The sequence below is a fragment of the Streptomyces monticola genome (genome assembly GCF_042665355.1).
Taxonomy (GTDB): Bacteria; Actinomycetota; Actinomycetes; order Streptomycetales; family Streptomycetaceae; genus Streptomyces; species Streptomyces monticola.
In genome coordinates this window covers 56,549-113,333 of sequence record NZ_JBHTCF010000004.1, presented here as the reverse complement: position 1 = coordinate 113,333, position 56,785 = coordinate 56,549, and the positions used below count along the sequence as shown (strand labels likewise).

Annotated in this window: 51 protein-coding genes and 2 pseudogenes (2 of these 53 cut by a window edge); 22 read left to right on the top strand and 31 right to left on the bottom strand. The window is 70.7% G+C overall.

Features of this window, described 5'->3' with window-relative positions:
• From ACFQVC_RS11635 to ACFQVC_RS11610, 6 genes are all read right to left on the bottom strand, one after another.
• Positions 1-3,264 carry the 5' portion of a multifunctional oxoglutarate decarboxylase/oxoglutarate dehydrogenase thiamine pyrophosphate-binding subunit/dihydrolipoyllysine-residue succinyltransferase subunit gene (locus tag ACFQVC_RS11635; RefSeq protein ID WP_381829766.1) on the bottom strand. The gene continues 597 nt to the left of window position 1, outside the view, so 3,264 of the gene's 3,861 nt are visible here — the first part of the coding sequence; its start codon is at positions 3,262-3,264; its stop codon lies off the left edge, out of view.
• 314 nt (positions 3,265-3,578) lie between these two features.
• Positions 3,579-4,634 carry a HAMP domain-containing sensor histidine kinase gene (locus ACFQVC_RS11630; RefSeq protein WP_381830531.1) on the bottom strand — a complete coding sequence of 352 codons (1,056 nt, stop codon included), beginning with the start codon at positions 4,632-4,634 and terminating at the stop codon, positions 3,579-3,581.
• A gap of 145 nt (positions 4,635-4,779) precedes the next feature.
• Entirely contained in the window at positions 4,780-5,517 is a 738-nt protein-coding gene (locus tag ACFQVC_RS11625; protein WP_381829764.1) for a response regulator transcription factor, read from the bottom strand.
• Between the two features lie 100 nt (positions 5,518-5,617).
• Positions 5,618-6,304: a spermidine synthase family protein gene (locus tag ACFQVC_RS11620; protein ID WP_381829762.1), complete on the bottom strand. Its 687-nt coding sequence runs from the start codon at positions 6,302-6,304 to the stop codon at positions 5,618-5,620.
• Between the two features lie 133 nt (positions 6,305-6,437).
• Entirely contained in the window at positions 6,438-8,213 is a 1,776-nt protein-coding gene (locus tag ACFQVC_RS11615) for a glycoside hydrolase family 3 protein (protein ID WP_381829760.1), read from the bottom strand.
• Between the two features lie 68 nt (positions 8,214-8,281).
• Positions 8,282-9,583, bottom strand: coding sequence for an MFS transporter (locus ACFQVC_RS11610; RefSeq protein WP_381829758.1), 1,302 nt, complete (start codon positions 9,581-9,583; stop codon positions 8,282-8,284).
• Positions 9,584-9,673: 90 nt separating this feature from the next.
• Between ACFQVC_RS11610 and ACFQVC_RS11605 the strand changes: the two are divergent.
• The 4 genes and pseudogenes from ACFQVC_RS11605 to ACFQVC_RS11590 all read left to right on the top strand — a co-directional run.
• Positions 9,674-9,937: pseudogene (locus ACFQVC_RS11605) on the top strand (TetR/AcrR family transcriptional regulator); the annotation flags it as partial.
• A gap of 3 nt (positions 9,938-9,940) precedes the next feature.
• Positions 9,941-10,390: a TetR family transcriptional regulator C-terminal domain-containing protein gene (locus ACFQVC_RS11600; protein ID WP_381830529.1), complete on the top strand. Its 450-nt coding sequence runs from the start codon at positions 9,941-9,943 to the stop codon at positions 10,388-10,390.
• 48 nt (positions 10,391-10,438) lie between these two features.
• Positions 10,439-11,175: pseudogene (locus ACFQVC_RS11595) on the top strand (rhomboid-like protein).
• A 28-nt stretch (positions 11,176-11,203) separates the two neighbouring features.
• The gene (locus tag ACFQVC_RS11590) at positions 11,204-12,352 is read left to right on the top strand and encodes a methyltransferase (RefSeq protein ID WP_381830527.1); all 1,149 of its coding nucleotides are present in this window, start codon (positions 11,204-11,206) and stop codon (positions 12,350-12,352) included.
• Between the two features lie 84 nt (positions 12,353-12,436).
• On the opposite strand, the gene ACFQVC_RS11585 is transcribed toward ACFQVC_RS11590, so the two are convergent.
• Both ACFQVC_RS11585 and ACFQVC_RS11580 read right to left on the bottom strand, forming a co-directional pair.
• A complete protein-coding gene (locus ACFQVC_RS11585) occupies positions 12,437-13,216 on the bottom strand; it encodes an SAM-dependent methyltransferase (protein WP_381829756.1) in 780 nt (259 codons plus the stop codon).
• A gap of 75 nt (positions 13,217-13,291) precedes the next feature.
• Entirely contained in the window at positions 13,292-14,092 is an 801-nt protein-coding gene (locus ACFQVC_RS11580; RefSeq protein ID WP_381829754.1) for a GNAT family N-acetyltransferase, read from the bottom strand.
• A 131-nt stretch (positions 14,093-14,223) separates the two neighbouring features.
• Between ACFQVC_RS11580 and lon the strand changes: the two genes are divergently transcribed.
• Positions 14,224-16,626: an endopeptidase La gene (gene lon, locus ACFQVC_RS11575; RefSeq protein ID WP_381829752.1), complete on the top strand. Its 2,403-nt coding sequence runs from the start codon at positions 14,224-14,226 to the stop codon at positions 16,624-16,626.
• Between the two features lie 140 nt (positions 16,627-16,766).
• Here lon and ACFQVC_RS11570 read toward each other — a convergent pair whose 3' ends face one another.
• Complete coding sequence (locus ACFQVC_RS11570; RefSeq protein WP_381829750.1) at positions 16,767-17,621, bottom strand: lysozyme; 855 nt, start codon at positions 17,619-17,621, stop codon at positions 16,767-16,769.
• Between the two features lie 193 nt (positions 17,622-17,814).
• Here ACFQVC_RS11570 and ACFQVC_RS11565 point away from each other — a divergent pair, with 193 nt between their 5' ends.
• The gene (locus ACFQVC_RS11565; protein WP_381829748.1) at positions 17,815-18,309 is read left to right on the top strand and encodes a MarR family winged helix-turn-helix transcriptional regulator; all 495 of its coding nucleotides are present in this window, start codon (positions 17,815-17,817) and stop codon (positions 18,307-18,309) included.
• 392 nt (positions 18,310-18,701) lie between these two features.
• On the opposite strand, the gene ACFQVC_RS11555 is transcribed toward ACFQVC_RS11565, so the two are convergent.
• Positions 18,702-19,547, bottom strand: a complete 846-nt coding sequence (locus ACFQVC_RS11555) for a protein phosphatase 2C domain-containing protein (protein ID WP_381829746.1) — start codon at positions 19,545-19,547, stop codon at positions 18,702-18,704.
• Between the two features lie 340 nt (positions 19,548-19,887).
• Between ACFQVC_RS11555 and ACFQVC_RS11550 the strand changes: the two genes are divergently transcribed.
• From ACFQVC_RS11550 to ACFQVC_RS11530, 5 genes are all read left to right on the top strand, one after another.
• Complete coding sequence (locus ACFQVC_RS11550; protein WP_381829744.1) at positions 19,888-23,205, top strand: nitrate- and nitrite sensing domain-containing protein; 3,318 nt, start codon at positions 19,888-19,890, stop codon at positions 23,203-23,205.
• Entirely contained in the window at positions 23,202-23,690 is a 489-nt protein-coding gene (locus tag ACFQVC_RS11545) for a roadblock/LC7 domain-containing protein (RefSeq protein ID WP_381829742.1), read from the top strand. Before ACFQVC_RS11550 ends, ACFQVC_RS11545 begins: the two co-directional genes overlap by 4 nt.
• Positions 23,687-24,085, top strand: coding sequence for a DUF742 domain-containing protein (locus tag ACFQVC_RS11540; RefSeq protein WP_381829740.1), 399 nt, complete (start codon positions 23,687-23,689; stop codon positions 24,083-24,085). The genes ACFQVC_RS11545 and ACFQVC_RS11540 overlap by 4 nt, the downstream gene beginning before the upstream one ends.
• Positions 24,086-24,200: 115 nt before the next feature.
• Positions 24,201-24,800 carry a GTP-binding protein gene (locus ACFQVC_RS11535; RefSeq protein WP_381830525.1) on the top strand — a complete coding sequence of 200 codons (600 nt, stop codon included), beginning with the start codon at positions 24,201-24,203 and terminating at the stop codon, positions 24,798-24,800.
• 50 nt (positions 24,801-24,850) lie between these two features.
• A complete protein-coding gene (locus ACFQVC_RS11530) occupies positions 24,851-26,104 on the top strand; it encodes a styrene monooxygenase/indole monooxygenase family protein (RefSeq protein ID WP_381829738.1) in 1,254 nt (417 codons plus the stop codon).
• 91 nt (positions 26,105-26,195) lie between these two features.
• Here ACFQVC_RS11530 and ACFQVC_RS11525 read toward each other — a convergent pair whose 3' ends face one another.
• The 4 genes from ACFQVC_RS11525 to ACFQVC_RS11510 all read right to left on the bottom strand — a co-directional run bounded on the left by ACFQVC_RS11525 (position 26,196) and on the right by ACFQVC_RS11510 (position 29,763).
• Complete coding sequence (locus ACFQVC_RS11525; RefSeq protein ID WP_381829736.1) at positions 26,196-27,395, bottom strand: C40 family peptidase; 1,200 nt, start codon at positions 27,393-27,395, stop codon at positions 26,196-26,198.
• Positions 27,396-27,525: 130 nt separating this feature from the next.
• Complete coding sequence (locus ACFQVC_RS11520; RefSeq protein ID WP_381829734.1) at positions 27,526-27,834, bottom strand: hypothetical protein; 309 nt, start codon at positions 27,832-27,834, stop codon at positions 27,526-27,528.
• A 10-nt stretch (positions 27,835-27,844) separates the two neighbouring features.
• Complete coding sequence (locus ACFQVC_RS11515) at positions 27,845-28,585, bottom strand: TetR/AcrR family transcriptional regulator (protein ID WP_381829732.1); 741 nt, start codon at positions 28,583-28,585, stop codon at positions 27,845-27,847.
• Between the two features lie 239 nt (positions 28,586-28,824).
• Complete coding sequence (locus ACFQVC_RS11510) at positions 28,825-29,763, bottom strand: AurF N-oxygenase family protein (protein ID WP_381829730.1); 939 nt, start codon at positions 29,761-29,763, stop codon at positions 28,825-28,827.
• Positions 29,764-29,973: 210 nt separating this feature from the next.
• Here ACFQVC_RS11510 and ACFQVC_RS11505 point away from each other — a divergent pair, with 210 nt between their 5' ends.
• Positions 29,974-31,086: a ferritin-like domain-containing protein gene (locus ACFQVC_RS11505; RefSeq protein WP_381829728.1), complete on the top strand. Its 1,113-nt coding sequence runs from the start codon at positions 29,974-29,976 to the stop codon at positions 31,084-31,086.
• Between the two features lie 111 nt (positions 31,087-31,197).
• Complete coding sequence (locus ACFQVC_RS11500; protein WP_381830523.1) at positions 31,198-31,824, top strand: Uma2 family endonuclease; 627 nt, start codon at positions 31,198-31,200, stop codon at positions 31,822-31,824.
• 2 nt (positions 31,825-31,826) lie between these two features.
• Here the strand turns inward: ACFQVC_RS11500 and ACFQVC_RS11495 are convergent, their stop codons facing one another.
• The 8 genes from ACFQVC_RS11495 to ACFQVC_RS11460 form a co-directional block, all read right to left on the bottom strand.
• Positions 31,827-33,284 carry a peptidoglycan D,D-transpeptidase FtsI family protein gene (locus ACFQVC_RS11495; RefSeq protein ID WP_381829726.1) on the bottom strand — a complete coding sequence of 486 codons (1,458 nt, stop codon included), beginning with the start codon at positions 33,282-33,284 and terminating at the stop codon, positions 31,827-31,829.
• A gap of 3 nt (positions 33,285-33,287) precedes the next feature.
• On the bottom strand, positions 33,288-34,664 hold the full coding sequence (locus tag ACFQVC_RS11490) for an FtsW/RodA/SpoVE family cell cycle protein (RefSeq protein WP_381829724.1): 1,377 nt from the start codon (positions 34,662-34,664) through the stop codon (positions 33,288-33,290).
• Positions 34,665-34,715: 51 nt separating this feature from the next.
• Positions 34,716-35,099, bottom strand: coding sequence for an SH3 domain-containing protein (locus tag ACFQVC_RS11485; RefSeq protein ID WP_381829722.1), 384 nt, complete (start codon positions 35,097-35,099; stop codon positions 34,716-34,718).
• Between the two features lie 109 nt (positions 35,100-35,208).
• Complete coding sequence (locus ACFQVC_RS11480) at positions 35,209-36,501, bottom strand: ATP-binding protein (RefSeq protein WP_381829720.1); 1,293 nt, start codon at positions 36,499-36,501, stop codon at positions 35,209-35,211.
• The gene (locus ACFQVC_RS11475; protein ID WP_381829718.1) at positions 36,498-37,256 is read right to left on the bottom strand and encodes a hypothetical protein; all 759 of its coding nucleotides are present in this window, start codon (positions 37,254-37,256) and stop codon (positions 36,498-36,500) included. The genes ACFQVC_RS11480 and ACFQVC_RS11475 overlap by 4 nt, the downstream gene beginning before the upstream one ends.
• 37 nt (positions 37,257-37,293) lie before the next feature.
• On the bottom strand, positions 37,294-37,914 hold the full coding sequence (locus ACFQVC_RS11470) for a class F sortase (RefSeq protein ID WP_381829716.1): 621 nt from the start codon (positions 37,912-37,914) through the stop codon (positions 37,294-37,296).
• A gap of 172 nt (positions 37,915-38,086) precedes the next feature.
• Entirely contained in the window at positions 38,087-38,725 is a 639-nt protein-coding gene (locus ACFQVC_RS11465) for a hypothetical protein (protein ID WP_381829714.1), read from the bottom strand.
• Positions 38,726-38,993: 268 nt separating this feature from the next.
• Entirely contained in the window at positions 38,994-39,398 is a 405-nt protein-coding gene (locus ACFQVC_RS11460) for a protein-tyrosine phosphatase family protein (RefSeq protein WP_381830521.1), read from the bottom strand.
• A gap of 175 nt (positions 39,399-39,573) precedes the next feature.
• On the opposite strand from ACFQVC_RS11460, the gene ACFQVC_RS11455 reads away from it, so the two are divergent.
• Complete coding sequence (locus ACFQVC_RS11455; protein WP_381829712.1) at positions 39,574-40,377, top strand: nuclease-related domain-containing protein; 804 nt, start codon at positions 39,574-39,576, stop codon at positions 40,375-40,377.
• 12 nt (positions 40,378-40,389) lie between these two features.
• On the opposite strand, the gene ACFQVC_RS11450 is transcribed toward ACFQVC_RS11455, so the two are convergent.
• The 3 genes from ACFQVC_RS11450 to ligD all read right to left on the bottom strand — a co-directional run bounded on the left by ACFQVC_RS11450 (position 40,390) and on the right by ligD (position 42,791).
• Complete coding sequence (locus ACFQVC_RS11450) at positions 40,390-40,818, bottom strand: nuclear transport factor 2 family protein (RefSeq protein WP_381829710.1); 429 nt, start codon at positions 40,816-40,818, stop codon at positions 40,390-40,392.
• A gap of 180 nt (positions 40,819-40,998) precedes the next feature.
• On the bottom strand, positions 40,999-41,880 hold the full coding sequence (locus tag ACFQVC_RS11445; protein ID WP_381829708.1) for an ATP-dependent DNA ligase: 882 nt from the start codon (positions 41,878-41,880) through the stop codon (positions 40,999-41,001).
• Positions 41,877-42,791, bottom strand: a complete 915-nt coding sequence (ligD, locus tag ACFQVC_RS11440; protein ID WP_381829706.1) for a non-homologous end-joining DNA ligase — start codon at positions 42,789-42,791, stop codon at positions 41,877-41,879. Before ligD ends, ACFQVC_RS11445 begins: the two co-directional genes overlap by 4 nt.
• A 50-nt stretch (positions 42,792-42,841) precedes the next feature.
• Between ligD and ku the strand changes: the two genes are divergently transcribed.
• Complete coding sequence (gene ku / locus ACFQVC_RS11435) at positions 42,842-43,918, top strand: non-homologous end joining protein Ku (protein ID WP_381829704.1); 1,077 nt, start codon at positions 42,842-42,844, stop codon at positions 43,916-43,918.
• A 27-nt stretch (positions 43,919-43,945) separates the two neighbouring features.
• Here the strand turns inward: ku and ACFQVC_RS11430 are convergent, their stop codons facing one another.
• The 3 genes from ACFQVC_RS11430 to ACFQVC_RS11420 all read right to left on the bottom strand — a co-directional run bounded on the left by ACFQVC_RS11430 (position 43,946) and on the right by ACFQVC_RS11420 (position 45,758).
• Complete coding sequence (locus ACFQVC_RS11430; RefSeq protein WP_381829702.1) at positions 43,946-44,419, bottom strand: GNAT family N-acetyltransferase; 474 nt, start codon at positions 44,417-44,419, stop codon at positions 43,946-43,948.
• A 9-nt stretch (positions 44,420-44,428) separates the two neighbouring features.
• On the bottom strand, positions 44,429-45,385 hold the full coding sequence (locus ACFQVC_RS11425) for a putative protein N(5)-glutamine methyltransferase (protein WP_381829700.1): 957 nt from the start codon (positions 45,383-45,385) through the stop codon (positions 44,429-44,431).
• A gap of 178 nt (positions 45,386-45,563) precedes the next feature.
• A complete protein-coding gene (locus ACFQVC_RS11420; protein WP_381829698.1) occupies positions 45,564-45,758 on the bottom strand; it encodes a hypothetical protein in 195 nt (64 codons plus the stop codon).
• 169 nt (positions 45,759-45,927) lie between these two features.
• Between ACFQVC_RS11420 and ACFQVC_RS11415 the strand changes: the two genes are divergently transcribed.
• Positions 45,928-46,857 (top strand): UbiA family prenyltransferase, encoded by a 930-nt coding sequence (locus tag ACFQVC_RS11415; protein WP_381829696.1) that lies wholly within the window; start codon positions 45,928-45,930, stop codon positions 46,855-46,857.
• Between the two features lie 42 nt (positions 46,858-46,899).
• On the opposite strand, the gene ACFQVC_RS11410 is transcribed toward ACFQVC_RS11415, so the two are convergent.
• On the bottom strand, positions 46,900-47,853 hold the full coding sequence (locus tag ACFQVC_RS11410; protein ID WP_381829694.1) for a hydroxyacid dehydrogenase: 954 nt from the start codon (positions 47,851-47,853) through the stop codon (positions 46,900-46,902).
• Positions 47,854-47,928: 75 nt separating this feature from the next.
• Positions 47,929-49,215 (bottom strand): 5-aminolevulinate synthase, encoded by a 1,287-nt coding sequence (gene hemA, locus ACFQVC_RS11405; protein ID WP_381829692.1) that lies wholly within the window; start codon positions 49,213-49,215, stop codon positions 47,929-47,931.
• 260 nt (positions 49,216-49,475) lie between these two features.
• Between hemA and ACFQVC_RS11400 the strand changes: the two genes are divergently transcribed.
• The 3 genes from ACFQVC_RS11400 (at position 49,476) to asnB (ending at position 52,962) form a co-directional block, all read left to right on the top strand.
• A complete protein-coding gene (locus tag ACFQVC_RS11400) occupies positions 49,476-49,979 on the top strand; it encodes a GNAT family N-acetyltransferase (protein WP_381829690.1) in 504 nt (167 codons plus the stop codon).
• On the top strand, positions 49,976-51,043 hold the full coding sequence (locus ACFQVC_RS11395; protein WP_381829688.1) for a Gfo/Idh/MocA family oxidoreductase: 1,068 nt from the start codon (positions 49,976-49,978) through the stop codon (positions 51,041-51,043). The genes ACFQVC_RS11400 and ACFQVC_RS11395 overlap by 4 nt, the downstream gene beginning before the upstream one ends.
• A 68-nt stretch (positions 51,044-51,111) precedes the next feature.
• Positions 51,112-52,962 carry an asparagine synthase (glutamine-hydrolyzing) gene (asnB, locus tag ACFQVC_RS11390; RefSeq protein ID WP_381829686.1) on the top strand — a complete coding sequence of 617 codons (1,851 nt, stop codon included), beginning with the start codon at positions 51,112-51,114 and terminating at the stop codon, positions 52,960-52,962.
• A 48-nt stretch (positions 52,963-53,010) separates the two neighbouring features.
• Here the strand turns inward: asnB and ACFQVC_RS11385 are convergent, their stop codons facing one another.
• The gene (locus ACFQVC_RS11385) at positions 53,011-53,325 is read right to left on the bottom strand and encodes an ArsR/SmtB family transcription factor (protein WP_381829684.1); all 315 of its coding nucleotides are present in this window, start codon (positions 53,323-53,325) and stop codon (positions 53,011-53,013) included.
• Between the two features lie 125 nt (positions 53,326-53,450).
• Between ACFQVC_RS11385 and ACFQVC_RS11380 the strand changes: the two genes are divergently transcribed.
• From ACFQVC_RS11380 to ACFQVC_RS11370, 3 genes are all read left to right on the top strand, one after another.
• Complete coding sequence (locus tag ACFQVC_RS11380) at positions 53,451-54,659, top strand: MFS transporter (protein WP_381829682.1); 1,209 nt, start codon at positions 53,451-53,453, stop codon at positions 54,657-54,659.
• A gap of 192 nt (positions 54,660-54,851) precedes the next feature.
• Positions 54,852-56,126, top strand: a complete 1,275-nt coding sequence (locus ACFQVC_RS11375) for a sensor histidine kinase (RefSeq protein WP_381829680.1) — start codon at positions 54,852-54,854, stop codon at positions 56,124-56,126.
• Positions 56,123-56,785, top strand: partial view of a response regulator gene (locus ACFQVC_RS11370; protein ID WP_381829678.1) — the 5' portion only. The gene runs 51 nt beyond the window's last position; the window shows 663 of its 714 coding nt (coding positions 1-663); its start codon is at positions 56,123-56,125; the stop codon falls past the right edge of the window. The genes ACFQVC_RS11375 and ACFQVC_RS11370 overlap by 4 nt, the downstream gene beginning before the upstream one ends.

Genomic DNA, 56,785 nt, shown 5'->3' with positions numbered 1-56,785 from the left:
GCAGAGCTGCAGGAACCGCTCGGGGCGCGCGGACGAGTGGTCCGGGCCCTGGCCCTCGTAGCCGTGCGGAAGGAGCAGGGTGACGCCGGAGTGCTGGCCCCACTTCTGCTCGGCGGACGAGATGAACTCGTCCACCACCGTCTGCGCGCCGTTGACGAAGTCGCCGAACTGCGCCTCCCACATCACGAGCGCCTCGGGACGGGCGAGCGAGTAGCCGTACTCGAAGCCCATCGCCGCGTACTCGGAGAGCAGCGAGTCGTAGACGTTGTAACGCGCCTGGTCGTCCGAGAGGTACAGGAGCGGCGTGAAGTCGTCGCCCGTCTCACGGTCGATGAGGACCGCGTGGCGCTGGCCGAAGGTGCCGCGGCGCGAGTCCTGGCCCGCGAGGCGCACCGGGGTGCCCTCGAGGAGGAGCGAGCCGATGGCGAGGGTCTCGCCCATGCCCCAGTCGATCGTGCCGTCCTCGACCATGGCCGCGCGGCGCTGCAGCTGGGGCAGCAGCCGCGGGTGCACGGTGACCCGGTCGGGGATGTTGACCTGGGACTCGGCGATCCGCTTGACGACCTCCTGGGAGACGGCCGTCTTGACCGCCACCGGGAACTCGGCCTCGGCGTCCGGGACATGGCCGGGCGCGGACTGCGAGGTGGCCTCGCGGACCTCCGTGAAGACCTTCTCCAGCTGGCCCTGGTAGTCCTGCAGGGCCTGCTCGGCCTCTTCGAGCGTGATGTCGCCACGGCCGATGAGGGACTCGGTGTAGAGCTTGCGCACCGAGCGCTTCTTGTCGATCAGGTCGTACATCAGCGGCTGTGTGAACGCCGGGTTGTCCGACTCGTTGTGGCCGCGGCGGCGGTAGCAGATGAGGTCGATGACCACGTCCTTGTTGAACGCCTGCCGGAACTCGAAGGCCAGGCGGGCCACGCGGACCACGGCCTCCGGGTCGTCGCCGTTCACATGGAAGATCGGGGCCTCGATCATGCGGGCCACGTCGGTGGAGTACATCGACGAGCGCGAGGACTCCGGGGCGGCCGTGAAGCCGACCTGGTTGTTGATGACGACGTGGACCGTGCCGCCGGTGCGGTAGCCGCGCAGCTGCGACATGTTGAGGGTCTCGGCCACGACGCCCTGGCCCGCGAAGGCCGCGTCGCCGTGCAGCGCGATCGGCAGGACCGTGAAGTCCGTGCCGCCCTTGCCGATGATGTCCTGCTTGGCGCGGGAGACGCCTTCCAGGATCGGGTCGACGGCTTCGAGGTGGGACGGGTTCGCGACCAGGCTCACCTTGATCTGCTCGCCGTCCAGGCCCGTGAAGGTGCCGTTGGCGCCCAGGTGGTACTTCACGTCGCCGGAGCCGTGCATCGACTTCGGGTCGAGGTTGCCCTCGAACTCCCGGAAGATCTGGGCGTACGACTTGCCGACGATGTTGGCGAGGACGTTCAGGCGGCCGCGGTGGGCCATGCCGATGACGACCTCGTCCAGGCGCGACTCGGCGGCCGAGTCGATGACCGCGTCGAGCAGCGGGATGACGGACTCGCCGCCCTCCAGGGAGAACCGCTTCTGGCCGACGTACTTGGTCTGCAGGAAGGTCTCGAAGGCCTCCGCGGCGTTCAGCCGGCGCAGGATGCGCAGCTGCTCCTCGCGCTCCGGCTTGGCGTGCGAGCGCTCGATGCGGTCCTGCAGCCACTTGCGCTGCTTCGGGTCCTGGATGTGCATGAACTCCAGGCCGGTGGTGCGGCAGTAGGAGTCGCGCAGGACGCCGAGGATGTCGCGCAGCTTCATCATCGACTTGCCGGAGAACCCGCCGACCGCGAACTCCCGCTCCAGGTCCCACAGGGTGAGGCCGTGCTCGGTGATGTCCAGGTCGGGGTGCTTGCGCTGGCGGTACTCCAGCGGGTCGGTGTCGGCCATGACATGGCCGCGGACCCGGTAGGAGTGGATCAGCTCGAAGACGCGGGCGGCCTTGGTGACGTCGTCGTCGTGCGAGGCGTCGATGTCCTTGAGCCAGCGGACCGGCTCGTACGGAATCCGCAGGGCCTTGAAGATCTCGTCGTAGAACTCGTCCTCGCCGAGGAGCAGGTTCGACACGATCCGCAGGAACTCACCGGAGGCGGCGCCCTGGATGACCCGGTGGTCGTAGGTCGACGTGAGCGTCATGACCTTCGAGATGCCGAGCTTGTTCAGGGTGTCCTGGCTGGTGCCCTGGAACTCCGCCGGGTAGTCCATGGAGCCGACGCCCATGATGACCGACTGACCGGGCATCAGACGCGGCACGGAGTGGACGGTGCCGAGGCCGCCGGGGTTGGTCAGCGAGACCGTGACGCCCTGGAAGTCGTCCATGCCGAGCTTGCCGTTGCGCGCGCGGCGGACGATGTCCTCGTAGGCCTGCCAGAACTCGAAGAAGTTCAGGGTCTCGGCCTTCTTGATGCCCGCTACAACCAGCTGCCGGTCGCCATTGGGCTTGACCAGGTCGATCGCGAGGCCGAAGTTGATGTGCTCCGGCTTGACCAGGGTCGGCTTGCCGTCCTTCTCCGCGAAGGAGTAGTTCATCGACGGCATGGCCTTGATGGCCTGCACCATCGCGTACCCGATGAGGTGCGTGAAGGAGATCTTCCCGCCGCGGGCGCGCTTGAGGTGGTTGTTGATGACGATGCGGTTGTCGAAGAGCAGCTTCACCGGGACCGCGCGCACGGACGTGGCCGTGGGCACCTCGATCGAGGCGTTCATGTTCTTCGCCACGGCGGCGGCGGGGCCGCGCAGGGTGACCAGCTCGGGTCCTGCGGGGGCCTCGGCGGCCGGCTCGGCCTTCTTCGCGGGCGCCGCGGCGGCCGGCTTCGCGGCGGGCGCGGCCTGGGCCGCGGGCTTCGTCTGGGCGGGGGCCTGGGCCGGAGCGGCCGGAGCAGCGGCGGCCGGCGCGGCCTGCGCCGCGGGCTTCGCCGGGGCGGCGGGGGCGGCCTGGGCCGGGGTCTGCGTCGAGGAGCCTGCGGGAGCGCTCGGCGTGCTGGTGCCCGCGGCCCCCGCGGCCGCGGTACCGGAGGAGGCGGGAGCCTGCGTCGGCTTGGCCGGAGCGGCTACGGCGCCCCCCGGCTTGTAGTCGGCGAAGAAGTCCCACCAGGCTCGGTCAACCGAGTTCGGGTCCTGGAGGTACTGCTGGTAGATCTCGTCGACGAGCCACTCGTTGGGACCGAAGGCTGCGGCGGGGTTCTTCTTCCCCTGGCCGTCTTGGTCGGTCTCGGTCGAGATGCTCGAGTTACTGGGGGACTGTGGCGACACGGCGGTAACCGCCCTCTTCCGCTTCACAAGGTGATGGACAGCGGGAATAAAGGCTACGCCTCCGGGGCCGAGAGGTGCAGACCGGGCGGGCCTTTGGTCGCGTAAGTCACATCGGATCTCGTGTTTCGGGGCCGGAAATGGCGGGAAACAAGCGAGGTTCCGCTGTGGCCGGGCAGGTCGCCCCGCGGCTGCGGCCCGTCGGAGACCCGCACCCTTGGCTCAGAGCACGTAGATCCTCGTGGCATCCCCGCTTGAGGATTCGAAGAGTCGAAGATCTTGTGCTTCCGTTTCGAACCCTACGTCAACGCCAGACGTCACGGGATGCCCGGAAGGGTTACTTGGATCCGGCAGCCACGAGTGGATTCGGCCACCCCGATCCGGCCGCCGTGCAGATCCACCGCCCAGCGGGCGATGGCCAGGCCGAGACCCGTACCGCCGTCGCTGCCAGGACCGTGCGGAGTGGAGGCCGAGCCGCGGTTGAAGCGCTCGAAGACGCGGTGCCACTCCGACTCCGGGATGCCGGGACCTTCGTCCATGACCTCCAGGTCGAGGGACTCGGGGCCCTCGCCGCGGCGGGCCCGGACCGTGACCCGGCCGTGCGGCGGCGAGTGCTTCACGGCGTTGTCGATGAGATTCGCCACTACCTGGTGCAGGCGCTCCGCGTCGGCGTGCGCGGTCAGCTCCGGCGGCGATACGTCGAGATGGAGATGGACGTCCGTACGCGTATGCCGTCCCGAGCCCGACGGCATGCCCTGGCGCTGCGCCGCGGCCGCGCCCGACAGCTGCGCTTCCTTGAGGACGCCGGAGAGATAGGGCCACACCTCGAAGCGGCGGGCCTTCAGCGGGACGACGCCGTTGTCCAGGCGGGACAGATCGAGCAGCGTCTCGACGAGGCGGCCGAGGCGCTCGGTCTGTTTCAGGGCCGTGCGCATGGTCTCCGGGTCGGCGGCGGACACCCCGTCCACCACGTTCTCCAGGACCGCTCTGAGCGCCGCGATGGGGGTGCGCAACTCATGCGAGACATTCGCCACCAGCTCCTTTCGGTGCTGGTCCTGCGCCTCCAGGTCGTCGGCCATGCGGTTGATCGTGGTGGCCAGGTCGCCCAGCTCGTCACGCCGGTCGGCGCCGCTCACCCTGCGGGTGTAGTCGCCGTGCGAGATGGACCGGGCCACGGTGCTCATGTCGTCGAGCTGCGCGGTCAGCGAGTGCGCCACGAACTGCGTGATCAGCAGTGTCGCGATGATCGAGAAGACCGTGATGAAGCGCAGCTCGGTCCTGGTGCGCACGGCGATCATCAGCAGGCCCGTGGTGATGAAGACCGAGACGACCACCAGTGCGCCGAGCTTCGTCTTGATCGAGAACGGGCGCAGGTCCTGCAGGTCGTACAGCTTCTGCAGCACCTGGAGGCGCTGCCCGAGCGGGCCCTGCGCCCCCGTGCCCTTCTGCGGCAGGGCGTTCTCCTTCGGTTTGCGTGGCGGCACACCCCACAGGCCGCCGCCGCTCATGCCGGCCCCCTCACGGAGTCGGGGTCTCCAGGGCGTACCCCACCCCGTGCACCGTGCGGATCCGCTCCGCGCCGATCTTCCGGCGCAGCGCCTTGATGTGGCTGTCGACCGTCCTGGTGCCCGACGCGTCCGCCCAGTCCCACACCTCGGCGAGGAGCTGCTCGCGTGAGAGCACCGCCCGCGGGGTGTTCGCCAGGCAGACGAGGAGATCGAACTCGGTCGGTGTGAGGTGGACGTCCTCGCTCCGTACCCGCACGCGCCGCTGCGCGTGGTCGATCTCCAGCTCGCCGAGCCTGAGGATGCCGCTGCGCGGAGTCGTGGCGGCCAGGGCCGCCCGCTCCACCCGGCGCAGCAGTACGTGCACCCGGGCCGCCAACTCCCGCATCGAGAAAGGCTTCGTCATGTAGTCGTCGGCGCCGACGCCGAGACCGACGAGCATGTCGGTCTCGTCGTCACGCGCGGTCAGCATGAGTACCGGTACCGGCCGCTGTGCCTGGACCCGGCGGCAGACCTCGAGTCCGTCGAAGCCGGGCAGCATGATGTCGAGGATCATGAGATCCGGCTGCCACGCCTCCGCGGTGTCCACGGCGGCCGGTCCGTCGACCGCGGTCTGCACCAGGAAGCCCTCGGCCCGCAGCCGTGCCGCGATGGCGTCGACGATCGTCGGATCGTCCTCGACCACCAGAACCCGGCGCTGGGCACCCGGCGTGGGCGCCGTGCCGTTGTGGGAGGTGTGTGTCTGCTCCATGGCCCCGCCCCTGAAGATGCGCCTTGAATGCCTTCGGTGGATCTGCAGTAAAGATCCCGCGTGTTCGGTCAGCAGAGTACGGGCAGTGACCGCACCTCGGCTACGCAGCCCTGACGCCGAGATGCACCACGTCAGGAACGCCACGGACAACGGGGACTTCCTCTGTACGTACCCTCTCGAAACCGGCATTGCGCAAAGCCTTCTCGAATCCGGCAGAGGGCTGCGCGGACCACACGGCAAGCACACCACCGGGGTTGAGGCGCTCGGCGCAGGCGGCGAGACCGGACGGTGAGTAGAGGCTGTCGTTGCCCTCGGTGACGGTCCAGTCCGGGCCGTTGTCGATGTCCAGGCAGAGCGCGTCGTAGGTCCGCGCGGCCGGATCGTGGACGTGGGCGAGCAGGTCGGCGTGCAGGATCCGGGTGCGGGGGTCGGCGAGTGCCGTGGCGGAGAGGGGTTTCAGCGGGCCGTCGCGGTGCCAGTCGATGATGGCCTCCTCGCGTTCGACGACGGTGATACGTCCCCATCGGGGGTCGGCGGCGGCGTGCGCCAGGGAGAAGCCGACGCCGAGGCCGCCGATCAGTACGTGCGGCGCGGGCCGGTCGTCCAGGGCGTCGCGGGCGGCGTCCACGAGCAGCCGCTCCGAGCGGCCGTCCGAAGTGTCCATCAGGAACGTGCCGTTGGCGATGATCTGCAGCAGGTCGCCGTGCTTGCGGAGGACCACTTCGCCGTGGGGGCCGGTGCGGCGGTCCAGGGTGACGGGGTGCTCTGGGGTGTGGCGGTCGTGCATGGCCCCCATCCTGCATCAAGGGCGGACCGGGGGCGGGAGTGGTCTTTCCCGGGACTCGGGGGCGGTTTTTCCGGGACCGGGGAAGAGGAGGCCCGGCCCCCCACGAGCCGGGTCCTCCTCCTCGCGGGGCGGATCAGGCGCCCCGCGGCTCCTGCGCGGCCAGCCCGTGGCCGTGCGCGAACACCGGGTCCTCGGTGTCGTTGGGAACGTCGGGGCGCGAGGCCCTGACCGCAGCCATGGAGCGCGGCAGCTCGAAGGGCAGCCGCCCCTCGCCCGCCGCCCGGCCGAACGCCACATCGAGCAGCGCGGCGTCACTCGCCCCGTACTCCGCCACCAGCGCAGCCGCCCGCGCGGCGATCTCCGGGAGCACCGCGGCGCGCTCCAGGTTGATGCAGACCAGCGTCGGGACGGTCTCCAACAGGCCGAGGATTTCCTTGAGTTCCGGCTCGGGGAACTCCAGGGAGCCGGAGTGGAAGAAGGCCTCGAACGCGCCGGGGCGGTCCTCGTAGGGGGTACGGAGCCGGAGTACCGCGAGGTCGGCCCGCTCGGGTTCCGTGACGACCTCGCCGTACTCCGCGGCCACCGCCACGTCCACGTTCTCGACGTAGAGCCGGGGCCGGCCGGAGAGCGGCAGCAGGGACTCCGTGTTGGTCAGGACCGTGAACGAACGCCGCTGTGCCGCCGCGCCCGCCGCCGTGAACTCGGCCGCCCCGACGGTCTCTTCGGCGAGATCGGGGTCGACACGGCGCCGGTCGAAGAGGCCGAGGACGAACTTCTCGCGCAGCAGACGGCGTACGGAGTCGTCGATCCGGGACTCCGGGACCAGGCCCGAGCGGACCAGGTCGACGATCACCTCGGGGCACTGCTCGCCGCCGAACTGGTCGGCGCCCGCGGCCAGTGACTTCGCGGCGCGCTCGGCGACCGTGAGGTGCTCACAGCCCCAGGCGCGGGCCGCGTGCGGCTCCCCGAAGATCGGCAGGTCGTTGAGCAGGCCCCAGTCCGTGCAGACGATGCCGTCGAAGCCGAGCTCCCCGCGCAACAGGCCGGTGATCACACCCTTGTTGAAGCCGAAGCCGACCTCTTCCCAGTCGGTGCCGACCGGCTGGCCGTAGTACGGCATCATCTGCGAGCAGCCGGCCGCGACGGCCGCCCTGAAGGGTTCGAGGTGGTGTTCGCGCAGGCCACCCGGGTAGATCTGCTCCTTGCCGTGCGGGAAGTGCGGGTCCTCGCCGTCCTTCTGCGGGCCGCCGCCGGGGAAGTGCTTGACCATCGCGGCGACGGACTCGGGGCCGAGCTCGTCGCCCTGAAGTCCGCTGATGTACGCGGCGGCCAGCTCGGCCGTGAGCCGGGCGTCCGAGCCGAAGGTGCCGGACTGGCGTGACCAGCGCGGCTCGGTGGCCAGGTCGATCTGCGGGTGCAGGGCGAGACGGAAGCCGACGGCCAGGTACTCGCGGCGGACCGTGTCCGCGAACCGGTGCACAAGCTCCGGGTCGCCGATCGCCGCCAGACCCAGCGGCTCCGGCCAGGCCGAGAACGCACCGGAGTTGAAGGACGCCCCGATGTTGTCGGTGAACGAGTGGCGCGGGTCGGTGGAGAGCGTGACCGGGATGCCGAGACGGGTGCCCTCCGCCATCTCCTGGACCGCGTTGTGCCACAGGGCCATCTCACGCGGGCCGTACTGGCCGAGCAGGTTGAAGTGCGTGAGCTGTTTGCGCTCGATCAGCTCGCTGGTGCTGGAGGGCAGCAGGGCGCCGTCGGTCTCCTCGACGGGCGAGCCGTCGGGGTTCATCGTCAGCATGTCCTGGAACAGCTGACCTGCCTTCTCCTCCAGGGTCATCCGGGCCAGCAGATCCTCGACGCGCTCGGCGACGGGGAGTTCGGGGTTCTGGTACGCGGGGGTGGTGCTCATGGCCGTACTCCTGAATGCGCTTGCCGGGACGGCTGCCCGGCCGGCTGCTTGATGGGCTGCTCGACCGGCTACTTGACCGAGCGGATCAGCTGGACCAGGACCGCGCCGAGCGCCGCCGCGATACCGCCGAAGAGGAACAGTGCGCCGTAGTTGCCGCCGCCGCCCAGGGCGAGCAGGAACGGGGCGACCATCGGGACCAGGGACTGCGGGAAGGCGTTGGCGATGTTGAGGACGCCCATGTCCTTGGCCGAGGTCTCCGGGTCGGGCAGGACGGCCGCCGCGAGGGCCAGGTCGACCGCGAGGTAGAGGCCCTCGCCGAAGCCGAAGACGACCAGGGCGAGCAGGAACACCGTGAAGGACTGCGCCATCGCGATCAGGAACAGACCGAGCGCCATGACCGCGGCCGCACCGAGCACAAACGGCTTGCGGCGGCCCGAGCGGTCGGAGAGCTGGCCGCCCAGGAGGGAGCCGGCGATGACGGCGGCGACCATCAGGAGGGTGCCGGTGAACATCTTCGAGGCCACGTCGTCGGCGGCGATACCGATCCGGTCCGTCAGGAAGTACACCTGGTAGCTGGTCACGCAGGCGGCGCCGGTGAAGACCAGGAAGCGGCTGGCGAAGTTCCAGGCGAAGTCGGGGTGCTTGACCGGGTTGACCCAGAAGCTGCCGAAGAACTCCTTGACGCCGTACGGCGCGAAGGCGCCGGCCCTGGCGGGGCGGTCCTTCATCACGGCCGCCAGATAGCAGACGGCGATGACGCCGATCAGGCCCGGCACGACGAAGGCCAGGGCGAGTGACGAGCTGAAGGCGTGGGCGAGGAACGAGCCGATCACCATCGACACCGAGATCATCATGCCGACGACGCCGGAGACCCTGGCCCGCTGGTGGTCGGGGATCAGATCCGGGATGCAGGAGGTCACGGCGGCGAGCGCGGCGTTGCAGCCGAGCTGGGCCAGGGACCAGCCGAGTGTGAGGGTGAGCACCGAGGTGCCGGTGGCGACCACGAGGAGGCCGCCGAAGCCCACCACCATGCCGCCGATCAGCCAGGGCCTGCGACGCCCGAAACGACTGGTGGTGCGGTCGGACAGGGCGCCGAAGAGCGGGTTGCCGATCATCGCGAGAACGGCGCCGATGGAGAGCACCTTGCCGAGGGCCGCGCCCTTCTCGGCCTCGGGGACGATCTGCGCGACGCGCAGGGCGAGCGTGACGATGACCGGGGTGAGTACGGCCAGATAGACCCCGAGCTGGGCGAAGGCCAGACCGAAGACGAGCTTGGCCGGGGCGTTCTCGGGGGCGTTCTCGGAGGCGTGCGAGGGAGCGGAGGACTCGGGCTTCTCGGCGCCGAGCGGGGCGTCGTGCGTGACGGCCATGGCGGCTCTCCAGGGGACGGGGGCGGCTTCCTTGCCGCACCTGCGGCCAAAGGTTAAACGCGAAAACCGAGTGGGTGGTAGGTATTGGAAATGTGGCCTGGGTCACAGCCAACTTCCGCGTCCCGCGCGCCGATTAGAGTGGTCGCCATGGCGGCTAATCCAGGGCAGAAGAGCCAGAAAACAGCAGGTCGAGGTACCTATGCGGTGGGGGACGAACGGCGCGCGAGGATCCTCGACACGGCCGTCGAGCACTTTGCGCAGTGGGGGTTCCATGCCTCGTCGCTGGCCCGGATCGCGAAGGATGTCGGAATTACCCAAGGTGGGCTGCTGCATCACTTCCGCAGCAAGGAAGATCTGTTGCTTTCAGTTCTTGAACGCAGCGAACAGCACGATGTGGAGCGACTCTTCGCCGACGAACTCGACTGCGCGCGCGAACTCTTCACCCGCCTGCTCGACCTCGCCGGGGTCAACAGCCGCCGTCCCGGCCTTGTGCGGATGTTCAACGTCCTGGTGGGGGAGTCGGGCAACCCCGGCCACCCGGCCCACTCGTACTTCAAGGTGCGCTACGAACGCGCCCTCGCCACCACCGCGGAGATCCTCCAACGGGCCGTCAGGAGCGGTGAGTTGAAGGCCGGAACGGACTGCGAGGCGAGCGCGGGCGAACTGCTCGCCGTCATGGACGGGCTGCAGATCCAGTGGATCCTCGACCCGGACGGCATCGACATGGTCGACCGCTTCCGCCGCTACCTCGACCGCACCCTGCGCACGCTCACCGTCGACGGATCGGGGCTGCCGGACGACGCGTGACGCGGTGCGCGGCGGGCGGGTTGCCTGTCGTGGTGCACGTCACAGCAACTGATTGCCCCAGGCGCAGGTTCGATACGTACGCTTCGACCGAAAGGTTCTGGGAGAGGCGGTGCGGCAGGCGTGACGACGCTGACGAACACCCGCCGCGCCTCGGCCAGGGGCCGTGTGGCCTGGCTGCTCCCCACCCCCACCGGCACGCCCTTCACCTTCGGGTACGCGGTCGTCCTCGTCCTCACCTCGACGTTCGCCGCGTACGCGGACCCCCAGGTGCTCGACGCGGTGCTGCAGGGTTCGAGCACCGATGTGGCGCATCTCGCGGACCGCCCCGTGTTCGTCCTGGTCGCCAGCGCCCTGTGGATCGCGGGCGGTGTCACCTCTCCGTACGCGCTCGGCTTTCTGCTCGTACTCACCGCCCTGGAGCGCCGCGTCGGCTCCTGGCGGGCCGCGGGCGTCTTCCTCTCGGGCACGGGGTGGCGACCCTCGTCACCGAAATCCCGGTCGGGCTCTCGGTGTTGGCGGGCCATCTGCCGGAGAGTTCCCTGCACCGACTCGACTACGGCATCAGCTTCGGTGTCACGGCCGCGGCCGGCGCGCTCTCGGGACTGCTGAGGCCCTGGCTGCGCTGGCTGCTCCTCGGCGGGCTCGGCGCGTTCCTGGTCGACGACCTGATCGCCTTCACCGACCCGATGACCAACTGGGGGCATCTGCTGTCCCTGGCGATCGGGGTCGCCACCTGGCCCCTCCTGCGGCGCGTGCCGCGCGACTCCGGGTTCGCCGCACAATAGGGCTGTGCAAGCAGCCGATACGCAGGTCATGCAGTGGACGGAAGGCGCCGAACAGCGCTCCGCGAGGTGGTACGCGCAGAACGGGACGCCGCCGCCGCGCCGGGTCGTGCCCGCCGACAGCCGGATGGGCGTCGCGGCCGCGTACCGCCATGTCTGCGAGGGCACGGCGCTGCTGTGGCGCGGCGACTACCAGTCCGCGCGACGCCTGCTCACTTCGCTCGGGCGCCGCGCCGAGGGCCGCGGACGGTCCGCGCCGCAGGCGGGTGCGCAGGCCGGTTCGCCGGGTGAGGCCTTCCATCTGCAGCGGCGCGAACAGGCCCGCAGGACAAGGATTCTGGGCCTGCTCCTGATTCCGTACGAGAACGGCTGGACGGTCGCCCTGCGCGGTGCGCCCGAGGTGAGCGAGGCCTGCACGCACGCGTACGGGCCGCCGGCGCAGGGCCCGGGAGCGGGTTCGCTGCGGGAACTGCTCGGGCTCGTGGGCGCGTACGAATGGCACCGCAAGGGCGTGGAGATCCCCGCGCTCGGCCCCGGCGGGCGGATCCATCCGCACTACGGGGTGTTCTCGCCGGTGCGCGGCGAATACGTCGACCTGGTGGCCGAGGCGCCGCTGCCCGCGTCGGCGGCGACGGCCTTCGACCTCGGCACGGGCACCGGGGTGCTCGCCGCGGTGCTCGCCCGTCGCGGTGTCCGCAGGGTCGTCGCCACGGACCTCGACCCGCGCGCGGTGGCCTGTGCGCGGGACAACGCCGGGCGGCTCGGTCTGAGCGAGCGCATCGACGTACAGGAGGCCGATCTCTACCCGCAGGGGCGTGCGGACCTGGTGGTCTGCAACCCGCCCTGGCTGCCCGCCCGGCCCCGCACCGCACTCGACCGCGCGGTGTACGACCCCGAGAGCCGGATGCTGCGCGGCTTCCTGGACGGGGCGGCGGACCATCTGCTGCCGGGCGGTGAGGCGTGGCTGGTGCTTTCGGACCTGGGGGAGCGGCTCGGCCTCCGGGGGCGCACGGAACTCGTGGACCTGATCGCGGCCGCGGGCCTGCGGGTGCTCGGGCGCCTGGACACCGCGCCCCGGCACCCGCGTGCGACGGACCGCTCGGATCCGCTGCACGAGGCCCGGTCGGGCGAGGTGACGTCGCTGTGGCGGCTGGGAGTTGAGGCCCCTTCCGGGCGGTGAGGCCCCTTCCGGGAGGTGCCTTCCGGGAGGTGGCGCCCTTTCCGGGAGGTGCCTTCCGGGAGGTGGGGCCCTTTCCCGGAGCCGTCAGTGGCGGAACAGGGTGTGGGGTTCGGGCCGGCTCTCCTGGCGCAGCAGCATCGTCACGAAACCGAGCGTGCCGCGGTAGCCGCGCAGCCAGTCGGTGCGGTGCTGGGCGGCCGTCTGCAGCGCCTCGGCGCTGTCCGGGTCGTCGGAGTGGTCGAGGGCCCAGCGGGAGAGCGAGCCGGTCCACGACCACTCGTAGTCGTCCCACTCGTCGAGGGTGCTCACATGTCCGTACACCGGGATCCACTGGTCGAGGACGACCTGGTCGACGGTGTTCGGCAGATCCATGAACTCCTCCTCGGAGAAGCCGACCCGGAGCGTCTCGGGCCCGGGGGCGCGCTCCCAGAAGCCGTCGCCGATCAGCACGGTGCCGCCGGGCGCGACATGCTTGCGGCACGCCTCCAGGGTGGGCAGGAGCCCGCCGAAGGCATGCGTGGCGCCGACGCACACGACCAGGTCGTACTGGTGCGGGGCGCGGTAATCGGCGGCGTCCTGCAGATGCAGCGTGACGCGGTCGCTGAGGCCGGCCGCCGCGATGTGCTCGCGGCCGCGGTCGAGGGCCGATTCGCTCAGGTCGACACCGTCGGCCCGCACCCCGGGGCGCCCGGCTGCCGCGCGCACCAGCCAGGGGGCCTCGCCGCAGCCGAGGTCGAGGACGTGCTCGTCGCCGCGCGTCAGCGCCCGGTCCAGGAGTTTGTCCACCTCGGCGTCGTGCAGCGGTGCGGCGATGGGGTGGTCGCCGTGCGCGATCGTGCTGATCTTCTGTCGCAGTCGGTCCATGGCCGCATCATGCCCAAGCCGGGTGCGGTGTGTCGCGGTGCCCCCGGGTCTCTTCGCGGCGTGCTCCCGACTGTTTCAACTGCCGTTCACGGAGGGCACGTACGTGCTCACCATGGGTGCGTGGGTGTGCCAGCCGATCGACTCGTACAGGGCCCGGCCCTCCTCGGACGCGACCAGGACGCCGGTGCGGGCGCCGTGTTCCAGCGCGGTGTTGTGCAGGGTGCGCATCACCAGGGAGCCGAGGCCCTTGCGGCGGTGGTGAGGTGAGGTCCAGATCTGGTCGGCGACCGCGGTGGGGCCCGTCGGCGCCATCTGGCCGCGGGCGGCGAGCGAGCCGTCGGGGGCGAACACCGCGGTGCGGATGACGCCGCCGCGCAGCCAGGTCCGCTGCCGGTAGTCATCAGGCACGCGCGCGTGCGTCTGCTCAAGGGGCGTGTGCACGAGGGGCGTGGTCATCAGGAACCCGATGATGTCGAGCTCCCACTCGGGGCCGAGCCAGGGGCCGACGAGGCGCTCGGGGGCGCCTCTGTCGCCGGGCCCGACCGGAACTCCGGGCAGGAACACCTTCAGCCAGCGGCCGGGCGCCGCGCAGGTCTCGGCGGCCTTGCGCACGGTCGCCTCGTCGCCTGCGGGCAGCAGCTGCCGGTCCACTTCCTTCGGGGTGCCGACGTCGATGCTCCAGCCCCAGGGCGCCTCGACGGGGTCGGCCGCCTGCCGTGAGACGACCCAGCCGTCGATCCAGGACCGTACGAGATCGGCGACGGGAGCTTCGGGAGCCCCGGCCCGGTCTCCGGCTTGACCTCCAGCCGGACCTCCGGCCGTACCTGGGCCCGTACCATCGGCCGCGCGCGAGTTAGTAATAGGTGAATCCGTCATAGGGGTATTACAGCGCAGCGCACAGGCCTGGAGAATCCCTGATCGCTCATAGCGAACGCGGCCCGGGGAACAACTCCAGGCTCACCAGCATTGAGTGCGTATAACTCAACTTGACTGCCGAAGGGGAGATCATGGCATCGACGTCCGCATCGCTCACTCTGCCCGTGCTGCCGCTCGACGACGAGGTCGTGCTGCCCGGAATGGTCGTTCCGCTCGACCTCAACGATCCCGATGTACGAGCCGCGGTGGAGGCCGCACAAGCGGCCGCGCGCGGTTCGACCGGAAAGCCCAGGGTGCTGCTCGTGCCCCGGATCGACGGCACCTACGCGGGCACGGGCGTCCTCGGCAGCGTGGAGCAGGTGGGCCGGCTCGCCGATGGTGACCCGGGCGCGCTCATCAAGGGCCGCCGCCGCGTGAAGATCGGCGCGGGCACCACCGGACCCGGTGCCGCCCTGTGGGTCGAGGGCATCGAGGTCGACGAGACCGTGCCCGACCCGCTTCCGGGCGCAGTGGCCGAGCTGGCCAAGGAGTACAAGGCGCTCGCCACCACCTGGCTGAAGAAGCGCGGTGCCTGGCAGGTCGTGGACCGCGTTCAGCAGATCGACGACATCTCCCAGCTGGCCGACAACTCCGGGTACTCGCCGTTCCTGACCACCGAGCAGAAGGTCGAACTCCTGGAGACCGCCGACCCGGTGGCCCGTCTCAAGCTCGCCGCCAAGCTGCTCAGCGACCACCTCGCCGAGCAGGACGTGGCGGAGTCCATCGCCAAGGACGTCCAGGAGGGCGTCGACAAGCAGCAGCGCGAGTTCCTGCTGCGGCGCCAGCTGGAGGCCGTGCGCAAGGAGCTGCGCGAGCTCAACGGCGAGTCGGAGGGCGAGGAGTCCGACGACTACCGGGCCCGGGTGGAGGCCGCCGACCTGCCCGAGCACGTGCGCGAGGCCGCCCTCAAGGAGGTCGACAAGCTGGAGCGCTCCAGTGACCAGTCGCCCGAGGGCTCCTGGATCCGCACCTGGCTCGACACCGTCCTCGAACTACCGTGGAACGAGAGGACCGAGGACGAGTACGACATCCAGGGCGCCCAGAACGTCCTGGACGCCGAGCACGCGGGCCTGGAGGACGTGAAGGAGCGGATCACCGAGTACCTGGCGGTGCGCAAGCGGCGCGCGGACCGGGGGCTCGGCGTGGTCGGCGGGCGGCGCGGCGGTGCCGTGCTCGCCCTGGTGGGCCCGCCCGGCGTCGGCAAGACCTCGCTCGGCGAGTCCGTGGCGCACGCGATGGGCCGCAAGTTCGTGCGCGTCGCACTCGGCGGCGTGCGCGACGAGGCGGAGATCCGCGGGCACCGGCGTACCTACGTGGGGGCGCTGCCCGGCCGTATCGTCCGCGCCATCAAGGAGGCGGGCTCCATGAACCCCGTCGTCCTGCTCGACGAGATCGACAAGGTCGGCTCCGACTTCCGCGGCGACCCGGCCGCGGCCCTGCTCGAAGTCCTCGACCCGGCGCAGAACCACACCTTCCGCGACCACTACCTGGAGGTCGAACTCGACCTGTCCGACGTGGTGTTCCTCGCCACGGCGAACGTCCTGGAGGCGATCCCCGAGGCCCTGCTCGACCGGATGGAGCTGGTCCGCCTGGACGGCTACACCGAGGACGAGAAGGTCGTCATCGCCCGGGACCATCTGCTCCCGCGCCAGCTGGAGCGGGCCGGACTCGGCGAGGGCGAGGTCACCCTGGAGGAGTCCGCGCTGCGCAAGCTGGCCGGCGAGTACACCAGGGAGGCCGGTGTCCGTAACCTCGAACGGTCCGTGGGGCGGCTGCTCCGCAAGGTCGCGGCGCAGAGCGAACTCGGCGAGCGGGAGCTGCCGTTCACCGTCAGGGACGAGGATCTGCGGGGCCTGATCGGCCGGCCGCACCACGTACCCGAGTCCGCCCAGGACCCGGCCGAGCGGCGCACCGCCGTGCCCGGCGTGGCCACCGGGCTCGCGGTCACCGGCGCGGGCGGCGACGTCCTGTTCGTCGAGGCGTCCCTCGCCGACCCGGAGACGGGTGCGTCGGGACTGACCCTGACCGGTCAGCTCGGTGATGTGATGAAGGAGTCGGCGCAGATCGCGCTGAGCTTCCTGCGCTCCCACGGCGCCGAGCTGGAACTGCCCGTCGCCGACCTCAAGGACCGGGGTGTGCATATCCACTTCCCCGCGGGCGCGGTGCCGAAGGACGGCCCGAGCGCGGGCATCACGATGACGACGGCGCTCGCGTCACTGCTCTCCGGCCGTCTGGTCCGTACGGACGTGGCGATGACCGGCGAGGTGTCCCTGACCGGACGCGTCCTGCCGATCGGCGGCGTCAAGCAGAAGCTGCTCGCCGCGCACCGCGCCGGGGTCACCACGGTGATCATCCCGAAGCGGAACGAGGCGGACCTGGACGACGTACCCGCGGAGGTCCTGGAGAAGCTGGAGGTCCACCCGGTGAACGACGTCCGCCAGGTACTCGAACTGGCCCTCGCGAGAGCCGAGGTGGAGGTGCCGGTCGCGGCGTGAGCGGTGCGGTTCCGGTCGCGGCGTGAGCAGCGTGACTCCGGTCGTGGCGTGACGGACGCGACCGGTGAGTGAAGGCCCGGGCCCGTGGGGGGCCCGGGCCTTGCTGTGTCCTGCTGTGTCTTGCTGTGCTGTGCGTACGGTCAGCCGTTGGCCAGTGCCACCACTCGGTCGAGCGCGCCGTTGAACTTGTTGTGGTCGCCCACGATCGGCCCCGACGAGGTGTACTGCCACATCGTGTAGAAGCCCCAGCCGGCCGGGAGCTCGCCGGGCGTCGTGTTGTACCGGGCGACCCACAGCGGGTGGTTGGTGGCGAAGCCGGCGTAGTTGCCGGTGCAGGTCTTCCACCAGCTGGTGGCCGTGTAGATCACCGGGTAGCGGCCGGTGCGTGTCTTGTAGCGGTTCACGAAGTCCCAGATCCAGCTCACCATCGCCGACTGCGACTTGCCGAAGCACTGGTTCCCGTACGGATTCCACTCGATGTCGAGCGCACCCGGCAGCGTCTTGCCGTCGCGCGACCAGCCACCGCCGTTGTTCACGAAGTAGTCGGCCTGGGCGGCGCCGCTCGTGGTGTCGGGGGTGGCGAAGTGGTACGCCCCGCGGATCATCCCGACGTTGTACGAGCCGTTGTACTGCTGTGCGAAGTAGGGGTTCTTGTAGTACGTCCCCTCGGTGGCCTTCACATAGGCCCACTTCACGCCGCTGCTCCACAGCGACGCCCAGTTGACATTGCCCTGGTGGCTGGAGACGTCCACGCCCTCGGTCTGCGCGGCACGGCTGTCGGGCGGCAGCGGGCCCTCACCGTCGTGCTCGACGACGCCCATACCCATGTGGGCGGAGCCGCGCGGCGGTATGTCTTCGGCCGCCTGGGCGGTGGCGGGGTAGGCGACCAGCAGGGAGAGAACGGTGAGAAGGACGGCGATCACCGTCCGGCGTGAGGGGCGCGTGCGGCGCGATCTGCCGGATCTTTCACGGGGTTCGGGTCTGTGCACGGGCATTGCGTGCCTCCGAAGGCCTCAGTGGTGCGCTGGGGGGACCTTGCGTGTGCATGTCACCTTAGAAGCTACGCACGTAGACGAGGGCGAGGGAAGAGGGCCTGAAGGCTGCCGTTGGTCTACTCCTGCGAAATACTGGCCCAGCTGCGGCAATGGCGGCGGCTGGAAGAAACTTTCAGGAACGGGAAAGCGTGTCATGGGTGCTGACGTGCACGAGAGCGACGGGGCGACCGGCGAGAGGCTGTCGCCCGGAACTGGTGTGGACCACGAATTCCTCGCTCTGGAAAGGGAGTTGACGGTCTTCCTGCGCCGCGCCCGGGCCTCGTCCGGCGAGATGGCCCGTGCCGTCCACCCCGATCTCGAACCGGCCGCGTACGGCCTCCTCGTCCGGCTCGAAGAGGCCGGGGTGCAGCGCGCGACGGAACTGGCCGCGTACATCGGCGTGGGCAAGGCCACGATGAGCCGGCAGCTGCGGGCTCTCGAAGAGCTGGGTCTCGTCGCCCGCGAGCCCGACCCGATGGACGGCCGGGCCTCCCTCCTGACGCTCACGGAAGAGGGGCGGGCACGGTTTCGCACGGTACGCGACGCCCGGCGCGAGCAGTACGTGCGGAAGCTGGCCGGCTGGGACCGCCGCGAGGTCGCGGAACTGGCTCGGCTGCTGCGGCAGTTGAACGGCAGCGGAGAGAGCTGACGGCCACCTCGGAGCCGGGCTTCGCCTGCGCCGCCCGGCGCTGACAGCTTGCCGTGCTCCTGACGGCGTCACGGCACCTCGTGCTCCTGACGGGGTCACGGCTCCTCGTGCTCCTGACGGGGTCGCAGCTCCTCGTGCTCCTGACGGGGTCACAGCTCCCCGTACCCCTGACGGCGTCGCAGCTCCTCGTGCTCCTGACGGCGTCACGGCACCTCGTGCTCCTGACGGGGTCACAGCTCCTCGTGCTCCTGACGGCGTCACGGCACCCCGTACCCCTGACGGCGTCACGGCACCCCGTGCTCCTGACGGCGTCACGGCACCCCGTGCTCCTGACGGCGTCACGGCACCCCGTACCCCTGACGGGGTCACAGCTCCCCGTACCCCTGGCGGAGTCACAGCTCCACGAACACCACCGCCGCGTCGTCGTGCCGCTTGCCGCGCGGTGCGGAGCGTCCCTGGGGGTCCGAGGTCTCCAGGGCCCGCACCCGGTCGATCAGTTCCTGCGGCCCCTCCTTGCGCAGCAGCGCGAGGCAGTCCGGCCAGCTGCCCGCACCGAACTTCTCCACCCAGCGCGTGGCGCCGTCGGTCAGGGCGGCGAGCGTGCGCACCTGGTCCCGCGGCCGCGTCCCGCACACCGCCCGCGCGGCCACCTCCGGGTCGGCCGCCGCGGTGAAGAAGCCGCCCTCCGCGTTGCGCAGGGCCTCGACACCCGCGATGTACTCCCGTACCGCCGCGGCCCGTTCGGGTGCCTCTTCGGGCAGGGAGTGGACGGCGGCGCGCAGCCGCTCCACCTCCGGGGGCAGTCCGCCCAGACGCTCGTCGAGTACGGCCCTCACCGTCCCGTCCGTCTCCTCCACGAGCAGCGCCGAGTCCGAGAGCACCAGGTGCTCGACCCGCTCCTGGTCCCACCGTGCGAGGACCGCCGTTGCCTGTGGCGTACGTGGGTGAGAAAGGTCACAGGTTTGCCGATGGGCCTCGGCGGTACGCGCGATGGCCTCGCTCAGCACCTCACGCAGGGTCAAATCTCGCCGCGAAACGGACAGTTCACCCAGTGCGCCACCGAGTCGTGCCGTGAACCACGGCACGGAATGCAGACAGCCGTCGTCGCCGGCCGGTGGTGTGACGCCGTCGAGAAGGACGAGTGAACCGCCCTTGCCTGAGGCGGGAAGTGCTACCGACGCGTAGTCCTCGTTGGGGCGTTGCGGGTCACCGGGGTCCGTGGCGAGTTCGATGCGCATTCGGCCAGTCTGCACGAGCTCTTCACAAGGCCGGGTGCGGGCCGTGACACCCCCTGCGGGCCGCCTGTTTTCCACCGGATTGATAGCCTCCGGTAGCGAGCGGCGGGGCATCCTGCCAAAGCGGGCGCGGCCCGTCCAACCGGCGCTCCGTGTGCGGTTGGTGCGCATGCCGGAGGAACTTGCTCGGCCACCCCGGCCGATGTTCACTCCTTCGGGTGGCCCGGCAGAGGATGGGCGACCACTGCTCAACCGCACTGGAATGGTCATGAGCCGTACCAGAGGGGCGCTCGTGTTGACCCGTCGTCACCTGGGCCCTCGGTGAGGAACGAGAACTTCAAGAATGCGAGCACCGGTGCAGATGAAGCGGCCTCGGGGCAACGGCGGCAGCGGCAATTCGCGGCCCGAGAGCGCCGCAGGCGCGGCCCCCGAGGGGCGCTCCGAAGGGACCGACGGGGCAGGGGCCGAAAGTGCAGGAACCGCTGGTGCAGGGACCGCCGTTGCGGGAACCGCCGGTGTGGCGCACGGCAGCAGGCCGCACGACAGCAGGCCGCACGGCAGCAGGCCGGATGACACCGGCTCTCCCGCGGGCCGTCCGGCACGGGTGCGCAACCGGCTGATCATCGCGGTCGCGGTGGTGGCCGCCACCGTCGTGGGCGCCGGCGCACCCGCCATCGCCGGGGCCTCCTCACAACTGGCCGAAACCCAGCGCCTGGTGACTCTGTCCGAGCTCACCAAGAACGCCGTTTCGCTCGCCCACTCGCTCGCCGACGAGCGCGACGAGGTCACCTCGTACATCGCCGCGGGCCGCCCCCGGGGACATGGTCTCGCCGAGTCCCGCAGCGGCCGCGTCGACCGGCAGATCTCCGAAGTGCGGGCCGAGGCACCCGCGGGCCTGCGCCGCGACCTCGCCGCCATCGCGGACGTACGCCGTTCCGCCCTGGCCGGCAAGGGCACCGCCCTCGACGCGCACAAGGCGTACACCGACGCCATCGGCGAACTGCACGCCCTCGTCGAGGACCTGGCCGAGCGGCTGCCGCCGCGGGCCGGCTCCGGGGCCCGCGCCCTCGCCGATCTTGACCGGGCCGTCGAGCAGGCGGGCGCCGCCCGCGGACTGCTGCTCGCCGCGCTCGCCACCCCGCGCGACGCCGTACCCCCGGTCGACCCCGTCACCGGACTCCCCCGCTCCACCGGTACTGGCGCCAACTCCCGCAGCCGCAACGACCTGGTGGCCGCCGCACAGCAGGCCCGCGTCAGCGAACAGGCCGCGCGCGCCGACTTCGAGCGGGCCGCCCCCGCCGCCGACCGCGCCAAGCTCAGCTCCACGGTCACCGGGCCCGAGGTCGCCACCGCCGAGCGCTATCTGGCCCGCCTCACCGACCAGCCGACCCTCTCGGCCGCCGAACTCCGCTACGACCGGGCCCGGATCGACGCGGTGCTCTCCGCCCGCGTGGAGCAGCTCCGCAGCGTCGAGAACACCCTCGGCGCCGACCGTATCGAGCACCTCTCCCTGCTGCGCGACGACGACGTCACCGCCCTGGAGCTGCGGATCGCGCTCGTGGGCGTGCTCCTCCTGGTCGCGGTCGGCGTCTCCATGGGGGTCGCCCGCACCCTGACCCGGCCGCTCGCCGTTCTGCGGATCGGCTCGGCCCGGCTCGCCGAGCATCCGGCCGAGGAAGAGCCGGTCCGGTTCACCGGCCGCAACGACGAGTTCGCCGCGGTCGTACGGTCCGTCAACGCCCTGCACGCCCACGCCCTGCGACTGCAGGACCGCCTCGGTGTCCTCGAAGGCGACCGCAAGCACCTGGTCGGGCAGCGCGAGCAGCTCGCCGACGAGCGCGAGGAGCTGCGGGAGCAGCTCACCGAGGCGCTCGCCGAAGTGGAGCGCGCCGGACGCGGCACCAGCGCCACCTACGTCCAGCTGGCGCTGCGCACGCTCGCCCTGGTCGAGCGGCAACTCGCCGTCATCGAGAGCCTGGAGGAGCGCGAGCAGGACCCCGACCGCCTCGCCACGCTCTTCAAGCTCGACCACTTCGCCACCGTGATGCGCCGCCACAGCGAGAACCTCCTGGTCCTCGCGGGCGCCGAGCACCGCGGCAGCCAGCCGGGCCCGGTGCCGCTCGTCGACGTCCTGCGCGCGGCGGTCAGCGAGATCGACCGGTACGAGCGGGTGCGGATCGCCTCCCTGCCGCCGCACGCCCATATCGCGGGCTTCGCCGCCGACGACATCAGCCACCTGGTCGCCGAACTCCTGGAGAACGCCACGTCGTTCTCGCCGCCCGACGCCTCCGCGGAGGTCTCCGGCTGGCTCCTGGAGAGCGGCGAGGTGATGCTCTCCGTACAGGACGAGGGCATCGGCATGACCGCCGAGCGACTGCGGGAACTCAACTCGCGCCTCACGGACTTCGACCCCGAGCAGACGTACGCGGGCCCCGAGGGCGAGGGCGCGGAGGGCCTCGGCCTCGGCCTGTACGTCGTCGCCCGGCTCGCCGCCCGGCACGGCGCCCGGGTCCAGCTGCGCGAGCAGAAGCAGGGCGGCGTCGCGGCGGTCGTGGTGCTGCCCAAGCCGATCCTCGCCGCCGCCCCGGTGGCCGCGGTCGCCCCGCAGCGCAGCGCACCAGTGGCGGGCGGAGCACCGGCGGTTCATCTGCCGGGCTCCGAGGCGGAGGCCAACTCCAATGTCCTCAGCGGCCGTTCACGCGAGTCGGGCAACGGAGCCGATCCGTTCATCAGCGCGGCCGAGCGCGCGGTGGCGGCGACCGAGGCGGGCGAGGGCGTAGACGACGTAGACGGTGCGGACGACGTAGAGGCCGAGACCGCGCCCGAGCCGGAAGCGGTTGAGGAACCGGGGCTTGAGCTGGAGTCCTCGCTGGAGTTCGGGACGAAGCCCTCGTCCGAGGCCGGGGCCGAGTCCGGGGCCGGGGCCGAGACGAAGCCCGACCCTGCCCCCGAGTCCGAGTCCGAGTCCGAGTCCGAGTCCACGCTCGAACTCGCCGTATCCGAGACGGACTTGCTCGCAGACCAGTCCCCGGCCCCGGCCGCCCGGGAAGCCGAAGCGGATGCGGACCCGAACCTCGAAGCGGGCACCGCCCCGGAGCCCGAAGCGGACCCGGACCCGGAGCCCGAAGCGGACCCGGACCCGGAGCCCGAAGCGGGCACCGCCCCGGAGCCCGAGGCCGGGTCCGGCCCGTCACCAGTGCCCGCGCCCACCTCTGCCCCCGATCCCCTCCTGACCTCTGCCCCTGATCCCCTCCTGACCTCTGCCCCCGACCCTTTCCCGACCCCTGACCCCGACCCCCTCCCCGCCCCCATCCCGGATTCCGTCCCCGTCGCGGAGCCGGAGGACTCCCATGAGCGTGCCGGGGACGGTGAGGGTGAGTCGCGGCCGCCCAAGTGGGAGCGGGTCACGGACAAGGGGCTGCCCAAGCGCACCCCGAAGATCGCCGCCCCCGCCCCGGCGCCCGCCCAGCGCAAGGGTTCCGTCGACGCCGACGCCCTGCGCAGGCGGCTCGGGGGCTTCCATCAGGGCGCACAGGCCGGCCGCCGCGACGTGGCGGCCGAACTGGAGGCCGATACCGCGGAAGAGACCGCCGCGACCCCGGCCGCAGACCGGACTGACCGCACCGACCAGGGGGACTCAGTCGAGGAGGCACGCAGTTGACCGCGCCCAGTACGTCCCGTGCGTACAGTCTCAGCAGCGAAGCCCGCAACCTGCACTGGCTGCTGACCAATCTGGTCGAGGAGGTGCCAGGCCTGCACTCGGTCGCCGTGGTCTCCTCCGACGGCCTGCTCCTGCTCTCCTCCGACCCGGGCCAGAACGCCGACCGCGCCCCGCGGCACGCCGAGGGCCCCAAGGGGTCGAGCGCCGACCTCGCCACCATCGTCTCGGGCATCGGCAGCCTGACCATCGGCGCGGCGAAGCTGATGGACGGCGGCGGCGTCAAGCAGACCATGGTCGCCATGGAGGAGGGCAGCCTCTTCGTGATGTCCATCAGCGACGGCTCGCTGCTCGGGGTGCACGCCACCCCGGACTGTGACATGAGCGTGGTGGCGTATCACATGGCCCTCTTCGTGGGCCGTGCCGGACATGTCCTCACCCCCGAACTCCGCAGTGAACTGCGCCAGTCGATGGAGAGCGTCCAGTGACCTCGGCCAAACTTCCGGTACGCGGCGGCGACCGCAAACCCGCCCGCGTGCGCCCCTATTCGCTCACCGGCGGCCGCACCCGGTTCGGGCATGTGCTGCTCGTGGAGACCTTCGTGGCGGCGCTCGAAGTGCCCGCGGAACGGCGGGAGTTGCCGCAGGGCCAGCTGCAGACCCGGGTGATGCCGGAGATGCGGGCGATCGTGGAGATCTGCCGCCGGATGCGCACCGTCGCGGAGATCGCCGCCCTTCTGAAGATGCCGCTCGGCGTGGTCCGCGTACTGCTCAGCGACCTCGCCGACCAGGGAAAGATCCGTGTGTACGGAACCGGTCACGGCCCAGGACAGCCGGACCGCGCACTGCTGGAAAGGGTGCTGAGTGGACTCCGCCGCCTCTGACACGCTCGTCTCCACCACCACGTCGGCCACCTCCCCGGCCACCTCCCCGGCCACCGGCTCTGGCTCTGGCTCTGCGAGATTCGTCCAGCCGACCGCGGTCGACGCCGTCGACGCCCTGCCGGCCGAAGAGGGCGCGCAGCCCTGGCAGACCGACCGCACCCGGGCCCCCATCGCCACCAAGATCGTGGTCGCCGGCGGCTTCGGTGTCGGCAAGACCACCCTGGTCTCCGCGGTCTCCGAGATCACCCCGCTGCAGACCGAGGCCCTGATGACCTCGGCGAGCGCGGACACGGGCGACGACGACCTGAGCGCGACGCCGGACAAGACCACCACCACCGTCGCGATGGACTTCGGCCGCATCACGCTCGACGACGACCTGGTGCTCTACCTCTTCGGTACGCCGGGACAGCAGCGGTTCTGGTTCATGTGGGACGACCTGGTGCGCGGGGCGATCGGCGCGGTGGTGCTCGCGGACACCCGGCGGCTCACCGACTGCTTCCCCGCCCTCGACTACTTCGAGAGCTGCGGACTGCCGTACGTCGTGGCCGTCAACCACTTCGACGGCACCGAGCGGTTCGAGGCCGAGGATGTGCGCGAGGCGCTGACGGTGCCCGCGCACATACCCGTACTGATCATGGACGCGCGCCGCCGCATCACGGTCGTGGAGACCATGCTCACGCTGGTCGCCCACGCACTCGACGTCGCCCCCGAGTAGACGTCACCTCCGCGTCACCTTTGAACGAACGCTGCTAGGAGAGAGCCGCCATGCGGAAGATACTCATCGTCGGAGCCGGCCAGGCCGGACTCCAACTCGCCCTCGGCCTGCAGACGCAGGGCTACGAGGTCACCCTGATGTCCAACCGCACGGCCGACGAGATCCGCGCGGGCCGCGTCATGTCGACGCAGATGATGTTCGCCACGGCGCTCCAGCACGAGCGGGACCTGAAGCTGAACTTCTGGGAGTCACAGGCCCCCCGCGCCGAGGGCCTCGGCGTCTCGGTCGCCGCCCCCGGCTCGCACGACCCCGGCCCCTCGCAGCGCGCCATCGACTGGGTCGGGAAGCTCGACGGCTACGCCCAGTCCGTCGACCAGCGGGTCAAGATGGCCGGCTGGATGGAGACCTTCGCGCAGCGCGGCGGCCAGCTGGTCATCCACGGTGCGGCCGTCTCCGACCTGGACTACTTCGCGCGCACCTACGACCTGGTGCTTGTCGCCGCCGGCAAGGGCGAGCTGGTGTCGATGTTCGGCCGGGACGCCGCCCGCTCGCCGTACGCCGAGCCGCAGCGCGCCCTCGCCGTCGCCTACGTCCACGGGCTCGGCCCGCGCCCCGAGCACCCCGACTTCGACGCGGTGCGCTGCAACCTCGTGCCCGGCGTCGGCGAGCTGTTCGTGATGCCGACCCTGACCACGTCGGGCCGTGCCGACATCCTGTTCTGGGAGGGCATCCCCGGCGGGCCGCTCGACGCGTTCAAGGGCATCAAGGACCCCTCCGAGCATCTGTCCCTGACCCTGGAGCTGATGGAGCGCTTCACGCCCTGGGAGTACGCGCGGGCCACGAAGGTGGAGCTGACCGACGAGAACGGCACACTGTCCGGCCGTTACGCCCCCACCGTGCGCAACCCCATCGGCCGGCTGCCCTCCGGCGGCCTGGTCCTGGGCGTCGGCGATGTGGTCGTGGCCAACGACCCGATCACGGGGCAGGGCTCCAACTCGGCCGGAAAGTGCGCCGCCGCGTACCTCGCCGCCATCGTCGAGCACGGTGACAAGCCGTTCGACGAGGAGTGGATGCAGTCGGCGTTCGACCGCTACTGGAACACCGCGCAGCACGTCACCAAGTGGACCAACGCGATGCTGGCGCCGCCGCCGGAGCACGTCCTGAACCTGATCGGCGCGGCCGGCGAGCTGCCCCCGATCGCGAACCGCTTCGCGAACGGCTTCGACGACCCCTCGGACTTCGAGAACTTCTTCTTCGACCCGCAGAAGGCGGAACAGTACGTGTCGTCGGTGGCAGCGGGCTGATCTCTCAGCCGCGTAAAGCCACGCAAGGCACGCAAAGCCACGCAAGGCACGGCAAGCCGCGCAGGTCACGGAAGGGTCGGGCAGAGGAAAACTACGCCGGAGGCGCCCCCACCTCCCCGTACCCCAGATCCGACCCTTCCGTCGCTCCCTTGGGCAGCCTCGGGGGCACGTAGTCCGGGACCGGTGCGGCAGCGGGATCGGGCCGGACCGCACCGAGCAACGGATTCGCGGCGATGGGCGACACCTTGACCCGGCTGCCCGGCCGGGGTGCCTGCACCACCATCCCGTCCCCGAGATAGATCGCCACATGCGTGGCCTTCGGGAAGTACACCACCAGGTCGCCGGGGCGCAGTTCGCGCAGCGGCACCTTCGGCAGGCGGGCCCACTGTTCCTGGGACGTCCGGGGGATGGCACGGCCCGCACGCGCCCACGCCTGCGACGTGAGCCCCGAGCAGTCGTACGCCTTCGGGCCCTCCGCGCCCCATACGTACGGCTTGCCGATCTGCCGTACGGCATGGCGCAGGGCCGCTTCGCCCGCCCGCGACGGCACCCGCGCGGCGGTGGCCCGACCACGTGCGCCCGCTCCCGCTGCCGGAGGGCCGCTCAGCGCGCCGGACGCCATGAACTTCCGCTGTGCGTCGGCCATGCCCTGTTCCTCCAGGCGCCGCAGCTCGGCCAGCTGGTCCGTGCTCAGTCCGGCGAGCAGCTCCTCGACCTCCTTCAGGCGCCCCACGACCTGGTCGCGCTGTTTCTTCTGCCGTGCGGCGAGGGCGAGTTGGGTGTCGAGGGCCTTGCGCGAGCGGTCGGCGAGCTCATCGGCCCGCTTCTCGCCGCCGACGAGGCGCCCCACCGTCTCGACCCGCTCCGTCGCGAGCCGCCGCACCAGGTGGCTCTGGTCGAGGGCGTGCCGGGGGTCGCGGGCGAGCAGCAGCTTCAGATACGGGGAGAGCTCGCTGTCGCCCTGGTACTGCTGCCGGGCGAGGCGCCCCGCGGCGGCACGTGAGTCGTGCAGGGCGAGCCGCGCCCTGGACAGTTCGGCGCCGAGCTTCTTCGCCTCCGCCTGCTGTGCCTTGAGCTTCTCCTCGGTGGCGTTGTACGTCTCCGAGGCCTCCTCGGCCTTGCGGTACAGCTCCTGGAGATCCGTGAGGAGCCGGGTCACGGAACGCTCGCCGGGTCCCGGTACGGCCGCCGCCCGCGGGACCACCGCCTGGGGGCCGGTCACCAGGCCCGCGGCCACCGCGGCGGCGCAGACGACCCGGCCGACGCGCTGTGCCGACAACTGTGCTGACACACCATCACCTCCGCCGTGAGCATGCAGCGCAGATCATGGGACTACCGCACGAAAGGGGCCCTACGGCCGAATCCGACCACTCGTCCCGGGCGGCTGTGCGCCGCCCCGGTGCGGCACGGTTGACAACCCGTCAGTTCTCCTCGCCCGTCGCCCGCTGCTCATCGGTCCGCCGCTCGGGCTTGGACCAGGGCCACTTGAGGCGGCGCTCGTCGCCGCGGCCTTCGGGGTCGAACTCGTAGCGCCAGCCCTGCTGGAGTCCGAGGCGGCGGCTGTGGCCCGCGGCCGTCCTGCGGTACACGAGGACCGTCGGCTGCCCGCCGTCCTCGTCCGGCACCGGTACCTCGTACACCTTCGGCGGCTGCCCGGTCGGGCCGAGCAGGACCGGCAGGACCCGGCCGTCCAGGGGGCCGCCCACGAAGGGGGTGTCTTCGCTTCTCACGTCACCAGTGTCACAGCAGGTGCGCCGCGTCGCTCACCACGGGCAGGACGCGACGGGCGAGCGAGCCCGCGACGCCGTCCGGCTCCTCCATTTCGAGGGCGGCGCGCAGCACGTCCGCGGTCTGCGGGTCGGAGGCGGCGGTGGCGGTGGCCACGGCGACGAAGTGGTCGAGGAGCCAGTCCCGAAGCTCCACCAGAGGCGGCTGCTTGTCCTCGTCGAGCCAGATCAGGGAGGCGGCCTCGACGGCGGAGATCCAGGTGCGCACCATCATGTGCAGCCGCGGCCCCGGGTCGGTGACCGGGAGATGGGCCAGGATCTGGGCGGCCGCGACCCGGCGCACCTCGTCGACGATGGCGGTGGTGCGCGAGGTGGACACCACGCTGCCGCCCTGCAGGAGGGCGCTGAACCCGGTGTCGTGCTCGTCGACGAACGCGAGATAGCGGGTCAGGGCCCGCGAGAGCCGAGCGGTGAGCGGCCCCTCGGGCGGCTCGTCGAAGCACTGCTCCAGGGCGTCGGCCGCGGTGCGCAGGGCGGCTTCGTACAACTGCTGCTTGCCGCCGGTGAAGTAGCGGTACACCAGGGGCCGGGAGACCCCGGCGGCCTCGGCTACGTCGTCGAGCGAGACATCCTCCGGCGCGCGGTGCGCGAAGAGGGAGAGCGCGGCCTCGAGGAGCTGGGTGCGACGCTCCTCGACGCTGAGTCTGCGGTACGCGGGGGTCGTCGCTGCGCGGGGACTGGCTGCCGGGGACATGCTCGCAGCGTAACCGTAGTCCCGTACGACAGGACCGGAAGTACCGTCAGGGGGCCGGAAGTACCCGGGGGCCGGGAACACCCTGCGGCTGCAAGCACGCCCAGGGCCGGCAGCACCCCCAGGGCCGGGAACGCCCTGCGGCCGCAAGCACGCCCAGGGCCGGCAGCACCCCCAGGGCCGGAAATGCCCTGCGGCCGCAAGCGCACCCAGGGCCGGAAGCGCCCCGGCCGCCCGCGGTGTCAGGCAAGGAGACCCGAGCTGCGCCACAGCTTGCGGCCGATACCGCGCATCACGCCGATGTCGTCCAGGAAGTCCGTGAGCCGCTTCGCTCCGGTCTGCATCACCTCGCGGCGGTGGGCGCTGGCCTTGACCTGGGCGAGGGCCTCGCGCCTGTCGAGCCCGACGTTCTCGTACACCTGGGGATTGACCAGGGCGAGGGCGAAGACACGGGCCGCCTCGCCGGAGGAGATCCGGGTGAACTCCTTCTCCCAGCGCGGCGCGGTGATCATCTGGCGCCGCAACTCCTCGCGGGCGTACCGCACATGGCGCGCCTCCTCGACCACATGGATCCGCGTCACGCCGCGCACCAGGGGCTGCACCCGCTCGTCGGGGAAGGTCAGCCGCTGCATCCAGTCCAGGATCTCCTCGCCGAGCAGGGTGGCGGTGAAGGAGCCGGGAGTGGTGGAGACGGTCTTCAGGAGGCGGGCCAGATTGTGCTGGAACCAGGTCACTTGATACATCGGCGCCCCGCCCTTGTGGATCATGCGGGCGAACATCATCGAGTGCCGGCACTCGTCGGCGATCTCGGTGAGGGCGTAGCGGACATGCGAGCTGCCCAGGGGCTTGTCGTAGATGTGCCGGACGAGCAGCTGCATGAGGATGATCTCGAACCAGACGCCGATGGAGGCGAGTGACGCCGCCTCGTGGCGGGAGAGCTCGATCCGCTGCTCCTCGGACATCCGGTGCCACATGGGGGTGTCGTAGAGGGAGAGCAGCTCCGGCGGCCAGAACCACTTGCCCTCTTCGAGCGGGGCGTCCCAGTCGAGCTCCCGGTCGGGGTCGAAGGAGTGCTTGGCGGAAGACTCGAGCAGTCGCTCGGCCACCTGCTCGCGCCCCTTGAGCAGGCCGAGCGCGTCGCGGAGCCGTTGCAGCTCCAGGTCGTCCGTCAGGGTCGTCATGGCCGATCCCACCTCGTCGTCATCGGATACGTCGGAAAGGGGAGCCCTCGGGGTGGTGCCCATGGGTTACCAGGGGTCACCACTTATGAGACTGCTTGTCAGTAAGGCCGTCAATCCCCTGTGCGCGAGTTGTTGACCGCTCGTCTATCACCGTGTGAATCTGCGAACTGCCCAGTGCTGTAAGGAAGTCCGAGGCGAAGGAGGCGTCGGGTGTCGACGCGCGAGCTCTACAGCAAGGACCCGGGAGAGCCGTCCTGGCAGGTGCCGGCCACGGGGGCGGCCCGCTTCAGCTGGGAGTACGACGAGGGCCGCGAGCGGCTTCTCGCCCTGTACCAGAAGGGCAAGGACAAGCAGTGGGACGGCGCCACGCGGATCGACTGGGATCTGGAGGTCGATCCGCACAACGCGCTCGGCACCCCCGACGAGGCGCTCACGCTCTACGGCACCCGCCACTGGGCGAAGATGACCGGCAAGGACAAGGGCGAGCTGCGCCGGCACTACGCGGCCTGGAACTTCAGCCAGTTCCTGCACGGGGAGCAGGGCGCGATGGTGTGCGCCGCCCGGATCGTGGAGTCGGTCCCCGACCTGGACGCGAAGTTCTACTCCGCGACCCAGACCATGGACGAGGCCCGGCACGCGGAGATCTTCGGCCGCTTCCTGCACGAGAAGATCGGTCTGCTCTATCCGATCAACGACAACCTGCAGTCGCTGCTCGGCGACACCCTGCGCGACTCCCGCTGGGACATGCCGTATCTGGGCATGCAGGTCCTCATCGAGGGCCTGGCCCTCGCCGCCTTCGGCATGATCCGCGACACCACGGACAAGCCGCTGCCCAAGCAGATCCTGGCGTACGTCATGCAGGACGAGGCCCGGCACGTGGCCTTCGGCCGCATGGCCCTGCGCGACTACTACAAGCAGCTCTCCGACACTGAGCTGCGCGAGCGCGAGGAATTCGTCATCGAGGGCTGCTACTTGATGCGCGACCGGCTGCGCGGCGTCGAGGTCCTGGAGAACCTCGGCATCCCCAAGGCGGAGGCCCAGGAGTACAGCGAGAACAGCGAATACCTCGCGCTCTTCCGCAAGTTGCTCTTCTCCCGCATCGTCCCCTGCGTCCGCGACATCGGCCTGTGGGGCAAGCGCCTGCAGGAGGCCTATGTCGACATGGGCGTCTTCGAGATGGGCAACTCCAACCTCGACCTCCTGATGGCGCAGGACGAGGAGATCGCCGAAGAGCTCGACGCGGAACGCTTCGCGGCGGAGGAGGCGGAGCGGGTCGCGGAGGTCGAGGGGGCGATCGAGGCGGGCGCGACGGGCCCGGCGTAGCGGCCCGGCACATCAAGGGCGGGCTCGCCGGTCACCCCTTCGCGGGGCGCATTGGCATATGCGCTGGGTACGCTGGCAGCACCAGGCAGACTCCGTCGCATGGAAGCAATCATGAGCGCCGCGCGGGACTACGGGCTTGACGACGATTACGAGTGGGCTCGCCCGCCCGAGGGCGGCTGGACGGCGGATGACCTCGACGATCTTCCGAATCTTCCGCCGCATACCGAGCTGCTTGACGGGAGCCTCGTCTTCGTGAGCCCGCAGACCCGCTTTCGCTCACAGGCCATGCGTCTGCTGGAGAACACCCTGATGGATCAGGTCCCGGACGAGCTGGACGTCATCCGGGAGATGACCATCAAGCTCAACGAACGCAACCGGCCGGAGCCCGACGTCCTGGTGTTCCGTGCGGGCGCGGACACCGGACCCCGCCAGACCTGGTACAGGCCCGAAGACATGGTCATCGTCGTCGAGGTCGTCTCCGAGGACTCGGAGGACCGAGACCGCGAACTCAAGCCCCGCAAGTACGCCCACGCGGGCATTCCGCACTTCTGGCGGGTCGAACAGAACGACGGGCTCCCGGTCGTGTACGTCTACGAACTCGACCCGGCCACCCGCTCGTACACCCCCACCGGCATCTTCCACGACCGCCTCAAACTCGCCGTCCCCTTCCCCATCGACATCGACATCGATCTCACCGCGATCAACCGCCGTCGGCCCGCGCCCCCCGCCGGCAGCTGACGCTACGGCGCGAGAGCCGCCCGCATCACGGACCGTGCGATCGGGGCCGCGCTGCCGCCGCCGCTGATGTCGTCGCGGTCGGCCGCCGCGTCCTCCACGACCACCGCGACCGCCACCGCGGGCTCGCCCGCGTCCTTCGCCTGGGCCCAGGAGATGAACCAGGCATACGGCAGGCCCGCGTTGCCGATGCCGTGCTGTGCGGTGCCGGTCTTGCCGCCGACGACCGTGCCGGGGATCGCGGCGTTGGCGCCCGTGCCCTCCTCGACCACGTTCACCATCATCTCCTTCAGGAGCGAGGCCGTACCCGGGTTGAAGGTCTGGCGCAGTGAGTCGGGATGCGTACGGGACACCGTCCGTCCGGCCGCGTCGGTCGTACGGTCCACCAGGCGCGGCTTCTTGAGGTCACCGTTGTTGGCCACGGCCGAGGCGACCATCGCCATCTGCAGCGGCGTCGCCGTGGTGTCGTACTGCCCGATCGCGGAGAGCGCGACCTGGGCCTGGTCCATGGACGTGTCGAAGTTGCTCCTGGCGACCGGCGAGGGGATCCTCAGGCCGCCGTCGTTGAAGCCGAAGCGCTCCGCCGTGTTCGCCAGGGAGGCCAGGCCCACCTGGGAGCCGAGGCTCGCGAACACCGTGTTGCAGGACCATTCGAAGGCATGGCGGAGCGTGGCGTTCTCGCAGCCGTCGACCTCGTTGGTGAGCTTCGTGGACGTGCCGGGCAGCGTGTACGGGTCGGGGGAGTCCGTCTTCGTGTCGATATCCGTGACCACACCCGTGTCCAGGGCGGCCGCCGCGGTGATCACCTTGAAGGCCGAACCGGGCGGATAGGTCTGCCGGATGGCCCGGTTGAGCATCGGCTTGCTGGCGGCGTTGTTGAGGGTGGTCCAGCTCTGCGCGACCGAAGTGCCGTTGCCGGAGAGGAGTTCGGGGTCGTACGAGGGCGTGGAGACCAGGGCCAGGATGCGCCCGGTCGTCGGGTCGAGAGCGGCGACGGCGCCCTGCTTGTCGCCGAGCGCGGCGTACGCGGCCTGCTGCACGGACGGTTCGATGGTGGTGTGGACCGTGCCGCCGGGCTGCTGCTCACGGGTGATGTCGTCGATCAGCGGGAAGGGCGCGAGCATCGGATCGGTGCCGGAAAGCAGCTGGTCCTCGGCGTTCTCAAGCAGGGTCGTGCCATAGGTCTGGGAGGCGTAGCCGGTCACCGGGGCGTACAACGGACCGTTCTTGTAGGAGCGTTCGAAGCGCAGCTGCTCGCCGGTGTCCTCGGAGCCGGTGATGGGGCGGCCGTCGACCATGATGTTTCCGCGCGCCTGGCCGTAACGCGCGATGGTGGAGCGGCGGTTGGCGGCGTTGTCGTCGTAGTGCCCGGCCTGGAAGACCTGGATCCGGGTGGCGTTCACGATCAGGGCGAGCAGCAGGAGCAGACAGAAGGCGGCGGCGAAGCGGATATGACGGGTCAAGCCTCAGTCCTCTCCCGGGAGTCGGCCGCTGTCGGGCGGCTGGCTGCGGGCCGAGTCGCTGACCCGGACGAGCAGCGCGACGATGATCCAGTTGGTGACGACGGACGAGCCGCCCTGGGCCAGGAACGGCATCGCCATACCGGTGAGCGGGATCAGCCCGGTGACACCGCCCGCGATCACGAAGACCTGCAGGGCCAGGATCGAGGCGAGGCCGGTGGCGAGCAGCCGTCCGAACGGCTCGCGCAGGGCGAGGCCCGCACGGAAGCCGCGGGCCACGAGCACCGCGTAGAGCAGGAAGATCGCGGACAGTCCCGACAGACCGAGTTCCTCGCCCGCCGTGGCGAGGATGAAGTCGGACTTGGCGGCGAAGCCGATCAGGATGGAGTGGCCCTGGCCGAGGCCGGTGCCGAGCAGGCCGCCGGCCGCGAACGCGAAGAGTGACTGGGCGAGTTGGTTGGGGCCCCGGCCGGCGTCGATGGTGGCGAAGGGGTGCAGCCAGTCCTCGACGCGGGAGTGCACATGCGGTTCGAGGGAGCCGACGGCGAACGCCCCGAGTCCGGCGAGCAGCAGGCCGACGGCGATCCAGCCGGTGCGTCCTGTGGCGACATAGAGCAGCACCACGAAGAGCCCGAAGAAGAGCAGCGAGGTGCCCAGATCGCGCTCCAGGACGAGCACGGCCACACTGATCAGCCAGATCGCCACGATCGGCCCGAGCACCCGCCCGGTGGGCAGTTGGAGTCTCCAGAAGCGGCGGCCCGCGTAGGCGAGGGCACTGCGGTTGGCCGCGAGATAGGAGGCGAAGAAGACGGCGAGCAGGATCTTCGCGAACTCCGCCGGCTGGATCGAGAACCCGGCGATCCTGATCCAGATACGGGCGCCGTTGACGGCCGGGAAGAAGATCGGCGCGACCAGCAGAAGCAGCGCCGCGACGACGAAGAGATAGGCGTAGCGCTGCAGGACGCGGTAGTCGCGAAGGAGCACGACCACCGCGCCGAACAGCGCCACTCCGGCCGTCGACCAGGTCAGCTGGGCGAGGGCCGCCTGGTCCTGCGGGGTCTCCTGGTCGAGGCGGTAGATAAGGACCAGGCCGAGGCCGTTGAGCAGCACCGCGATGGGCAGCAGCAGCGGATCCGCGTACGGGGCGCGCAGACGTACCGCCAGATGGGCGACGAGCGCGAGCACTCCGAGCCCGGCGCCGTAGCCCGCGGCGCCGGGGGGAGCGACGCCGTGCTTGGCCAGGCCGACGTCCAGGTAGCCGTAGACGCACAGCCCAACGGCCAGGACGATCAAGGTGAGTTCGGTGCCGCGGCGCCGGGGGACACGGACCGCCGGAACGGGAGCTTCCGCCCTGTCCTTCACATCAGCGGTCGTTCCGGTCATGCCCGGCAACGTAGCAAGCGACCGCCGCTTATCGGCTGATTTGCGCGGTGCTCAGCACCAGCGCGGTGCCGCCCCCACATTGGCGATGTAGGAGGCGGCGCCCCAGGCCCAGGTGCCGTCGGTGAGCAGGTACCAGAGGTCGCTGTTGTGCACTCGGTCACCGCGGCTCTTGCAGAAGATATGGACGTACGCGCCATACGGCTCGGTGCGCACGATCCTGCTGCCGCGGTTGGGCGCGTCCCGAAGGAGCAGACCCGACTTGGCGGTGACGCGGCCGGTGTAGCGGGGCGGCGGATTGCCCGCCGCCGCGTCGTCCGCGAGTGCGGTGGCGGGGGCGGCGAGGGCGGCGGTGAGCGCGCCGGTCGCCAGACAGATCCCCATCCGGGTGGCGGTGGACCGTATTCCCGGCCGGGTGGCAGTGGACCGCAGAGACATCGAGCCTCCTGAGCGAATCCCCGAGTGTGCGGATCCCCGAGCGATCGTGAGCTCTCAAGCTAAGGCCTTCCGGCAGGCCCGCGCATCCGCACCGTCGGCCTCGTCGCCGCTATCCCGAGCTGCCCCCGGGCGGGCCGGGAGTGCCGCAGCCCTGCTCGTCCTCGGCGTACGGCAGCCGCACCCTCGCCACCGCCCCGCCGTCCTCCGCGTTGGTGAACTCCAGGCGGGCGCCGAGCACCAGGGCCTGGCCCGCCGCGATGGTCAGGCCGAGGCCGTGGCCCTTGGCGCCGCCCTCGGTGCGGAAGCGCTGGGGGCCGTGCTCCACCAGATAGTCCGGGTAGCCGTCGCCGTGGTCGCGTACCGAGATCTCCGGGCCGTCGACGGTCAGGACGACCGGGGCGCGGCCGTGCTTGTGGGCGTTGGCGATGAGATTGCCGAGCACCCGCTCCAGGCGGCGCCGGTCGGTCTCCACGCAGACATCGCGTACGACACGGACCTCGGTGTCGGTGCCCGAGGCGCGTACCGCGCGCTCGGCGAGCGGCGCCAGCGGATGGCAGTCGAGCTCGACCTGTTCGCGGCGCGAGTCGAGCCGGGAGATCTCCAGGAGGTCCTCGGTGAGTGTGCGCATCGTCTGCACCCGGTCCCTGACCAGCTCGGCCGGACGGCCGGGCGGCAACAGCTCGGCGGCCGCGTGCAGACCGGTCAGCGGGGTGCGCAGCTCGTGCGCCACATCGGCGGTGAACCGCTGCTCGCTCTCCAGCTTGCCCTGCAGCGACGAGGCCATGGTGTCCAGGGCGCCGGCGACGGTCGCCACCTCGTCCTGGGCGCGCGAAGGGTCTTTGGTGCGGGGGTCGTTGACGCGGGCGTCGAGGTCCCCGGCGCTGATCCTGCGGGCCACCGTCGCCGTCAGATGCAGCCGCCGGGTCACCCGGGTCACGGCGAACGCGCCGACCAGGAGGGTGGCGCCGATGGCGAGCACCGAGGATCCCGCGATGGCGCGGTCGAGGCCGTCGATGGTCTTGGCGCTCTGCGAGTAGTCGATCTCGGCGGCGATGGCCCGGTCCCCGTCGACCGGGCCCGCGGCCCACATCGTGGGGCGGCCGTCGTGCTCGGCGACCATCGTGGCGCGCTTGCCCCGCACCGCCAGGTCGCGCAGCGACTCGGGCAGGCCCGGCGGGTCGACGCCCGAGCCCGGCGGCAGCCGGTCCCCGGCTTCGTACAGACGGGTGACGTCCTGCAGTTTCGTGAGCGCCTTGTCCCGGGCGTTGCCGACGGTCTGGCCGGTCACCGCGACATGCACGAAGGCACCGAGCAGGGCGGCGAGCGCACAGCACATGACCGTGATGAAGACCGCGGCCTTCCAGGTCAGGGTCGCGGTCCAGGCGGGCAGACGCAGCTTCACGACGGGTCCGCCCCGGGGGCGCGGGACACCGAAGGGCGGGCCTCATCGGGCGTGGGGGCGCCGCTGTGCGGAACCCGGACGATCTCCGTCCGGGTGGGCAGCATCGCGTGCTGCTGCGCGTCCCAGGACCAGGAGTCGCGGTACTCATAGCCCGGGCTCTGCGCGGGCGAGCGGATGATGAGATCGCGTCCGGCCAGCTCCACGCTGGTCACCGGCTGCGAGGTGGACATGATCCGGATCAGCTTGCCCCCGTCGAGGCTGTAGACGCGGATGCCCAGGCTGCCGTCAGAGAAGGTGATGCCGACGATCAGCTCGTCCATGCCGCTGCCGGTCAGATCCCGGTAGTACGCCTGCTGCACCGGGCAGCCCTTGACCGTCTGGCCGGGCTTCTTGTCCGGGCACTCCTTGATGGCCTTCGCGGTGTCCTCGGGCAGCGCGTCGGCCCCGGAGTAGGTGTCCGGGTGCGCCTCGACCTCCGCCTTCACGACGGCGAGCGGATCGACCTTGTGCAGATCGCCGTCCGGGACCTTGACGCCTTTGACCACCTCGATGGTCACCTCGGCGCCGTCGGGGTAGTCGGGCTTGGCCGGTGGCAGCTGCGGCCACAGGCGGGCCGGGCCCACCGCGCTCGGCGTCGGGCCCGCGCTCTTGAGGCCGCCCGCGGAGCCGCAGCCCGTCAGGGCGCCGCAGCACACGACGAGCAGGGCCGCGGCGGGCGGCAGCACTGCCGCGCGGGACGGGCGGCGTCGGGTCACGGCACTCCTCGAACCTGCCGCCGCAGTGCGACAGGCGTCAGTTCACCAGGTCGGCGAAGTAGATGATGTTGTTCGTCCGGTGGCCGTCCTTGATCGGGCCGCCGCAGGTGAGCAGCCGCAGCTCGGGCCGGTCGGTCTGCCCATACACCTTATTGGTGGGGAAGTCCTTCTTGTTCACATCCTGAATCTCGCGGATCTTGAACTTGGCGGTCGAGCCGTCGGCGCGCGGCACCTCGATGGTGTCGCCCAGCTTGATCTTCTTGAGGTCCTTCATCAGGGCCGGGCCGTGCGCGGTGTCGTAGTGCGCGACCACGACGGAGACGCCCTTCTCGCCGGGGGTGACGCCACCGGTCCACCAGCCCGGCTTGTTCGCCTCGGTGTCCGGGTTCGGCACCTGCAGCTCGCCGTTGGCGTCCGTGTCGAGGTCGATCATCGACTTGGAGTCGACACCGGCGGACGGGATCCGCAGACCGGTCGGCTTGGACCTCTGCAGCGCCTGGGCGGCCTGCTTGGCCTGCGTCGTGGCGGTGCTGCTGACGTTCACGTCCGGGGCCGGCTTCTCGTTGCCGCCACAGGCGATGAGGCCGCCGCCGAGGGCGATGGTCATCGCGGACGCGGTCGCGATACGCGCGGTACGGGACAGGGTGGGCGTGCTCACGGGGACTCCATGGGGGCCAGTGGGGTGGGGGGAAGAGGACGGCAGCGGTAGCCGCCGGACGGACAGGGAGGTCCGTACCGGCGGCCACGAGCGAGGGGAAAGAGGGGAGGGGGCGGAGGCCTGTGACCGGGCCCGGAGGGGCGGCGGGTCAGCAGGCCGGCGGGCCGGCGCGTCAGCTGTCGGTGCGGCCGCGGCGCAGCATCGCGAAGCCGAGGCCCGCGGCACCGGCGGCCGCGATACCGCCGCCGGCGGCGAGAAGGGCCGGGCTCTGACCGGTCTCGACACCCTCGGCGCCGGCCTTGACGCCGCCGCGCGGGGTCCTGGTGTCGTTGCCGTTCGGGACGACCTTGTCCTTGTGGCCCTTCTTGTCCTTCTTCTTCTCGTCCTTCTTGCCGCCCTCGACCCAGGACTTGATCTGGCCGTCGGGCTGCAGGGCGACGTGCAGGCCGTTGTTCTGGCCGTAGGCGGCCTTGCCGTTGGCGACGAGGGTGTCCAGCTTGGCGCCGTTCGCGAAGATGTCGGCCTCGTAGTGGTTCTGGCCGAGCTTGTAGATCTTGGCGGTGGAGGCCTTGTCGGCGAGCTTGACCGTGTTGACCAGCTTGCGCTGCCCGGTCTTCTCGTCCTTCTTCTTCTCGTCCTGCTTCTTGTCCTTGGCGTCCTTGGACGGCTCGGGGCTCGGCTTGGTGGTCGCCGTCTCGGACGGGGCCGGCGTGGGCGAGTCCGCGAAGGCGGCGGAGGCGGGTATCAGCAGCGCGCCGCTGACGGCGGTGACGGCGGCGGTGCGGACGAGGGTGCGGCGACGAGTGCTCACGGTGGATCCCTTACGGCTCAGTGCTGGCTGGTCGTGCCACTGGTGCTCTGTGCGGTGCCCTGCGCTGCGTATCGCTGCCTGCGTGTGACTGCCTGCTGCAAGCCTGCTGGTGCGCTTGTGCTCCGTGTTCCGTGCTCCGGCGACGTAAATAAAGCTATGTGTCCGCCATTGCGGCAATTCGGCGGCTGTGTAACAGCGGTCCATAGCTGTGCAGACAGTGCCGTTACTGGTTCAAGCTTCAACCCGGCCCGTCGTCGGCGGAGCGGCGTCAGCCCAGCTCACCGGCGCGCAGATAGCCGACGAAGACGTCGTTGTGCAGGGCGTACGGGGAGCGGCGTGCACGGATGAGCCGGATCGCCTCGTCGGCGGTGTGCCCGTCCGCGATCAGGGCCGCCGCGATCACCAGGCCCGAGCGGTTGTAGCCGCTGTAGCAGTGCACCAGGACCCGGCGCCCGTCGGCCACCGCCGCTCCCGCGATCCGGGCGAGACGTCCGACCCCCGCCAACTCGCCCTCGTCGAGCGGACCGTCGGGGATCGCGTGCACATGGTGCTCGACGCCGGGCGCGGGACCGTGGCCCGGCAGCGAGAGCAGGCTCAGGACGACGTCAAACTCGTCGCGCACGACGACGCGTTGCACCGTGCCGTGTTCCGGTGCGGCCTCGTGGCCGCCCATCCACAGTCCGGGACTGATCTCGTCCCATGGCTTGCGCGGCACCGGAACCTCCCCCTCCGACCAGCCGTTCCGCACCCGCGCGACCCCCCGTCGACCGGCCAACTCGCGTCCACCGTAACCCGGTTATTGCCCGCGCGCGCCGCACCTGTTCCCATGGTCGTGGGGGTGAGGCGGCATGGCCGGACTGCGCGTCGTACCGACCTGGCGGCATGGCAGGGAGCGCTATTACGTGCTGCTCCCCGACGGCAGGAACCTCGCCTGGTACGACCGCGAGGCGGGCCGGGTGAACCTGCTGCGCGAGGAGCGGAGGCAGAGCGTCCTCACGGCACTCGCCCCGTATCTCACCGGCCCCGTCACGGTCGGCCCGCCGCCCGTGCCCACCCCCGCCGAGCTCGCCGGCCTGAGCCTGCACCCGGACGACGACCTCGCCCCGAACCGTCCCGGCGAGGCCCTCCTCGTCGCCCTGGACCGTGATCCGACGCCGGTGCGCCGGCTGCGCGCCGATCCGCGCCGCCACGGCGTCATCGCCGAACAGGCCGTCGGTGACGCCCTCGACCGGATGGAGGGCGCGGGCTGGCGCACCCTGCACTCGCTCCCGCTCCCCGGCGGCGGGCGCCTGCACCATCTGCTGATCGGCCCCGGCGGACTGTTCTGCGTCCACTCCCTGTACGCGCGCAAGCAGCGGGTCCGGATCGCCGACCCCCGGCTCTCGGTGGGCCGGGCGGCCCCGGAACCGCTGCTCCGCACACTCGCGCACGACGCCGACCGGGCCTCCCTCGCCCTGACGGCCCAGGTGCGCCCGGTCCTCGCCGTGTTCCGGGCCGCGCGCATCGACGTCACCGTTCCGCCCCGCGAGACCCGGATCCTCACCGACGAGGACCTGCCGTCCCTCGCCTCGCTCGGCGGTGCGCTCAAGCCCGCCGACGCCGAGGCGCTGTTCGCCGCCGCCCGGGACCGGCGGACCTGGGCGAGGGTGTGAACGGAACGGCCCCTACAAGTTGTCTCCCCAGCCGCCCTGGATCATCGTCTGGAACGCCCACTTCCCGTCCCGGCGGACCAGGATGTCGGCGTACCGGAGCTGCTGGCTCTGTCCGTCCATGGTCATCGTCGAGTCGGTGAAGACCACGGCCATGGCGGGGGAGAGGAACACGGGAGTGCGGACGGACTCGAAGGTGATGTCCTGGCTCCCGTCGCCCATGACCCGGGTCATGGTCTCGACGAACTGCTCACGGTCCCACTGTGCCGACCGGCCGTTGCCCGCGGAGTCGTCGCTCACGAGATTGAGCGGGAACACCGCCAGGTCGGCCATGCGCTCGATGTTGCGCTTGCCGCTCTCGGCGTCGTACTCGGCGAACCAGGCGTCCAGGCTCGCGCGGTCGTCGGCGGTGGGGGTGTATCCGGTGTCGGGCAGGAAGGTCATCCACGCTCCTCAAGTTTGACTACTTGAAGAAAGGTATGCCGCGTGAGGACATTAGTCAAACTTGAATAGTGGTGACGCCGGTCACCCTGACCTTCGGGCACCGGGCCGTGGCGGCCGCGCTCACTCCGGTGCGCCCCGCTTCGGTACGCCTCACTCCGGCACTCCCCGCTTCGCTACGCCTCACTCCGGTACGCGAAAACGCACGACCGTCGTCGTCCGGTGCCGCGTCACCTGCTCGCGCACCTCGACCGTGAGGTCCGGTGGCACGGTCCGGTATGTGATGTCGCCGAGGCCGATCGCGTTGATCGGGACCTCGTCGCCGGGCGGCGGAAGCAGCGCGGCCGCCCGGGCGCGGACCGCCGGGGTCAGCGGGCTCGACAGGAGCGGGGTGTCGTCACCGGGCAGCACCAGGACCAGCGCCTGCGGACGGGCCGGGGTCCCGGTGAAGCCCACCACCACCGCGTCGCGCGTATCGCTGTGCCGCAGCTTCAGCCAGGAGCGGCGCCCGGCCCGGTAGCCCTGGTCGAGCCGCTTGGCCACCAGGCCCTCGATCCCGGTCGCGCGCAGCGACTCGTACCAGGTCGTGGCGAGCGCCCGGTCCGTCGTCATCGGCACCGGCTGCAGCGGCGGGCCGAGGGGTTCGAGCAGGGCCACGAGGCGGTGGCGGCGCTCGGTGTAGGGCCGGGTGCGCAGATCGGTGCCGGCCTCGGCGAGCAGATCGAACGCGGCGTACGAGGCGGGCAGGGTCCGGGCCAGCTCACCGGCGCGCGCCGGGGTGGAGGCGGCGCGCCGCTGCACCGCCGCGAAGTCGATCCGGCCCGCCGTCCACACGACCACCTCGCCGTCCACGACCGTGCCCTCCGGCAGGGCGCGGGCGGCCTCGGCGAGATCGGGGAAGGCGCTGGTGACGATCCGGCCGGAACGCGCCTGCAGCAGCACCTTGCCGCCACTGCGCAGGATCACCAGGCGGTGCCCGTCGAACTTCGGCTCGTACGCCCAGACACCGCCCTCGGGCAGGGCGTCGACGGACTCGGCGAGTGCGACCCGGACGGGCGCCCTCAACGGTGCCCCCGCGGCAGCCGCCCCGCGCGGTTGAGGTTGATCAGCGGGCCGAGGAGGTCGCCGTACTCCCGCAGCCGCGGCGCGATGTCCGTGGCGAGGAAGACCAGATCGCCCTGCTCGCCGCAGCCCTCGACCTCGTCCCAGGTCACGGGCGCCGAAACGGTCGGCTGCGGGCGGGCGCGCAGGGTGTAGGGCGCGGCGGTGGTCTTGGCGGCGGCGTTCTGGCTGTAGTCGACGAAGACCTTGCCGGGCCGCAGGCTGCGCGTCATCCGGTGCAGGGCGAGCCCCGGCAGCTCCCGCTCGGCCTCGACCGCCAGCGCCTTCGCGTACGCGGTGACCTTCTCCGACGGGGTCGGCTCCAGGGGTACGAGGACATGCAGGCCCTTGGAGCCCGACGTCTTGGCGTACACATGCAGGCCGTCCGCCGTCAGGCGCTCGCGCAGCCACAGCGCCACCTCGCAGCACTCCACGATCGTGGCGGGCGCCCCCGGGTCCAGGTCGAAGACCAGCCGGTCGGCGCGGGCCGGGGCGTCCGCCTGCCACTGCGGGGTGTGGAACTCCGTGACCAGGTTCGCCGCCCACATCAGGGTGGCCATGTCCTGCACGAGCACCTGTTTGGCCGTACGCCCGCCCGTCTCGCTTCCGCCGCTGCGCGGCACCTCCGCCGTCCGTACCCAGGCCGGGGTGCCCGGCGGCACGTTCTTGGCGAAGAACTGCTGGCCGTCGGGTCCGTCGGGGAAGCGCAGAAAGGAGATGGGCCGGTTGTAGAGGTGGGCGAGCAGCGAACCGGCGCAGGTCGCGTAGTAGTGCAGCACCTCGCCCTTGGTGAAGCCGCCGCCGGCCGGATACAGCACCTTGTCGAGATTGCTGAGCGCCAGGCGCCGCCCCTCCACCTCTGTGATCGGCGTCATACCATGAGAATCCCACGTAATAGCCGCTCTTCCGACTTAAGGGGCGAAACGTGCGATCCATATGGAACGGCGCCATCTCCTTCGGCCTGGTCAGCATCCCGATCAAGCTCGTGAACGCCACCGAGAACCACAACGTCTCCTTCCGGCAGATCCACACCGCCGACGGCGGCCGGATCCGCTACCGCAAGGTCTGCGAGCTGGAGGAGAAGGAGGTCACGGCGGCCGAGATCGGCAAGGGGTACGAGGACGCGGACGGCTCGATCATCCCGATCACCGAGGAGGATCTGGCCTCGCTTCCGATCCCCACGGCCAAGACCATCGAGATCGTCGCGTTCGTGCCGGAGGAGCGCATCGACCCGCTCCAGATGGATGCCGCGTACTACCTGGCCGCGAACGGCGTCCCCGCGGCCAAGCCGTACACCCTGCTCAGAGAAGCGCTGAAGCGCAGCCAGAAGGTGGCCGTCGCGAAGTTCGCCCTCCGTGGCCGCGAGCGCCTCGGGATGCTGCGGGTCGTGGACGATGTGATCGCGATGCACGGACTGCTCTGGCCGGACGAGATCCGCGCCCCCGAGAACGTCGCCCCCGACACCCATGTCACCGTGCGCGACGCCGAGTTGGACCTCGCGGACGCCCTGATGGAGACCCTCGGCGAGGTCGATATCTCGACCCTGCACGACGACTACCGTGCCGCCGTCGAGGAGATGATCACCGCGAAGACCGACGGCGGCGCCATCGCCCCGGCACCGGTCGCGCCCTCGGGCGGCGGCAAGGTGATCGACCTGATGGCCGCCCTGGAGAACTCGGTCAAGGCGGCGCAGGAGGCGCGCGGGGAGGCCCGGGCGTCCGGTGGTTCCGGTGACTCCGGGAAGGATGCCGAGGTCACTCCGCTGCGCTCGCGCAAGAGCACGGCCCGCAAGTCGGCCCCGGCGAGCCCCAAGCCGGTGGGCGGCAAGAAGTCGACGGCCGGCGCGGCGAAGAAGAGCGCGGCGTCCTCGTCCGCGAAGAAGTCGACGTCGACGGCGGCCAAGAAGAGCACGGCCCGTACGAGCAAGAAGACCACGGCGACGAAGAGCTCCGCCAAGAAGACGAGTGCGAAGAAGTCGACGGCCAAGAAGAGGGCTTCGTAGAGAGATTCGTAAGGGGAGTCGCTGGTGCTACGCCCCGTCCGCGGCGGGCGGTGCGTCCCGTACGAACAGCGTGACCGTCACGCCCTCGCGGAAGCCGTGCCGTTTCATGAGCGTCGCGGACGCCGCGTTACGGGACTCCACGTCGGTGACGACCGCCGTCGCGCCCGCCTTGACCAGGCTCTCGCAGCACGCCTCGACGAGCCGCCCGGCGATGCCCCGGCCCCGGTAGTCGGGGTCGGTCGCGATCCACTCGAGGTTGCCCCAGTCGGTGCGCTGGTCGAAGCCCATCGAACCGAGCACGAAACCGGCGAGCCGGGCTGCGTCGACGTCACCGTCGAGCGCCGCCCAGCAGGCCGGTTCCGTGGAGTCGAGGTGGTGCGCCATGGCGGACAGGGACCAGGAGGTGTACGGCTTCACGGACGTGTCGTAGACCCGGTAGCCCAGGTCGAGCACTGCGGCCACGTGCTCCATCCGCAGCGGTACGAGCGCTATGTCGGCCATGCACTCAAGCTAGGCCGCCGTATGCCCGCCCGCACCCGGAGCCGTCACCGGAGCCGAAGCCGTCGCCGAAGCTGTGCCCTGAGCCGTGCTCCGATCCGGCTTCGCGCCGATGACGACCGTGGCGCCGAGCTCCTCACACGCGGCCACCCGCGGTTCCAGGCCGCCGCGGGCCACGGCCGCGACCGTGCGTGCCGCCTGCCGCTCACTGGTCTCGATCAGCAGCTGCCCGCCGGGCGTGAGCCAGCGCGCCGCCCCCTCGGCCACCCGCCGCTGCACATCGAGGCCGTCGGCCCCGCCGTCGAGCGCCACGAGCGGCTCGTGGTCGCGGGCCTCGGGCGGCAGCAGCGCGATGGCGTCGGTGGGTACGTAGGGGGCGTTGGCGACCAGGAGACCGACCCTGCCGAGGAGTTCGCGGGGGAGTGCCGCGTAGAGATCGCTCTCGTATACGCGTCCCCCGGCGGCGGCGAGATTGCCGCGCGCGCAGGCGACCGCGACGGGGTCGATGTCGGCGGCGTGCAGCTCGCAGGAGCCGGGCCCGAGCGCGGCGGCGACCGCGACGCCCACGGCGCCGGTTCCGCAGCAGAGGTCGAGGACGATGCCGGCGTGCGAACCGTCGGTGCCATCGGTGCTGTCGCCGCCGTTGGCCTCGCGGAGGAGCGCGGTGGCCTGCGCCACCAGGAACTCGGTGCGCCGCCGTGGCACGAACACCCCGGGCGCGACCGTGACGCGAAGACCGCAGAACTCGGCCCAGCCGAGCACCTGCTCAAGGGGGAAGCCGCGGACGCGCCGCCCCACCATGGCGTCGAGCTCGGCGGGGCCGCGGGCGGTGGAGAGCATCAACGCGGCCTCGTCCTCGGCGAATACGCAACCGGCGGCGCGCAGCCGCTCGACGATGCCGGCGGTGACGGCGGGGGAGGCGGCGGAGCGGGAAGAGGCGGAGAGGGGAGCGGGAAACGAGGAGGTCATGAAAGAAGGGGCACCTTATGCGCGAAACGGAAGGGCGCCCTCAGGTCACCGTGGTCCGGCGACCGTACAACCGTGAGGCAAGAGCACCCCGCTTGCTGCAGCGGTAATGGTTCTCACCTCCTCCTCGGCACAAGCACTGCGTGGACCCGCCACCCTACCCGAGCGGCACGCGGCGGGATCAGGTGCGGGCCGCCCTCGCGGAGCCGAAGAGGACCAGGCCGGTCACGAACATGAGGCCGGCCGGCTTGTCGAGGCCCGCGGCGCCCCAGAGATCCGCGACGGCGAGGGCGAGACCGACGGCGGCCGCCGCAAGGCCGATGCCCTCCGCCGGGTGCAGCTCGTGCGACTCGTCCCTGTCTGCGGGAGAAATCACGGTTTCCCTTCCTCGTCTGCTGCCCGTGAGTGAACGGTTCATGACCGACCGTACCTGCCGAAGGAGTGCGGGAGGGGCGGCCATTGGCCGGAAACAGTCGCAAGCGGTCGGAAACAGCCGGGCTTGGCCCGGCTCAGCCGTCGTGAGCCGGGATGGCACCATGGCGATCATGTCCGACATTAGAACAGCAGAGCGGTTTGCGCCGTATCAACTCCCCCTGCCCCTGCGGTCGCTGGCCCTGTGTCTGCAGGAGGCGCGGCCCTCGGTTCAGGTCATCTTCCTGCTGCGGTTCGCGGCCGCGTACCTCCTGGCCGCGGGGGTGTCCGCGGGTTCACTCGCCGCGCTGCCGCTGCCCGCCTTCGCCTGGCTGTGCGCCACGTTCTACGTGTACCTGGTCAACGGCGTGCACGACGCACCGGAAGACCGGGTGAACGGCTCGGGCCGGCCCATCGGGCGCGGTGCGCTGCCCCCGCGCACGGCCCGCCGGGTGGCACGGGCGGCGGCCCTGCTCGCCGTGGCGGCCGCCGTGTTCTGCCCGCAGCCGGTGCTGTTCACCGCGCTGGTCGTCGTACATCTGGCCGCCGGGCATCTCTACTCGGCCCCGCCCTTCGCGCTCAAGCGGAACAGCCTCGGCGCGATAGCCGTGGTCCTGGTGCTCGGCGGTGCGACGTTCGCCGCGGCGTGGGTGAGCGCGGGCGCGGCGGGACGCGGTGTGCACGTGGCCGTCATCGGTGCGGCGCTGACGCTGTGGATGGGCCTGGTCGGAGCGCTCGTGAAGGACCTGTCAGACCGCAGGGGCGATACGGAGGCCGGGCGCAGGACCGCGGTGATCGTCTGGGGCGAGCGGCGCACCCGGGCCGTGTGCGCGGTGAATCCCGTCCTTCTCGGCGCCCTGTTCGTGGCCGCCGCCCTGGCCCTGGCCCCCGAACTGCTCGCCGCCGCCTGCGTCATGCTCGCCGGCGGCATCGCCACCGCCGCGCTCACCCTCACCACGCACTCGGCCGAGCCGCGCCACCGCAGCCGGCTGCCCTACCGGGCGTTCATGCTGACCCAGTACGGGGTGTGCGTGACCCAGCTGGGCCAGGTGCTCGCGGTGTGACATCCCAGGACGGGTCGGCCACGCTCCGGGGCGCCGTCCAGGTCACCGCGCCGGCACCCTGTTCACCGCGCCGGCCACCGGCTCACCGGACAGGGCGGCCCGTACCGCGGCCACCGCCTCCAGGCCCGCCCGGTCCTGGGCCTGGGCGGTGGAGGCGCCGAGATGCGGGGTCGCCACGACCGTGTCGTACGCCAACAGCGGGGAATCCACCGCGGGTTCGACCTCGAAGACGTCCAGGGCGGCACCGGCGATCCGCTGTTCCTTAAGGGCCGTCTCCAGGGCGCTCTCGTCGACGATGCCGCCCCGGGCCGTATTGATCAGGCGCATCGTCGGCCGGGCGAGCCGCAGCTCCCGCTCGCCGATGAGGCCGAGGGTCTCGGGAGTGCGCGGCAGATGTACCGTGACGAACTCGCTCCGCGCCATGAGCTCGTCCAGGCCGACGAGTTGCGCACCGGCCGCCGCGGCACGGGCCTGCGGGACGTACGGGTCGTACGCCACGATCCGCATGTCGAACGCGGCGAGACGCTCGGCCACCAGCGTGCCGACATGCCCGAGCCCGACGATGCCCACGGTGCTGCCGGCGAGTTCGGTGCCGGTGAACGCGGCCCGCTCCCAACGCCCGTTCCGCAGCGCGGTGTTGGCGGGAACGATATGGCGTACGGAGGCGATGACGAGCCCGACGGTGAGCTCGGCGACGCTGAGTACGTTGGAGAGCGGGGCGTTGGCGACGATCACCCCGGCCTCGGTGGCGGCGGCGACATCGACGTTGTCGAGGCCCACTCCGGCGCGGGCGACGATCCGCAGCTCCGGTGCCGCCGCGAGCGCCTCCCGGTCGACCCGGGTGCCGCTGCGGATCAGCAGCGCGTCGGCGTCGCGCAGCGCCGCGTGCAGGGCCTCCGGGTCCTTGCCCGCGCAGTGGCGTACGTCGTAGTCGCCGAGGCCGGCCAGTGCGCTCTCGGCCAGCGGATCAGCGACGACGACCTTGGGCTTTCCCATACGGGTCCTTTCTCTTTGCGTATATGGGGCTTAGGTGTACGGGGCTTACGTGTAAGGGGCTGCGGGTACGGGTGGTCAGGCGCCCGGCGTCGGGGTCGTCTCCGCGATGGCGCCCGCCTCGTCCAGGCCCTCCGCCTCGGCCGGTGTGAGGCACAGGCGGGGCAGCCCGTGCCGGGTCCAGATGGCGTCCAGGGCCTGTGCGAAGGCCACGATCTCCGCGTCGGTGTGCTGGGGCGTGGGCGTCACCCGGAGCCGCTCGGTGCCCACCGGCACGCTCGGGGAGTTGATCGGCTGGACGTAGAGGCGGTGCTGGTCGAGGAGTTCACCTGCGACCTGACGGCATGCGTCGGCGTCACCGACGAGTACCGGCACGATGTGCGCGGCGTCGGAGACCACCGGGATGCCGCGCTCCTGCAGCAGCTCGTGCAACAGCCGTGACTTGGTGCGCAGTTGGGCGCGCTCCCGGTCGGAGTGCTTCAGGTGGCGGATCGCGGCGAGCGCCCCGGCCGCGACCGCCGGCGGCAGCGACGTGGTGAAGATGAAGGCCGACGCGAAGCTGCGCACCGCGTCGATCACGACGGCGGGTCCCGCCACGTAGCCGCCGGCCACGCCGAAGGCCTTGGCCAGCGTGCCCTGGATGATGTCGAAACGGTCCGCGAGACCGAGATCGGCGGCGAGACCTGCACCGCGCGGCCCGTACATCCCGACCGCGTGCACCTCGTCCAGGTAGGTCAACGCCCCGTAGCGCTCGGAGACTTCGAGGAACTGGGCGAGCGGTGCCCGGTCGCTCTCCATCGAGTAGATGCTCTCCAGGGCCACTATCTTCGGCAGCGCGGGATCCGTGCCGGCGAGCAGCTCTTCGAGGTGGTCGGGGTCGTTGTGCCGGAACACGTGCTTGGCCGCGCCGCTGTGCCGGATACCGGCGATCATCGAGGCGTGGTTGAGCTCGTCGGAGAAGACCACACAGCCAGGCAGCCGGCCGGCGAGGGCGGTGAGCGCGGCGTCGTTGGCCGAGTAGCCCGACGGGAAGATCAGGGCCGCCTCGGTGCCGTGCAGATCGGCCAACTCCTGTTCCAGGAGCACGTGGTAGTGGTTGTTGCCCGAGATGTTGCGCGAGCCGCCGCTGCCCGCGCCCGACTCGTCGACGGCCTTGTGCATGGCTTCGAGCACGAGCGGATGCTGCCCCATGCCGAGGTAGTCGTTGCTGCACCAGACGCGGATGCGGCCGCCGGCTCCCGGGCCGTGCTGCTGCGCCTGCGGGAACGAACCGGCGATCCTTTCGACATCCAGGAAGGTCCGGTATCCGCCACTCTCCTTGAGTTTCTCGATTTCCTGGGAAAAGAACTCGATGTAATTGAACACTGAAACCTCCGCGAGGAAGAAGTGGGCGGGCCGCACACGGTGAACGCAGGCCCGTTCGCCGGAAGATAGCCGCTTCCCGGGGTTCGAGAGAAATGCCGCCGGAGCCCGCCTATGGAAAGCGCTCATAAATGTGTGGCAGTGGCCCTGCGGGCATTTATGACGGATGTGCATAGATGTGCGCCGGGGTCATTTCACTTCCGGTCGCGCCCTGGCTAATGTTCCGGAACGTGATCGGCACAGGGAATCCACGGCCGGCCGTAATGGCGGACACCGAAGAACTCGTACGACTGCGCGCGTTCCTGCTCGGTTCGGGACCGGGCTCGGGTTCGGGCCACTATGTGGCGCGTACTTCCGAAGAGGCGGCGGCGTGGCGGCACAACTACCGCGCATGGCTGGCGAAACTGCTGCCCGGCTCCGATGCGGTGCACGTGGCGGTCATCGACGGGACGGACGGCCTGGCCGCGTGTGCCATCGCCGTGGTCGACCAGCGGGCCCCGACCCATCTGTGCCCCGACGGCCAGGTCGGCTGGGTGCAGACCGTGGTGGTGGACCCCGCCATGCGCCGCCGCGGCCTCGGGCTTCGCGTCATGGGTTACGTCATGGACTGGTTCCAGGAACGGGGCATACGGACCGTCTTTCTGCAGACGACCAGTGCGGCCGCCGATCTCTACACCCGGATCGGATTTCAGCCCACGGGCGAGGACACGATGATCGCCGTGCTTTCACCACCATTGAACGATGACCGAGAGGCGCTCACTTCGTGAAGATCCTCATAGTTGGCCTCGGCTATGCCGGAGGCCGCTTCAAGAAAGCTTTCCAGAATGCCATCGAGGCCACCGGAAACGGCTCGGAACCCCACTTCGCGTACGTCGGCCGTAAAGATCTCGACAATGGCCTGACCTACTATGCGTCGGTCGCCGCCGCCCTCACGGGTTTCACCCCCGACATCGTCGTGGTGACCGTGCCCGACGAGGCGCACGCCGAAATCCTGGAGCAGCTGGCCGGATTCCGCGGATTTGTGATCGCCGAGAAGCCCCTGGCCACCTCGCGCAACGACCTGGCGCCCATCGAGAAGAGCCTGGAGAACATCTCCGGCTTCTGTATGGACCTCGTGGAGCGCTACTCCGACGCCACCGCCTTCCTGCGCGCCCATGTCCGCGACCAGGGCCTGGAGTTGGTGCGGGCCCACTTCACCTGGGGCAAGGACCGGATCAACGACCACCGCCCCACCAGCGGGGTGCCGAGCGAGGTGATCCACCCCCTCGACCTGGTGCAGTGGATCTGCGGCGCGGACCTGAGTCTGGACACGGTCATCGGCACCCGCTCCGACTTCTCCGTCTCGGGGCCCGAGGTCCTGGACAGCGTCGCCCTGTCGGGCCGGATCGGATCCGGTGTGGTCACCGGCTACAGCAGCTTTGTGAACATCACCCGCAAGCGCGAGGTGGACTTCGTCTTCCGCGACGCCCAGGGCGAGTTGCTGTACGCGAGCGCCGAGTACGACAGCCCCGCCTGGGACGCCGACCGGCTGCGCGTCTGGCGCCGCCACTCCCACGGCGACGAGGAGATCCACCGCCTGGACACCGGCGGGGTCCCCGTGCCGCCGGAGCAGCGGACCGTCGTCAAGCTCGGCCGCCTGGTCGAGGACGTCGTCCGCTTCACCGAGTCCGGCGAGCGCCCCGCGACCCCGTTCGCCGGACTCGACCAGGCGCTCGACCTCCAGGAGCTGCTGAACCTCATGGAGCACCGGGCGCGCACGGTCGGCCCGGTGGCGTACTTCCCCCACGGCCGGACGGTCCTGCAGGAAGCCGACTGGGAGCGCCTGGGCTGACCGCCCGGGCACCAGCGAACAACGGGCGCCACAAGCGCCCGAGAGCAATGAGTCTGAGGAGAAAAGAAATGTGTGGTCTTGCCGGATGGGTCGACTTCGCCCGTGACGTGACCGGACAGCGCGACGTGCTGTCGGACATGACGGAGACGATGATCTGCCGTGGCCCCGACGCCGGTGGCATGTGGTTCGACCAGCACGCGGCACTCGGCCACCGCCGCCTGTCCATCATCGACCTCGACGGCGGCCGCCAGCCCATGACCGCCGAGGAGGACGGCCGCGAGCTGGCCTGCCTCACCTACACCGGCGAGGTCTACAACTTCGAGGAGCTGCGCCGCGAACTGGAGTCCCGCGGGCACCGCTTCCGTACCCGCAGCGACACCGAGGTGGTCCTGCGCGGCTACCTGGAGTGGGGCGAGGACCTGGTCTCCCGCCTGAACGGCATGTACGCGTTCGCCCTGTGGGACGTACGCAAGCAGGAGCTGCTGCTCATCCGCGACCGCATGGGCGTGAAGCCGCTGTTCTACTTCCCGCTGCCCGAAGGCGTCGTGTTCGGCTCCGAGCCCAAGGCGATCCTCGCCCACCCCGCCGTGCCGCGCCGCGTCGACGCGAGCGGCCTGCGGGAGGTCCTGGAGATGGTCAAGACGCCCGAGCACGGCGTCTTCGCCGGTCTGCACGAGGTGCGCCCCGGCCAGCTGGTCAGGGTGGGCCGCCAGGGTCTGAGCAAGCGGCAGTACTGGTCCCTCGAAGCGCGTGAGCACACCGACGACCTCGACACCACCGTGGGCACGGTGCGGGAGCTCCTCGAGGACATCGTCAGCCGCCAGATCGTCGCCGACGTACCGCTCGGCTCGCTGCTCTCCGGCGGCCTGGACTCCTCGGTCATCACCGCGCTCGCGGCCAAGGGCCTCTCCGCCCGCGGCGAAGGCCCGGTCCGGTCCTTCTCCGTCGACTTCGCCGATCACGGCGCGGGGTTCGTCGAGGACCCGGTGCGCGGCACCTCGGACGCCCCCTTCGTCCGTGACCTGGTGAAGCACGTCGGCGCCGACCACCGCGAGATCATCATCGACAGCAAGGAGCTGGCCGACCCGCAGCTGCGCGCCTCGGTGCTGCGCGCCCTCGATCTGCCGCCGGCCTACTGGGGCGACATGTGGCCCTCGCTGTACCGGCTGTTCCAGGCGGTCCGCGGCGAGTCGACGGTCGCGCTCTCCGGAGAGTCCGCCGACGAGGTCTTCGGCGGCTACCGCTGGTTCTTCGACCAGGAGGCGGTGCAGGCCCAGACGTTCCCGTGGCTGACCTCCGCCACCGGCAAGTACTTCGACGGGAAGTCGCTCTTCGACCCCGGCCTGATGCAGAAGCTGGACATGCCCGGCTTCCTGCGGGACAGCTACGCGCAGGCCATCGGGGAGACCCCGCGCCTGGTCGGCGAGAGCGCGCAGAACCGGCGTATGCGCGAGATGAGTTACGTCAATCTGACCCGGTTCGTCCAGACCCTCCTGGACCGCAAGGACCGTATGAGCATGGCCGTCGGCCTCGAAGTGCGCGTGCCGTTCTGCGACCACCGCCTGGTCGAGTACGTCTTCAACACCCCCTGGGAGATGAAGTCGTTCGACGGCCGCGAGAAGAGCCTGCTGCGGGCCGCGACCGCCGATCTGCTGCCGCAGTCGATCGTCGAGCGCGTCAAGAGCCCGTACCCGACCACGCAGGACCCGGCCTACGAGCAGGCGCTGCGCGACTCCCTGGCCGCGGTGGTCGACGACTCCGGCTCTCCGGTGCTGCCGCTGCTCGACGCGGCGGAGGTCAAGCGGCTGCTCGCGACGCCGGTCGGCGCGATGAGCGCGCAGTACGAGCGCTCCGGCCTGGAGATGGCGCTCGGGCTCAACTCCTGGCTGTCGTCGTACGACATCACGCTGGACATCTGAGCCGGTGACCACGGCAGGGCCGGCCACGGACGCCGGCCCTGCCGCCGCTCACCGGTACTCGCGTTCCGCCAGCGGCAGCACATGGCCGAGCAGTCCCGGAAAACGCGCTTCCAGGTCCTCGGTCCGCAACGAGTTGTAACAGCGGGGCCCTTCGGAGCGCACGAAGATCACGCCGGCTTCGCGCAGCACCTTCAGATGGTGGGCGACCGTCGACTTGGCGATCTCCCCGCCCAGTTGGCCCGCGGTGCGCTCCACCCCGTCGGACAGCTCGACGACCATGCCGAGCCGGGTGGCGTCACTGAGCGCGAACAGCACTCCGGGCAGCTCGATGTCCTCGGTCTCCGGGTGAACGTAGCGGCGCACACCTCCAGGGTCGCACAGGTCACCCGAGGTCAACGGCTGAATCTTTGGCATCGACTTGCACAGGTGCCCCGTACACCCGACATCATTGGACCAATGAACTACGACTATCGAACAAAGGGGTTCCGGTGAAGCTCGTCTACCTGTTGGGACTCGGCGCCTTCGCGCTGGGTCTGGACGCCTATGTCACAGCAGGGCTGCTCCCCGTCATCGCCGACGACTTCGACGCGTCGGTGTCCGCCACCGGCCAGATGGTGACCACGTTCACCCTGGCCTACGCCATCGCCTCGCCGATCTTCGCCACCTTGCTGTCGGCCCAGCGCCAGCGCCTCGGCCTGCTCAGCTCGCTCGCGGTCTTCACGGTGGCCAACGCGGCCAGCGCCCTCGTCCCCACGCTCCCGCTGCTCCTGATCACCCGCGCCCTCGCCGGTGTCGGTGCGGGCCTCTACCTCGCGCTCGCCGCGTCGGCGGCCGCCGCCCTCGTCTCCAAGGAGCGGCGCGGGCGCGGACTCGCGATCATCATGGGCGGCATGAGCTCCGGCACCGTCATCGGTGTGCCGGTGGGCGTCCTGGTCGCGCAGCACTTCGGCTGGCGCGCGACGCTGTGGGCAGTCTCCGTGATCGGCCTGGTGTCGTTCCTCGGGCTCGCCCTGCGGCTTCCCGCGCTTCCCGCGCCCGACGGTGCGCCGACCCTGCGCCAGCGCGTGACCGTACTGACCGACCCGCGGGTCGCCTCCATCGTGGGCGTCTCGTTCCTTGCCGCCACCGCGAGCCTCGGTCTTTACACCTACTTCGCGCCGGTGATGGCGGACGAGTCCATGGGCGGCGTCGAGAACATCACGCCGTATCTGTGGGCCTGGGGCATTGGCGGTGTGCTCGGCAGCATCCTGATCGGCACCCTGGTCGACAAGGTGCGCCGTCCCTACACGCTGGTCGTCGGGATCATGGCGCTCCTCGTGGTCGCGCTGGTCGCGTTCCGTGTGACCGCGTCGATCCACCCGCTGGTCGCCCTGCTGCCCATCGCGGTCTGGGGCGCAGTCGGCTGGGCGCTCCAGGTCCCGCAGCAGCACGACCTGCTCGCGGCCCGCGGCGACAGCGGCGGCACCACGGCGGTCGCGCTCAACGAGTCCGCCCTCTACCTCGGCAGCGCCGTCGGCTCCGGCCTCGGCGGCCTGGCGTTCTCGCTGCACTGGGACAGCTCACTGCTGCCCCTGCTCGCGGCGGGCGCGGCGGCCCTCGGCCTGCTCCTGCAGGTGACCGGCGTACGGGTGTCGACGGCGCGCGGCGCGAAGCAGCCGGCGGCCGAGACGGCGGTGCCCGCGGAATCCGCTTCGTGAAGAGCGCATTACGTTCGCGCCAACCCTTCACGGCCTGACCGGGAACCCCTGACGGCCGGGCAGGTTGCCCTCCCGCACAACGGTATACAGTGATCACGAGCTCGGATGGGTCTAGCACTCATCCGGGCTTGTGACTTGTTGCCGCGGCTGTGAGTGCAAGAGGCCCGGCAAGTGGAATGAGGGGGCAAGGTTGTGAGTACGTACTGCACAGCTGTTTCCGAAGCTCTGGCGGCGCTCGAGGAATCCGTCATCGAGGACTTCAGGAAAACGCTGCGCGAACGCCACAACACCCTTGCGGAACCACTGATGTGGGAAGAGTGCCGACGCCAGGCCCGCGCCATCATCGATGACATCGTGCAGTCGCTGCGGCAGGCCTGGGACCACCCCGACGACAAGGCCATCGACCTCTCGACGGATGTCGGCACGCACCGGGCCGAGCAGGGAGTCAACCCGGCGGTATCCATTCAGGCCTGCACGGCCCTGTTCGACGTCGCGCTTCCTTATATACGCAAGGCGATTGCCGCGGCCCCCGCGGAACAGGCCGAGGATTTCCTCGCGGTCGCCCTGCACACCTTCAACCGCAGCGTCGGCCACCGAGTGGAGGCCGCCCTGCGCGCGTACCACTCGTTTCTCCTCCAGCAGGCGGGGGAGGCGAACTGTGAAATGCGCCGCGGCATGGCCCGCGACATCCACGACCATGTGGGCAATTCCCTTGCCACGGCGATGCGTTGCCTGGAAATCGCGGAAGCGGAAGCGGAGGCGGAAGCCGTGGCCTCGGCGGAGGCGGAAGCCGTAACCTCGGGTGAAGCTGACCCCACGGCCGACGGCAGTGCAGCGGACCCGTCGAAGGACCCCTCCAAGGACCCGTCCAAGACCGTCGACAGACGCGAAAGCCCCGCGTCCCGCCGCCTCCACGCCGCCTACGACGCGGTCCAGGACGCACTCGGCTACACCCGGACCCTCGTCAGAGGGCTGCGCCTGCGGATCCCCGACACCGGCATCGAGTCGTCCCTGCGTGACTTCATGGACTCCGCAGCACCCGAGTCGACCCGCTTCGAGATCCTCGTCACCGGCGACGAGGAATGGGTGGGGACCGAACTGCGCTACGAACTCTTCATTGCCCTGCGGGAATGCCTGCGCAACGCCTTGGCGCACGCGGAGGCGGGCGCCGTGACCGTGGAACTCGACATCGCTCCCCATGAGATATCCGCCGAAGTCCGCGACGACGGCACGGGATTCGACGTATGGGCGGTGGCGGCCGCGGACTCCGCGGGCGGCGGACTCGCCTCCGTAAGGGAAAGAGTCCGGCTCATGAACGGCACGGTCAGCTGGCTGAGTTCACCCGCCGAAGGAACCCGGGTGGTGTTCCGCGTCCCCAATCTCCGTAAGGAACTCGGTAAGGACCTCCGCAAGGATGGCCATAAGGATGTCCGCAAGGATGGCCGTAAGGCGCAAGCGGCGGTATGAAAGCGGTCGGCTACGGAGAGGAAAGGGCGGCGGCGGGCGGCGAGACCATTCGCATCCTGATCGCCGACGACCACACGCTCCTGAGGGAAGCCCTCATCGGCGTACTGAGCATCGAGGACGATTTCGAGGTCGTGGCCGAGGCGTCCGACGGCCGTTCGGCGGTGGCGGCCGCCCGCGAACACCGCCCCGACATCGTCCTGTTGGACATCGAAATGCCGGAGAACGACCCCGCGGTGACCGTCCGCGCCATAGCCGAAGTGGCCCCGGAAAGCCGCGTCATCATTCTCACGATGTACGACGACTCGGCACTCGCCCAGGAATTGACCCAACTGGGAATCGGCGCCTATCTGCACAAGCAGGCCACCCGTAAAAGCCTGGCACTGGCGATCAGGAGCGTGGCCGAGGGAAACCGGCACATGGTGATCTCGGCCCCGGGCCCGGCCGCCGCGGCACACCCCGGCCGGCGCACACAGACGCCCGTACCCGCTCTGTCGGCACGGGAGTTGGAGGTTCTGCACCATGTGGGCCTGGCGCTGAGCAACCGCCAGATAGCCAGCCGGCTCGCCCTCAGCGAGGGCACGGTCAAGCGCCATCTGCGGAACATCTTCGTCAAGCTGGAGGCGGTATCACGCCTCGACGCCCTGAACCGTGCGGTGGCA

Coding starts and splice junctions, on each gene's coding strand:
- ACFQVC_RS11625 (WP_381829764.1), bottom strand. CDS start 5,517: ATGGAGCAGACACACACCTCCCACAACGGCACGGCGCCCACGCCGGGT.
- ACFQVC_RS11620 (WP_381829762.1), bottom strand. CDS start 6,304: ATGCACGACCGCCACACCCCAGAGCACCCCGTCACCCTGGACCGCCGC.
- ACFQVC_RS11615 (WP_381829760.1), bottom strand. CDS start 8,213: ATGAGCACCACCCCCGCGTACCAGAACCCCGAACTCCCCGTCGCCGAG.
- ACFQVC_RS11610 (WP_381829758.1), bottom strand. CDS start 9,583: ATGGCCGTCACGCACGACGCCCCGCTCGGCGCCGAGAAGCCCGAGTCC.
- ACFQVC_RS11590 (WP_381830527.1), top strand. CDS start 11,204: ATGCAGTGGACGGAAGGCGCCGAACAGCGCTCCGCGAGGTGGTACGCG.
- ACFQVC_RS11585 (WP_381829756.1), bottom strand. CDS start 13,216: ATGGACCGACTGCGACAGAAGATCAGCACGATCGCGCACGGCGACCAC.
- ACFQVC_RS11580 (WP_381829754.1), bottom strand. CDS start 14,092: ATGACGGATTCACCTATTACTAACTCGCGCGCGGCCGATGGTACGGGC.
- lon (WP_381829752.1), top strand. CDS start 14,224: ATGGCATCGACGTCCGCATCGCTCACTCTGCCCGTGCTGCCGCTCGAC.
- ACFQVC_RS11570 (WP_381829750.1), bottom strand. CDS start 17,621: ATGCCCGTGCACAGACCCGAACCCCGTGAAAGATCCGGCAGATCGCGC.
- ACFQVC_RS11565 (WP_381829748.1), top strand. CDS start 17,815: ATGGGTGCTGACGTGCACGAGAGCGACGGGGCGACCGGCGAGAGGCTG.
- ACFQVC_RS11555 (WP_381829746.1), bottom strand. CDS start 19,547: ATGCGCATCGAACTCGCCACGGACCCCGGTGACCCGCAACGCCCCAAC.
- ACFQVC_RS11550 (WP_381829744.1), top strand. CDS start 19,888: ATGCGAGCACCGGTGCAGATGAAGCGGCCTCGGGGCAACGGCGGCAGC.
- ACFQVC_RS11530 (WP_381829738.1), top strand. CDS start 24,851: ATGCGGAAGATACTCATCGTCGGAGCCGGCCAGGCCGGACTCCAACTC.
- ACFQVC_RS11515 (WP_381829732.1), bottom strand. CDS start 28,585: ATGTCCCCGGCAGCCAGTCCCCGCGCAGCGACGACCCCCGCGTACCGC.
- ACFQVC_RS11510 (WP_381829730.1), bottom strand. CDS start 29,763: ATGACGACCCTGACGGACGACCTGGAGCTGCAACGGCTCCGCGACGCG.
- ACFQVC_RS11500 (WP_381830523.1), top strand. CDS start 31,198: ATGAGCGCCGCGCGGGACTACGGGCTTGACGACGATTACGAGTGGGCT.
- ACFQVC_RS11490 (WP_381829724.1), bottom strand. CDS start 34,664: ATGACCGGAACGACCGCTGATGTGAAGGACAGGGCGGAAGCTCCCGTT.
- ACFQVC_RS11485 (WP_381829722.1), bottom strand. CDS start 35,099: ATGTCTCTGCGGTCCACTGCCACCCGGCCGGGAATACGGTCCACCGCC.
- ACFQVC_RS11460 (WP_381830521.1), bottom strand. CDS start 39,398: ATGGGCGGCCACGAGGCCGCACCGGAACACGGCACGGTGCAACGCGTC.
- ACFQVC_RS11455 (WP_381829712.1), top strand. CDS start 39,574: ATGGCCGGACTGCGCGTCGTACCGACCTGGCGGCATGGCAGGGAGCGC.
- ACFQVC_RS11450 (WP_381829710.1), bottom strand. CDS start 40,818: ATGACCTTCCTGCCCGACACCGGATACACCCCCACCGCCGACGACCGC.
- ligD (WP_381829706.1), bottom strand. CDS start 42,791: ATGACGCCGATCACAGAGGTGGAGGGGCGGCGCCTGGCGCTCAGCAAT.
- ACFQVC_RS11430 (WP_381829702.1), bottom strand. CDS start 44,419: ATGGCCGACATAGCGCTCGTACCGCTGCGGATGGAGCACGTGGCCGCA.
- ACFQVC_RS11425 (WP_381829700.1), bottom strand. CDS start 45,385: ATGACCTCCTCGTTTCCCGCTCCCCTCTCCGCCTCTTCCCGCTCCGCC.
- ACFQVC_RS11415 (WP_381829696.1), top strand. CDS start 45,928: ATGTCCGACATTAGAACAGCAGAGCGGTTTGCGCCGTATCAACTCCCC.
- ACFQVC_RS11410 (WP_381829694.1), bottom strand. CDS start 47,853: ATGGGAAAGCCCAAGGTCGTCGTCGCTGATCCGCTGGCCGAGAGCGCA.
- ACFQVC_RS11400 (WP_381829690.1), top strand. CDS start 49,476: ATGGCGGACACCGAAGAACTCGTACGACTGCGCGCGTTCCTGCTCGGT.
- asnB (WP_381829686.1), top strand. CDS start 51,112: ATGTGTGGTCTTGCCGGATGGGTCGACTTCGCCCGTGACGTGACCGGA.